The organism is Arthrobacter gyeryongensis (assembly GCF_039543785.1).
GTDB classification, from domain to species: Bacteria; Actinomycetota; Actinomycetes; order Actinomycetales; family Micrococcaceae; genus Arthrobacter; species Arthrobacter gyeryongensis.
In genome coordinates this window covers 110,912-166,582 of sequence record NZ_BAABKK010000009.1, presented here as the reverse complement: position 1 = coordinate 166,582, position 55,671 = coordinate 110,912, and the positions used below count along the sequence as shown (strand labels likewise).

Below are 55,671 nucleotides of genomic sequence, written 5' to 3'. Positions count from 1 at the left end.
GGGGAGGTATCCGACGTCGCCGACGGTTTCGACGCGCCCCAGGGTCGGCTTCAGCTTGCCGGCGATCAGACGGAGCAGGGTCGATTTTCCTGCACCATTGCGGCCGACTAGTCCAGTCCGGCCCGTGGTCATAGCGCCATTGAGCCGGTGAAGAGCGGGGCTGCCGTCAGGCCACTCGAATGACAGGTCGTGCAAGGTGATGGCTGATTGTGCTGACATGAGACACATTCCTTTGGTTCTTGCCCATCAGGGGGCGCAGTCATGGGTCAACGTGCTCTCTCCGGGGCGCGAAAACGCGCGCTACTTCGGAGGGCACTGCACCTGACGTACGGAGCTATCAGCTCGGACGCAGGGAATCGCGCCTGCGGACAACTGAAAGCGAGATTTCTCACCGGGTGCGCATGAGCGCAAACAACCGGGCGGCCACCGAACGTCAGGTGGCTAGGCTCTGTCGACCTCAATCTCCATAGCCAAAACCATAACCGCAATTTTCTTGAGCGGCCAATTGGGGATGAGTGTCGGCATTCATCACGGTGGTTCCCATGGAGGCCCTAAACGGTGAAGACCGCGGGCGGTGGTCATCGGGACACCTTTGGGGCCGAGAAGCCTTAGTGCGTCCTCGAATTTTCAGGGCTGCCGGGCGCCCTGAAGTGTAGCGTTTAGGGCGCCTTCACCGGGCACTTTTGCGGGCGGGTCATACGGGAATCAGAGAGTACCTGCTTTATGGCTTTCTTGAAGGGAAGGGATGAAGGTGTCGAGCTGGCAGGTGGGGGACCGGCTTACAGGCGGATCGAACTAGCGAATCTCGGTCCTCTATCCTTGGTCATGGACCCTCGTATGGCCGCCTAGACGGGGAAGGTCCGGCGGATGCCTCGCGCTACTGGGTCCTGTCGATCAGGAGGGAGCAGGATGAAGCTTGTCAGCGCTGACGGTTCAAGCCTTGAGCTGACCGTCGATGCCTATCAGTTTCCCGTGACCGAGAATGCGCCCTTTGGCAAGGATTGGGACAGCAACTGGCTCTATGTCCGCGGGAGTGTGTCGCTTCCGGACGGGCGAACCCACCAGTTCAGGGATCCGTGCCTTACTACCTGGGAGGCTAGGCATCTCCTCGAATGGCTCACGGCCGTCCGTCGCGGCGAAATTACAGGCTCACCAGACAATGAGCCAAGTTTGGACTTCACTGAGCCCGGTATTTCCTTCGGTCTCGAACGGATAGCCATCGATGCGGTTGTACTTCGCGTCTACCTCTCGTACGAAGCCGAACCATCATTCGTCCTAACAGGAGCTCACGGCCACCTGCAAAACTACGTGTGCCTAACGATGACCCTCGCCGAACTCGGCACTGCAACTGCCGAGTGGGAAGCAGAGATACGGGCATATCCGGTGCGCTAGCCGCAACTCTTTGTGGCCATTCGCCGGCATGACCCCAGGTTGCACCCGACAGAGGCAGTCCTCGCAGCGTCCGGTAAAGGGATCCTTTACCGGACACTTGCGTCCGGATTCAGTGTCCTTCACCGGTTGATAGATGCCGCGGGCGGCTCTTCGCGTGCGAAGAGCCGCCCGATCCTCACCACTAGCAGGGTGAATGCGAGCTCCACGGCAGCGAACTCAATGTCGAATTCGCCTCGCGGCCACGTGATCACGCTGTGAACGAAAGACTGATCCTGGATCTTCAGTTCGTCGCCGAGCACCTCGAACGCGGTGCCAGCCTCGCCGAAACCCGCCTCAACAACAGAGAGGCTGGCACCAAAGTAGCTGGCCTAAAACCACTCATAACCCACTTGGGTGTCGCCGATCAATGCCCGGAGCTCGACGACGTCACTATCGACCTGGCCGAGCAAGTCGATAACACTGTCATGGACGTTGACGTCAATGAGCTTCTCGGCTCCGGAGTGGAGCACGGGCCGGATAGACTGGCGGGCCCCAACCACTGACGCCCCTGTTCCGCCCGAGGGCCTTAGCTCTGATTCGAAGTCATCGTGCAGTCCCGGTGTCAGTGGGAGAAGTTTGCTGAGATTTCGGCGAGGGTGCGCCCCTTCGTCTCAGGCGCGAGCCATTGCGAGAGGACTGCGCCGAGTAATGCGACGGCGGCGGCTACGATCATGCTTGGGCCCAGGCCGATGTTGCTGATCGCCCATGGCAGGGCGAAGGTGCCGAGTGCGGCTCCGATGCGGCTGAAGGCCGCGGCGAAGCCCATGCCGATGCCGCGCAGGTGGCCGGGGAATACCTCGGCCGGATAGACCTGGGTCATCGTGGTGTAGCCGGCATTGAAGAAGGAAAAGGCGAGAAACAGTACGAGCACGAGGATCGCTGGTGCGTTCGCCCAGACTCCGATGATTAGCAGGATGCCTGCGCAGAGCCACTGCCCGGGCACGGTGAGGATTCGGCGGCCGAGCTTGTCAATCAGAAGTACGGTGGTGACAACACCCGCGGCCGCAAGTGCGGACAGGCCGACTCCACCGGTCCAGCCGCCGAAGCCGAATTGGTTGAGCACGTCGTCGGCGAAGGTCGCGATCGCGAAGTACGGAGTGACCGCGCAGAACCAAAAACCTGAGGTGAAGAGGGTGGTGCGCCAGTACTGCCTCGAGAACAGCATTCCGAAGGAGGCGCCCTTGATTTTGGTCCTATTCTGCGCCGCTTGGGCCTCTTGGATCATCCTCAGATCGATCTCTTCGGTGATGCTGTTGTGCATCTGGGGCGATTCGACGTATCTGCGCGCGATCGCGAGTGCTTCCTCACGCCGTCCCTTGGTAATGAGCCAGCTCGGCGATTCGGGGAGGCCCAAACGGGCGAGGAACAGGACGAATGCGAGTATCGTGCTCGTGCCGATTACGAGGCGCCATGGGGTGCCGGCGTCGTGCAGGAGCGTGCCGATGATGAATGCCATCATGAAGCCGACGTACCAGGCGATCAGAGTCAGCCCGAGCAATCGCCCGCGGAGCTTTGGAGGGGAGAACTCTGATAGCAATGGCCCACCGATTGAGTACTCGCCGCCGATCGCGACACCCATGAAGAACCGGATGATGGCCAGCTGGATCACGGCCCCTTCTCCGGAGGTTACGAAGAACTGGGCCGCTGAGGCGACCAGGAACAGGCCCATGTCCACGAGGAACATGGGCTTGCGTCCGAACTTGTCAGTAGCCCAGCCGGCCAGCGGGGAGCCGACGAAGATACCAACCAGCGGGCCTGCAGCGATCATGCCCAGGGATAGTGCGTCGAGCTGGAGGTCTGACCGCATGAGTCCGCTGACGGGGCCGATGATTCCGAGGATGTAACCATCGAGGAACATCCCGCCGATGAAGACACCGACAAGCCGCACCATGAAGCGGCGTTTGAACTTGGAGCTGGTCTCTCTTGATATGGAGGTGTCGACGGAGGCCGTCGTCCCGGTCGGATAGATCATTGAGATTTGTTCCCTTCTGACTTCAGCGCAAACCGCTGACGCAGTTTCCTAGACGCACGGACAGCCGCAGCCCTTAGCGACCGGTGGACGAAGCCGACTGGCTTGACGCCAGACGATATGGCCCGCAGGACTCGCGAGCTGATTTCGTCGTTATGTATCACTGCTGCCAAATGTGACATATGACTCATATATCAGAGAACTCTAAGGGTGCGATCCTCACCCGGTCAAGAGTTTGATGTGTTAATTGCTTGTATCCGTCGACTCACGGGGGTCTGTCTGGACCGGCGCAGGTTCCGTGCCGCAGTCATACGAGTTGCGGAGGCGCGTAGTGGACCGCCTCGAATTCGGTCGGCGTGGCCATTTGCGATGGCTGCCGCGGAGCCTGCAGATCTTTGGGCCCCAGAAGCATGACACCAAACGTCCCTGACTACGACTCGTAGTGCCCGGTGCGGGATCGGCTTACGGGCACCAAGGGTGACATGTATCCGCCGCGAATAACCCCCTTCGTCGTGGCATTGAGGTGTTCTTTGCCCCGTGCGGCAAAATGGCAGGATGCCTCTTGCCAATCTGCTCGCCAGCCTTAGAACACTTCCTGAATCGGGATCGCGAGACGCGTATCTGCGGTTCCTGGACGTAGTGGGGGACGCCGCGTTGCGTCGAAATGGTGGGCCGGAGCATGTCACGGGGTCCTGCTTCGTGTTTTCGCCCGAATTCGATCGTGTTCTCCTGTGTTTCCATCGCAAGGGGCAGTTCTGGGTGCAGTTCGGCGGTCACGTCGAGTCCAACGACGCCTCGGTGGCGGAAGCTGCACAGAGGGAGGCCCGCGAGGAGTCCGGAATTGATGACCTGCTCCTGCTTTCTCCAGCGATCGTGGATCTTGACCGACACGATCTGCATGGGGGATTCTCATGTACCGCCCACTGGGATGTGGGGTTCGCCGCGGCCGCAGACCCGGATGCGGAGATCGCCGTGAGTGATGAAAGCGAGGACGTCCGCTGGTTCCCGATCAATGAATTGCCAGTTCAAGTGCCGGCAGGCTTCTGCGCGCGCTTGGAACGCGCCCGGCGAACTGCGATGTCACTGAGTGGGACAAGGATCGGTTAGCAGTGCACGACAAGTTCGGTGTTGAGGCGGCCATTCGTGATGTGTCCGTTGCACACATGACAGAGGACGGACTCTTGACCTGGTTCCGCACCGAATGGCTCTTGGATCCGCGCCCGCTGGCGGCGGATGTGTGGGTGTTCTCGCCGGACTTCCAACGGATACTCGTCGTTCAGCATCGCTGGCGCGGCCTCGTGCCTCCTGGTGGACGAGTAGAACTGGGCGAGACGCCGCGCGAGGGGGCAGTCCGCGAACTTGCGGAAGAGACGGGGATTGAACTCCTTATTGCCGACCGCCCGGCTTTCGCGGCTGCCCGCTCACACCGGTCAGACTGGTCAGCGACACTGAACTTGTCCTACTGGGCGATCGCCGACCCCGCGACCGAGCTCCTGCCGGAGGAGGGCCAACCCGCTCAATGGGTCGATGTTCGCTCGGACTGGCGAACGTTCCACAAACCGGATGCGGCCGTGATTGCCCGGTTTGCAGAACAACAGAGCAGGTAGTGGCGGCTGCCGAGGCCACTTGTCGCGACCCCAACAATTGCGAAGGCATAACTCTGGGCGATCACGCGCTATGTCGCTCGTCGACGCTAGCGTTGGACCATGTCCCTACTGATCCGTCCTTCGATTGCTTTGCATGCGGCGTGGCTAGAGGCGCACGCGGAATGGGGTGACGGTCTCCATGAGGATGGTTTCGGTTTAGTTGAGACTGACGATGTCCGATCGGGGGAAGGATTCCGCGTGTTCGTCGATCGGCTCTTGGTCAAGGAAGCGTCGCTTGGCCACGACGGTGGCACCTTTCGGTGGATCGTCGCGGACGGCGAAGTCCTCGGGGGAATCGCTCTGCGCCACGAATCCGCACACGACGTGGACGTGCTGGGACACGTGGGCTACGGCCTCCGGCCGTCCGCCAGAGGCCGCGGCGTCGCCGTTGCCGCGCTCCGGGAAATGCTGTGTCTGGCGAAGGCTCGCGGCATGAATCGAGTGCTGTTGGCTTGCTTCGTGGACAACGTTCCCTCGGTAAAGACTATTGAACGTTGCGGAGGCGTTCTGGATCGAGTCGTCACGACAGAGCGAGGACAAGTCGGACGCTACACGATCAGGCTTTCATAGCGTCCAGCGATTGATGAGGGCGGCGCTGCGACCATGAACACGTCCACCGGATCCTCGGTCTCCAGGACAAAGCCGTGGCGTTCGTAGAGGCGTCGGGCTGGGCTGCCCTGGAGCACGTTGAGCCGGAACGGCCGGTGGTCCTTGGACTCGCCCATGACCCGCCGGAGCACGCCGGCCCCAAGCCCTTGCCCCTGGAACTCCGGACTGAGGTAAAAGTGCTCGATCCACAGCGCATCGGGTTCCGGGCGGACAGCGATGACACCGGCAGCGTGCCCTTCCACGGCAATGACATAGGTGTGTTCCGGCAGGAACGCATTCAAGAACCGCTCCCGCACCCGGACCGTATCCCAGCGGCCAAGCCGCTCCAAATCCGGACGCATGACGACGGCGCGCAATTCCGCGATCCACCGGGCATCGGCGGGCCGCGCGGGACGGAGCGAGAATTCAGCAGCCACTGGACTATTCAACCTCATCGACGCGTCAAGAGCTGAGCACCCGCACCGCGTTCCCGCGCACCCACGCGCGGACGTCCTCGAAGGCCTCGCCGTAGAAGCGGGCGTAGCTTTGCGACGTGACGTAACCCAAGTGCGGAGTCAGCACGGTGCGCGGGGCCGTGAGGAGGGGGTGGTCCGCCGGCAGGGGCTCGACGTCGTACACGTCGAGGGCCGCGCCGCCGAGCCACCCCTCGTTGAGGCCGCGGAGGAGCGCGGCTTCGTCCACGATCGGCCCGCGGGCTGTGTTCACCAGGACGCCTTCCGGGCCGAGGAGCCGCAGTTCGTCCTCCCCGACGAGCGCCCGGGACCGTTCCGATAACCGCACGTGGACACTAACGACGTCGGCCTCCCGGAAGAGGGCTTCCTTGCTCACTTTCCGTGCGCCTGCATCGGCGGCGGTCTCTTCCGTGAGATTGGGACTCCAAGCAATGACATCCATGCCGAACGCCTTGCCGTAGCGGGCGATTTTGCTCCCGATCTTGCCGAGTCCCAGCACCCCTAAGGTCTTCCCGGACAGCTCGAAACCCACGGTGGATTGCCAGTGGCCAGAGCGGAGCCGTCGATCCTCGAACGGCACATTGCGAGCGAAAGCCAGGAGCAGGGCCCAGGTCAGCTCGGGCGCCGCGGCGGGTGAGCCGCCCGTCCCACAGACCGTGATGCCCTGCTCCCCGGCCGCGCGCACATCGATGGCTGCGTTGACCATTCCAGTGGTGACCAAGAGTTTCAGCTTCGGCAGTTGCCGGAGGATCCCGGCGTCGAAAGTGGTCCGTTCCCGCATGGCCATGATCATGTCGAAGTCGCGGAGGGCATCCACGGCGTCCGCCAAAGGCTCCGTGAAAACGGTGACATCGACGCCGTCGTTCGCGAGCTCAGCCCACGGCGCGTAGTCGTAAGCCACAGCTTGGTAGTCGTCGAGGATGGCAAGGCGCTGGCCCATGGAATTCCCTTTCGCTTGTCCGGATCGCGGTTCCGGATACGTGGAAAGGTACACCCCGCAGCTGGCCCTAGCTCTTCGGCAGGCCCGGCGGGTTCAGTTCCGATTTCTGGATTGCCTCCGCCGAAAGGCCCCAGCGGTCCAGGATCTTGCCGTAGGTGCCATCCTTGATGAGCGAGTTCAGGCCTGCCTGCGCTGCCGCCGCGAACCCGTTGCCCTTCTTGGTGGTCACCGCGATACTCGCCTTGAGTGGCCACCCGCCGTCAACCAGGCCCACGTTCTTTGTCTTGCCGTCTGTCTGCGACTTGTAGGATGCGGTGGCGTTCGGCCCGAACGTGAGGTCCGCACGGCCCGACTGAAGCGCCAGCGTGGAGGCGGAGTCGTCGTCGTAATACTGGAACTCAACCGGCTTCAAACCGTTCTTCTTGTTCTCGGCGTCCCAACGCAACAGGATTGCTTCCTGGTTGGTGCCCGAGCCCACAATGATCCGCTTGCCCGCCACGTCCGGAGCCGAGTCCACCTTCGTGATGGAGCTGTCGCTCTTGGCGTAGAAGCCCAGTTTGTCCTCTCGGTAACTGGCGAAGTCGAACTTGAGCTTGCGCTCTTCCGTCACGGTGACGTTAGAGATGACGGCCTCGTACTTGCCCGATTCCACGCCCAGCGGCCAGTCGGCCCAGGCCGTCGGGACAATGTCCGCCTTGAGTCCCAGGGATTCCGCCAGCGCGACGGCGATGTCCACCTCGTTACCTACCGGCGTCTTGTTGTCCGTTGCATAGACGGCCAGCGGTGCGGCGAATGGGCTTACCGCGACGGTCAGCTTGCCGTCCGCCTTGACCGACTGGGGAACCAAGGCGGCGGCTTCTGGCGAGACCTGCACGGGAAAGCGGTTCTGCTCGGGCGCCAGATTGAAGGTTTTGCCCGCGGAAGCGGACGACGACGGCGCTGACGCGGCTGAGGCGCCCGGGTCCGAGCACGCGGCAAGGCCGAGAGTCGTGGTTACGGCGAGTGCCAGTGCGGCGCCTGTTTTGAGGCGTGAAATAGCCATGGAGTCCCCTTCGAAAGTGATGGATGGAGTGCGTTGCTGCAACTATCCGGCAGGGCCCAGCACCGGTCAAAGCGCTCTGAAACGCTGGGATACAGGGGTTAACGGAGGTTCATTCGAGGTCCCGAAGGGTCACATAAGAGCCACGGTGTAGGCTCTCCCACACAACCGCCGACACGTGAGGAGATTTTTCGTGAGCAACGAGCAAACCCCGGTCAATCAGGCGCTGGATTCCTACGCGGCTGCTGTCCACGCGAAGGACGTCGAAGCATTCGCGGCGCTCTACGACGACAACGTCCACATCTACGATTCCTGGGGGCAATGGCAATACACGGGAATCGAGGCTTGGCGGTCGATGGCGAGCGAATGGTTCTCTTCGCTCGGCGATGAGCGCGTACGGGTCGAATTCAACGACGTGCGGTCCGTCGCAGGGGAGGACGTGGCTTTCGGGCATGCGGCCGTGACCTTCGCCGGGATCTCGGCCGACGGGGAACGGCTCCGGGCGATGACCAACCGCTTCACCATTTGCCTTGAGAAGAAGGACGACGCCTGGAAGATCTCCCACGAGCACTCTTCCTTGCCCATCGATATGGAAACCGGCAAAGGCATCTTCGCGAGCTGAGACGGAACCCACGCAAGCCGGAGAAATAACCCGGGCGCCGCCGTCGTTGTCGCAAGAGTGGCCGGGAAACCAGCCCCTTGAACGAAACCACCTTCGAAAGGCCGGCATCACGTGACTGTTCCCCTCTCCATCCTCGACCTGGCAATCATCGGCAAAGGCCAGACGGCGGCGGAGAGCTTCGCCGGGAGCGTCGCCATGGCGCAACTGGCCGAACGGCTCGGCTACCGGCGGATCTGGTACGCGGAGCACCACAACATGGGCTCGATCGCTTCCTCGGCCACGAGCGTGCTGATTGCCCACATCGCGGCCAACACGAGCACCATCCGGCTCGGTGCCGGCGGCGTCATGCTTCCCAACCACTCGCCGCTCACCATCGCGGAGCAGTTCGGCACCCTTGAGACGCTGCACCCTGGCCGCATCGACCTCGGCCTTGGACGGGCGCCAGGCAGTGACCAGAACACAATGCGAGCACTCCGCCGCGATCCCATGGCCGCGGACACCTTCCCGCAGGATGTACTGGAGCTGCAGGGCTACCTCACGGGACCCACGCGCATCCAGGGCGTCGAAGCCACGCCTGGAAAGGGCACCAACGTGCCGCTCTACATCCTCGGCTCCTCCCTGTTCGGGGCGCATTTGGCGGCGCAGCTCGGCCTGCCCTACGCCTTCGCCTCGCACTTCGCGCCCAACGCGCTGCAGGACGCCGTCGCCGTCTACCGCCGCGAGTTCAAGCCGTCCGAGCAGCTGCAGGAGCCCTACGTGATAGCGGGCGTCAACGTGGTGGCCGCAGATTCGGCGGGAGAAGCCCAACGGCTCTTCCTCGAGGTCAAGCGGGACCGCGTCTCCCGATTCCTGGGCGGCGGACGCGAATTTACCGACGCCGAAGCGGACCTCATCCTCGACTCGCCGCAAGGCCAGCACATCGCGCAAATGGTCAAGTACTCCGCCGTGGGCACGCCGGAAGTGGTGCGCGATTACCTTGACGAGTTTGCCCGCCACGCTGATGCCGACGAACTGATCGTTGCCCACCAAAGCACGGGCACGGAGCAGCGCCTGCGGTCCGTGGAGCTGGTTGCGGAAGCCGTGGGGCTGACCCGGGTTTAGCGAGCACGCGGAGGATGGCTGTTGTGCCGATCCAACGTAACTAAAGCAAACTCGTTACACCCCGGCAATACGCGGGTCATGGAGGCGAAACCCGGCGGGCGGAAACTGGACGAATCCACCCCGGAAGGATCGTCCCCATGGCTACTCCGCTCAATTTGTCCGTGGCCGATTCGGCGCTGCTGACAAAATCGCTTCCGCTGGGTCTCCTGCGGACGGCAGTCCAATCCGAGGCCGCCCACGATGGAATCACTCCGGAGTTGCTCGCGGAGCTGAGGATGCTGGCCCGCACTCCGGGGCTCCTAGTGGCCTGCAACTACGGTGGAACCCTTTGCGCCGCGGAAGGCGTGTCCACTGAGACACTCCCGTTGGGGAGTGCCGCCGTCGCTCTCCGGGCACTGGCAGCGCTGCCGAACACGCACACTGCCGTCATCTCCGGCAGGTCGCTGCGGGACCTTGCCGCGGTGTCACGGCTTCCTGCGGAAGTCCACCTGGTCGGTTCGCACGGCGCTGAGTTCGACATGACCTACGCGTACAGCATCTCGATGGCCACAGAAGCCGTCCTTCAACAGGCAGCCACCGCACTCAACGAATCCATCGGTTTCGAAAAGGGCATCAGCATTGAGCGTAAGCCAGTGGCCGTAGCCATCCACACCAGGCCGGCCACTCCTGCCGTCGTGGCACGGGTGACGCGCGAGGCGCACCAGATCGCCCGCGAATTGGGCCTGTTTTTCATTGTGGACGGATCCGTGCTGGACCTGTCCATCGTGGAACCCTCCAAAGACGCCGCGCTGGAGCATCTGCGCACACAGTTGGGGGCCAGCGCGGCCCTGTTTGCCGGCGACGCGGACAGCGATGAGCTCGCGATCGCCACCTTGCGGGGCCCGGATCTTGGCCTGCACGTCGGAGACGGAGAAACCAAGGCTCGCCACCGCTTGCCGGACCCGCAATCCTTCGCCAAAGTGCTCGCCATCCTGTTCGAACTCCGCCGTGCGTGGCTGTTCGGCGAGGACGCGGTGGGGCTGGAGCGGCATTCGATGATCGGCAACGGGACCTCGACAGCGCTACTCACCCCGGAGGCCAAGATCTGCTGGATGAGCCATCCCCTCCCGGATTCCGGCTCCTTGTTTGCGCACATCCTTGGTGGCGACCCGGCCGGCCACTTCAGCGTGGAACCGGTCAAGACGTCGAAGGTGCTGGGCCAGCGCTATGTGGACAACACCATGATCGTGGAGACGCGCTGGGCGGACGTCACGGTCACCGACTATCTTGAGCCGGCACCGGACGGCATCACCAGCCTGGTCCGTGTCCTGTCCGGAACCGGCAGCGCGCGGATTGTCTTCGCACCGCGGCCGGACTACGCCAACGCCCCGTTCAACATGGAAATCCGCGGCGAAGAGTTGCACGTCGTCGGCACCTCGGATCCCATCATCCTCTTCGCCCCCGGGGTGTCCTTCACAGTCACGAGCGACGGAAAGCACGGCACCGCTACCGCGGAAGTCAGCCTCGCGTACGGTCCCGTCGTCATGAACCTGAGGTGCGGAGACACGGAGCCGACGTCGCCGGACCCCGCCGGGGAGCTCGCCCGGCGGGCCGCCGTCGCGCACCAATCCAGGCAGTGGGTCCGTGGGCTGGAACTGCCCGACATGAAACCGTCGTTGGTGCGCCGTTCGGCACTGGTCCTGAAAGCGTTGGTGCACGAGCCGACCGGGGCGGTCCTCGCGGCGCCAACAACGTCGCTGCCGGAAGGGATCGGAGGCACCCGCAACTGGGACTACCGCTACTGCTGGCTCCGCGACGGCTCCATGACGGTTAATGCGCTGGTGGACCTGGGTTCCACCGAGGAGGCAGATGGTTTCCTCCGCTGGCTCGGCCGCATCCTTGAGAACGCGCCTGGTCCGGAATGGCTTCACCCCTTGTACTCCGTGACCGGCTCCCCGTTGTCCACGGAAGCCATTATCGAGAGCCTGCCCGGTTACGCCGGCTCGCGGCCCGTGCGGATCGGGAACGCCGCCGACCACCAAGTGCAGCTGGACGTTTTCGGGCCGATCGCCGAACTCATCCAGACCCTCAGTGGACGCCGCGGCATGCTGCCGGACGAACACTGGAAACTCATGGAGCAGATGGCGTCGGCCGTGCTGGCCCGCTGGCACGAACCCGACCATGGCATCTGGGAAGCCCGGCGCGCGCCTCGGCACCATATCTACACCAAGGTGATGTGCTGGGTGACCCTGGACCGGGCCATGCAGACGGCGGTCCGGTTCCGACGCCCCATCGGGGCCGAGTGGGAGGAAACGGCAAACATCATCCGCGCTGAAGTCCTCCGCGAGGGCTGGGATGAATCCGCGAGCTCCTACACCGTGGCCTACGACAGCCCCGACCTGGACGCGGCGGTGCTCCACATCGGACTCTCGGGCCTGCTGGACGTCCGCGACCAGCGCTTCCTGGACACCGTCACCGCCGTCGAGCGGGAACTTCGGGTGGGTCCCACCGTGTTCCGGTACAGGTACGACGACGGCCTGCCGGGTTTGGAGGGCGGGTTCCACATCTGCACCACCTGGCTGATCGAGGCGTATCTGGCTGTCGGTCGGCTGGACGATGCGCTTGAGTTGTTCAATCAGCTCGTGGCCCTCTTCGGCCCGACCGGTCTGCTTCCCGAGGAATTCGACCCGGGCACCGAGACCCACCTAGGCAATCACCCGCAGGCGTATTCGCACCTGGGCTTCATCCGCTGCGCGCAGCTCCTCGACAGGTACCTCGACTCCGTGGACGAAGAGTAGGAATTATTTAGGTGAGCAGGAGGGCCACTGCGATCATTGCGGGGACGGCCACCACCGTGGTGATCAGGACCGTATCCTTGGCCACGGTGATTCCTGTGTTGTAGCGGCTCGCAGCCACGAATACGTTCTGCGCAGTGGGCAGGGCCGCTGTGACCACCACGGCGAACAAGGCATGCGCCTCCAGGCCCAGCGCGAAGCGGGCGAACAGGTACGCCATCGTGGGGTGGACAAACAGCTTGAAGCCGCTGGCCAGCAGGGCATCCGTCCGGCGGCCCGTGTCCTTTTGCAAGGGACGTGAGCCGTTAAGGCTCATCCCGAACGCCATGAGCATTGCGGGAATGGCGGCGCCGCCTATCAAATGGATCGGCTCCATGATGAGCGAAGGCACCTGCCAGCCCGTCCCAGCCACCACCAAACCGAGGGCGGATCCTACGATTATCGGGTTCCGGACGATCATCAGGACGAAGCGCAGGGGAGTGGTGCGGTGGCTGCTGGTGCTGGCATCGAGCGCCATCAGGTACATAGGCGTGAAGAACGCGAGCTGGAAGATTAGCAGCGGCGCCACATAGCTGGCGTCGCCCAGGACGAACACCGCGATAGGGATGCCGAGGTTCGCTGAGTTGGCCAAGGAAGCGCTCATGGAGGACATGAGCGATTCGGGCAGGGAGCGCTTGAGCCAGAACTTCACGATGACGAAGAACAAACTGCCTGTGGCGACCGCACCCACCGCCGTGACAAGGAGCGGGGCGGCAAAGATGTCGTGGAGACGGGCCTTGCCCAGGGTTTCAAAGAGGAGCGCAGGGCTCGCGACGAAGAAGGTCAGGCCGCTGAGGACCGAACGCGCATTGTCCCCCAGGATCCCGCGCTTGCCGACGAACATCCCCACCAGAATGATGGCCCACACCACGAAGAACCCGGAAAGGACGCCCAGCACTACGGCATCCGGAGGGGGACGGGCGCGGAGCGGCGTGGGTTCACAGTCCCAGCCTAAATCAGCTTTATTCGCCTGTAAGGTTCGACGGCGGCATGTTCCGCCATGTGGACCGCGTAAGGAGGTGCCCCGCGACTAAGGGGAGTCTAGTTCAGCTGTGCGTTGTTGAGGGCATGAGGCGGGCGCATGATGCCCGGAGTAATGCCTTCGGCTGGATCACTGCCGAGCTGGACGATTTTGTTGGCCCTGTCCACATGGACAACCTTGGGCTGGTAAGCCTTGGCCTCTTCGGTGGTCATCTCGGCATAGGTGATGAGGATGACGACGTCGCCCACGTGCACGAGGTGCGCTGCGGCACCGTTGATGCCAATGACTCCGGAGCCGCGTTCGCCGGCAATGGTGTAAGTTTCCAGGCGCGCGCCATTGGTCACGTCAACAATGGAGACGAGCTCGCCGGGGAGAATATCCGCGGCATCCAGCAGATCCAGGTCGACCGTCACTGAACCTACATAGTGCAGATCGGCATGGGTCACCGTGGCGCGGTGGATCTTGGACTTAAACATTGTGCGGTTCATAACGTGACAAGTTTAGCGCGTGGCCGCCCGATCGCCGGGTGATGCCTGACACAGCCTAGGCCTTGGCCGTGGCCTTTCTTGCCTGCCGCCTCTTCAGGGAGCCGTAGCCGGCGAGCAGTTTCGGGACAACCAGGTAGACGGCTGCAGGAACCACAACGAGGGTCAGGACGAGGGCGCGCAGCGCGGGGTGCCAGGACTCCGTGAGCGGAGCGAGGATCGTCATGCCGATCGCGACGAGGGGGAAGATGGCCAGCCACGTGATGGCGGCACGCATGTGTACTGAAGGCGTGTGCACGGAAGGCAGGTGCGCAGAGTGCGGAGCGGGCGCGGGAACCGGCGCAACCGCGGCGCTATCCGCGGGTGCGGAAACGGGGATTTGGGTGCTCATGACATTCTCCAACTAATTGGTTGCTTTCGGCGTGAGTTCAGACTAGACCTCGCCATCAAAAACTGCAACTACTTGGTTGGAATCTGTTAAGGTGGACACATGGCATGGGATACCGAGCGGACCAAGCGACTCCTCCTTGAGGCAGCGACTGCCGAGTTTTGCCAATTCGGACTCGCCGGCGCCAGGGTGGACCGCATCGCTGCTGCGGCCGGAGTCAACAAGGAACGCATCTATCAGTACTTCGGCAAGAAAGATCTTCTCTTCGACGCCGTGATCGCGTCCCAGCTCAGCAAAGTGGTGGACGAAGTCCGCATCGAGGGCGCTGGTCCCGAAGCCTTGGCCGATTACGCCGGACGCCTGTTCGATCATCACCACCAGGACGCCACCCTTCCAAGGCTGCTGTTTTGGGAGGGTTTGGAACGGGGCGAATATGTGGTGAACCGTCCGGACCGGGCCGCGAACTGCAGGAACAAGGTTGACGGTGTCATCCGAGCCATGCCGGGGACGTCCAAGGAAGATGCGGCCGATCTGATGCTCACCATCATTGCGTTGTGTGACGCCTGGCCGGTACTGCCCGAGCTGGATGGCCTCATGGCCGGCAGCAAGGGGCCAATGAGGGCGGAGCGGCGCCGGAAGGCGATCGTCCGGACCGTCCTTCTCGCCGCGCAGGCGCTAGCTACGCCTGCTTATTGAGTGTTCTACCGATGATCGCCTGCGTCAGTGCGTCCACCACCTCGGCGTTCGCCAACGGGTTGCGGATCAAGGTGAAGTCGACGTCACCCACGGGCGGGAGGTCGAAGCGTTTGGTGATCACAGTGAGGTCCTCGGGAACCAGCGACGACGGCATGACGGCGACGCCGATGCCCGCACGCACCGCTGCCAGGACGCCGGCGATCTGCTTGGTCGAGCAGGTGACCCGCCACGTCCGGCCCATGGCCTCCAGCGCGTCGATGGCCAGTTTCCGGCTGACGCTCGGGGCCGGATAGCAGATCAGCGGCACGGGGCTGGACGGGTCCAGCACCGTTTGTTCGACCCCGACCCAGGCAAATTTGTCGTGCCGGACCACCGTGCCGTCCTTCGCCTCCCCCACCCACTTCACGAAGACGAGATCCAACTGGCCCGCATTGACGCGTTTGTAGAGCTGGTCGCTCTGGCTGACCGTGAGTTCCAGGTTGATCTGGGGGTACAGCTGCCGGAACTCGCGCAGGATCCGAGGCAAGCCTGTGATGGCGAGATCGTCGGCGGTTCCGAACCGGAGGCGGCCTCGCATCGCGGAGCCGGAAAAGTACCTCGCCGCGGAATCGTGCGCGGAGAGGATATTGCGGGCAAAGCCTGCCATGGCGTCGCCATTGTCCGTGAGCCGGACATCCCGGGTGTCGCGGGCTACAAGCGCCCGTTTGGCCGCCGTCTCCAGCTTTCTCACATGCTGGCTGACCGTGGGCTGTGCCAAGCCGAGGCGCTCGGCTGCCTTCGTGAAACTCAAAGTCTCGGCCACGGCCAGGAAGGACCGCAGCTGCACGGGTTCGAACACGGGACTCCTTGAATAGCTAGGTTCACCGCCGCTCACGCCGGTGTATTGCACTTCGCAATGCTAGTTATACGGCCAATTCACTTCCATAATCACCGCGGCCAACCCTAGCGTTAAAGGCATCCCAGCGAAACGTCTATCCAAGGACTACTTTTGGCACCCCCACCGCCCTCAGCGGCAAACGTCAGCCAACCCGCCATCGATTCACTCGCCGCAAGCAGCCGAATTTCACACGCTGCCGAACCGGATACGGTCACCCAGCCCATCGCCGTCGTCAGCGAACGGTTGCCTTGGCGGCACACCTTTATTTCCCTCAAAGTACCCAACTTCCGGATTTTCGCGATGGGCCACTTCGTAGCAGTCATCGCCCTCTGGATGCAGAGGATTGCCCAGGACTGGTTGGTACTCCAGCTCTCCGGATCCGTCACCGCCGTCGGAATAACGGTGGCATTGCAGTTCACGCCGTCGCTGTTCCTGGGTCCCTGGGGCGGCATGATGGCGGACCGCTTCCCCAAGCGACGCATCCTCATCCTGTGCCAAAGCGTCGCGGCCTCCCTGGCCGCCATCCTTGCCGTGTTGGCGTTGAGCCACCACATCGAGGTGTGGCACGTCTACGTGATCGCGTTTGTCCTGGGCCTCGTGACGGTCCTCGACCAGCCGGCCCGGCAGGTCTTTGTCAACGAACTCGTGGGACCGAAGTACCTGCGCAACGCCATCAGCGTCAACTCCACCACGTTCCAGCTGGGCGGCCTGATTGGTCCCGCCCTGGCTGGCGTGTTGCTGACCGCGGTCGGCGCGGGCTGGGCTTTCGCGGCGAACGCGGTGGCCTGCTGCTCCACCGTGACCATGCTCCTGATGCTGCGCAAGAATGAACTTTATGTCAGCACGCCCGTGCCAAAACGCAAGGGAATGCTGCAGGAAGGCCTGCGATACGCCCTCAGCAAGCCCACTATCTACTGGCCGTGGCTCATGGCCGGCTTTGTAGCGGTCTTCGCGATGAGCCTGCCTGTGCTCCTCGCCGCCTTCGCGGACCACATCTACCATGCGGGTGCCGGCGGCTACGGATTACTCAACGCCATGGTTGCCCTTGGCGCGCTGGCCGGAGCAATCACTTCGGCCCGCCGCCGCCAATTGCGCCTGCGCTCGGTGGTGCTGTGCGCCGGGATGTACGGCTTGATGCTGTGCCTGGCCGCGTTGGCGCCATCCATGGTGTGGCTCTCCGCCGCCATGGTCCTCTCCGGATTCTGGTGCCTCATGTTCCTGACGGCCGCCAACCAGCTGGTCCAGGTCAGCGCCAACATGAGCATCCGCGGCCGCGTCATGAGCCTCTACATCATGGTGCTCATCGGTGGCCAAGCCATCGGTGGACCCATGATGGGCTGGCTTGCCGAGCACCTGAACCCGCACGCAGCACTCTTGGTGTCAGGCGGGGTGCCGGCGCTCGCCGCGGCGACGGTCGCCGTCGTGCTGGCCCGGAAGTCTGAGTTGCGGCTCAAAGTGAATGTCCGGGATCGACGCCGGATGGTGCGGATCGTCGCGCAGTCGGCGTAACGGAGTATCGCCCAAATGCGGCTGAGCCGGGCACCCACAAGGCGCCCGGCTCAGCCGCATTATTAGGCTACGAGGCGACTACGCCGCAAGGTGCGGATAGTCCGCTGCGCGCCCTTGGAACTGGAGCACATCCGGGTTTCGGATGATCCCGTCGCGGATTTCGATGGCTCGCGAGATCGTTTCGCTGGCGTCCCAGGCTTCGGGGCCCGAAATGACAGTCTCGAGGAAAGGCAGGAGCGCTTCGCTGATCTCCCAGCTGGAGGAATTCCACAGGTAGGACGGGCTGTGGTCCACGGCGTAGTAGTTGATGTGGTCGCCCACCGTGAACATGGGCTCGGCGAACGTTGTGGTCCGCGCCCAACTGAAGCCCATGCCTTCATCACAGGAGACGTCAACAATCAAGCTGCCCGGCTGGAACGCATCCAGGTCCTCGGTCCGCAGGTATGTCAGCGGCGAGTTCGGGTCCTGCAACGTGCAGTTGACCACTATGTCGGCGGCGGCAAGGAACGGAGCCAGCGGCTTGCGTCCGCGATCGGTAATGACCTCGCTCAGGAAAGGGGCGTTCTGGTCGTGGTCGAACTGCACTATGCGCACCGAGTGGATGGGGGAACCGACCGCCGCAACTCCGCGGTTGGTCAGCACCTGGACATCGTGGATGCCGTGCGCGTTCAGGGCTGTGACCGCGCCACGCGCTGTGGCTCCGAAACCAATCACGACGGCGCTCAGCCGCCTCCCGTAGTCACCCGTCGAGCCCGTCAGGGCAAGGGCGTGGATGACGGAGCAGTAGCCTGCAAGTTCGTTGTTCTTATGGAACACGTGAAGCCCGAAGCCGCCGTCGCTGGCCCAGTGGTTCATCGCCTCGAAGGCGATCAGGGTGAGCTTCTTGTCGATGGCGAGTTGGGTGATGGCCCTGTCCTGGACGCAGTGCGGCCAACCCCAGAGGACCTGCCCGTCGCGGAGGTCGGCCAGGTCTTCCGGCTGCGGTTTGGGCAGGAGAATGACATCCGAATCCGCGATCAGTTCTTCACGGCTTGCCATGCCAGCGACCAGCGGCTCAAGTTGGTTGTCCGAAAAGCCGAAGCGCTCGCCGTAGCCGCGCTCAAGCCGGATGTGCTGCCGGAGTTCCGGAGCAATACGCTCCAGGTGCAGGGGATGGACAGGCAGCCGGCGCTCGTCCGGCTTCCGCGAGGACGACAGGATGCCGAGGGTCATGGCGCCTATATGGCCGCTCACTTTTTGTTGCCGGTTGCCGGCTTGGCCACCGTGTTTGCGGAGGACTCTGAGGCCCGCTTATCTGCGCGCTTTTCTTTGATGGATTTGCCGGATTTTTTCGATGCAGCTTGGCGAGGTGATTTGTCAGCCATGATCGCTCCCTTAGAGCAGAGCCGAAATGGCTCCTAGCTTCTGACGATACACCCAGGCGATGGGACGTCTTGTATCCGGTCAAAACTGGAGCGGGCGACGGGAATCGAACCCGCGTATCGAGCTTGGGAAGCTAGCGCTCTACCATTGAGCTACGCCCGCAATACTCCGCAAACCAGCCGGAGCAGATCCCAGCTTAGCGCAGATGGCGCGCTGATCCAGACACAGACTCACCGGTATCACGGTCTCATCAAATTCCCTATGGAGCTCGTAAAGATTCGGTTAAGGCTCGACGTGGGTGTGTTGCGCCGCGCCGCGCCTGACTATTCTGTAGCAGTTAGCTGCTGTGTCATGGGGAACCCGGCTATGTCTATGAGCCGTACGCCGAAAGAGGATTCCGTGGCATTTGCAGAGCATGAAGTACTCATTGGTCGCGATGCCATGACTGTCTATCAATTCCTGGTGGATGGACTCAACAATCCGCTGTGGCGCAGCGGTATCCGCAGCATCTCGCTCCGTTCGGGACACGCCGGCGAAAAAGGCGCCGTTTACCAGCAGACTTTGGCGGGCCCGGGCGGGCGACCGATCGCGGCTGACTTCCAAATCACTGAAGCCAGGCCAGGCGCCGAAGTGCGTTTCGCCGTCGTCGCCGGCCCTGCGCGGCCCACGGGCGGCTACTACCTCAGCACCGAGGGGCCCAATACCCGCCTGCGCTTCGCCCTGGAGTACCACCCCAAGGGCCTGCAGAAACTCATGAACAGCATGATCCAGAAGACCATGGAAGATGAAGTGGTCCAGGTGGAGCAGCTCAAGTCGGTCATCGAAGAGCAAACCCCGGAGGCATGAGCGCTACTGCGCCAGCTTGAGTCCGCCCAAACCGGTTATCGGAGTGCTCGGCGTCGTGAGGCTTCCGCCGGTCAGGTCCCAATACTCGATCGTTCCATTGCTCAGCAGGCCCGCGATTCCGGTGGTGTTGAGGCCAGTGACACCCTTGAGCGAGCGCAATCCGGAGTAGTCGGTCCAGGCGGTTCCGACCACTAGATGTGCCTCTGCCCTCGGCGCGGTGAGCCCGGAGCCGCGGTAGAGTCGCAGGTTCCCGTTTGCTTCCACCGCCAGCAGGTCCTGGAAGCCGTCGGCGTCGTAGTCCACCATGCTCAGCCGGATCGCGCTGACGCCCGAGCCCACTTGGGTCCGTCCGACCAGGGCGGTGAGCCCCAGGTTCCGGTACAGGTAGAGCGCGCCGCTGGAATCAGTGGCGAGGATTTGAGGGAGCCGGTTGTTGCCGCACCAAATGCCCACGGCCATGGTCATCGACTGCCAGCCCGATCCGCCTAACGTCACCGGCGCTTTGAATCCTCCGCTCACTGCTCCGGGGTAGAGCAGGAGCCTGCCGTCCAGCATTTGGACCAAGACGTCGATCACACCGTCGCGGTCCCAATCGGTGGTCATCACTTCTTTCGCCCCGGCGAAACCGGATCCGACCGTCCGGGCGGGACCGAACGTGCCGTTGCCGAGTGCCGGGTAGTCCCTCAAGTTGCCGGAGGGGTCGACGGCGACGAGGTCACCGGCGCTGCGGATGGCTGCGGCGCTGAGGTCCAGCGTGGGCGGCTGGTGCTTCGCGATGGGGTCGCAGACGGTCGGGGGCGGAAGCTGGGGAGGGGCCGTGCCGGCGCCCGGACTGTTGACTGTGCCGGCGGGGAGCGTCGTATAGCCGAAGAGATTGACCACGCCCCACATCGTGTAGCTATTGGGGGTGGTCAGGTAGTTGCCGTCGGTGAACGTGATACCAACGCCGATCACGTTGAAACGGGGATCCCGCAGCAGCGCATCGTGGGCGGGTGAGCTTTTCCACCATTCGACAAGCTGGGCGGCATTCCGATCCCAGCGGACTGCGATGATCTCGCCTGCCCCGTTGTTGGGGTTCAAGGCCCTGGGGTCGGTCCAGAAGTTGCTGCGGTGTTCAATCACTTGGCGGCTGGCGATGTTGTTGGACCAGTCCTGCGAAAGAGTGGACACCGTGGGGTTGTACTTCACCGGATTCAAGCCAAGCGACGTCCTGTAGGCATTGATGGCGTTGAACACGGCCAGCACCTGGGCGGAATTATCGTCATTGACCAATGCTTGCGTCGAGACCAGCGGCACAGCTGCGGGGGAGGACTTCGTCGCAGCTGGTGCCGGTTGTGTGGCGTCCCCCGCCCCGGTTCCGGGGAGGGGGTCCGGGCCGGATGCCGGCGGGATGGAGGGCAGCGGGGGCGGGCCGGCCACTGCCTGGGGTGAGGTGCCTTTCCCGGGCTCGACGACGGGGCTCCCCTGCGCAGGGGAGGTCGCCGCTGCGACGGTTGAGGCGGTGCCCGCGCCAGCCGCGGCTGCGGCAGGAGCGGCTGCTGGTGGTGCGGGGGTGGCTGTTGGCGACGCCGGCGCCGGTGCGGCCTGCGGAAGGCTGGATCCCGACGGCGGTGCGGACGCCGTCGTCGTACTTTCAGCGCCTGCGGTGGTGTTTGAGGTGGAAGGCGCGGCAGCGGCGGCAGTTCCCGCGAGTGAAACCGGAACTGCGAGCAGGCCAGAGGCAGGGGCCATCACCGTGAGAAGGCAGACCACCAACACGGCAACGGGCACCGCAATTCGTCTCAATGTTTCCCCAGATTCGCGTCGTGCCACCGTTCCCAAACACAACAGCGGTAACGGTAGTCTATGTGGTGCACTATAGTCCCATGCGCCACTCCGGCACCACGGGGTGCGCGATGCATACGGTACTTTTGATCCTGTGCTGATCTCTGACCGCGACATACGTGCCGAAATCGACTCCCGACGTATCGTCCTGGAGCCCTACGACCCCGCGATGGTTCAGCCGTCCTCGGTGGATGTGAGGATTGACCGTTTCTTCCGGCTGTTCGACAACCACAAATACGCACACATCGACCCCTCCGAGGAACAGCCTGAGCTGACCCGGCTGGTTGAGGTCGAGGGTGATGAGCCTTTCATCCTGCACCCGGGCGAGTTTGTGCTCGGTTCAACATACGAAACCGTGAGCCTGCCGGACGACGTCGCCGCACGACTCGAAGGAAAGTCTTCGCTGGGGCGCCTCGGCTTGTTGACGCACTCCACGGCCGGCTTCATTGATCCCGGGTTCTCGGGCCATGTGACGCTGGAACTCTCCAACGTTGCGACGCTGCCCATCAAGTTGTGGCCCGGCATGAAGATCGGCCAGTTGTGCTTCTTCCGGCTCTCGTCGGCCGCTGAACATCCGTATGGTTCCGGCGGTTACGGCAACCGTTACCAAGGCCAGCGCGGCCCCACCGCCAGCCGCAGCCACCTGAATTTCCACCGGACGGCTGTTTAGCCCTTGCCGAGGAGTGAGTTTTCCAGGACGCTCGCTCAGATATGTCGGCAATAGACGAGACGCTCGCTCAGATCATGTGAGCGAGCGTCGGCGGGAAACGGCCTAAAAGTGAGCGAGCGTCGGAGAACGGCCGATGCTCACGCTTCGAAGGACGCAATAGGCTCGGATGCCTTCGGTTTGCGCGAGGACTTGCGGAAGGCCTTGACCGTCGGCTCCACGAAGCGGGCCGCGAGCGGTCCAATGATGGCCATGAGCAGCACATACGCGGTGGCGAGGGCGGCAAGCTCGCGCGGGACGACTCCCGAGGCCACGGCCAGGCCCGCAATGACAATGGAGAATTCGCCGCGGGCAATCAGGGCGGCCCCGGCGCGGAACCGGCCGGGAATGGCGATCCCTGCCCGCTTTGCCGCCCAGAATCCGGTCAGCACCTTGGTCACGGCTGTCGCGAGAGCAAGGAGCAGCGCCCAGCCCAGGACTGGCGGGATGCTGGACGGGTCCGTGTTGAGGCCGAAGGCTACGAAGAAGATCGCCGCGAAGAGGTCCCGCAGCGGTTCAAGGATCCGCGTCGCGTTGTGGGCCGTTGCCCCCGAAATGGCAATGCCCAGCATGAACGCCCCGACGGCCGCGGAGACCTGGAGGGCGGAAGCGATGCCCGCCACGAGAAGTGCGGCCCCAAGGAGATTGAGCAGGAAGACTTCGGAGTTTTCGCTGTGCACGGCCTGGGAAACCCGATGACCGTGTTTCAGGGCCACCACCAGCACGAGGGTGACGACGGCTAAGGCAATGCCCACCGTCTGGAGCCCGCCCAGGAAGCCCACGCCTGCGAGGATCGCCGTCAGGATCGGAAGGTAGATGGCCATGGTGAGGTCTTCGAACACCAGGATGGCCAACACTACCGGCGTTTCACGGTTACCGATCCGGCCGAGGTCCGTGATCACCTTCGCGGCGATGCCGGAGGAAGAAATATAGGTGACGCCGCCCATGACGATCGCGCCCACGAGTCCCCAGCCGAGCCACACCGCGATGCCCGCGCCCGGCAGGAAGTTCAACACGAGGTCCAAAACGCCGGCTTGCCAGGAGCGCCGCAGCCCGGTGACGAGTTCCGCGGCTGTATATTCCAAGCCGAGCATCAACAGGAGCAGGATGACGCCGATTTCGCCGGAAAGGTGGGCGAACTCGTGCATGCCATCGAGCTTGATCAGTCCACCCGCCCCGAACGCCAGTCCCCCCACCAAATAGAGCGGAATGGGTGACATGCCGATCCTGCCGGCCAAGCGCGCCAAGAGACCGAGACAGAAAACGACTGCGCCCAGCTCAATGAGGGTCAGGGCCAGGGGGTCCATGGACGTCAGCCGTTGCGCAGAATGGCAGCCGCAGAGTCAAGACCTTCCTGCGTACCGACAGCCACCAGCAAATCACCTGTGTGAAGGACGACGTCGGGGGCCGGTGAGGGAACCACTTCGCCTTCGCGCATGATCGCCACGATCGAGACACCACTGCGGGTGCGGATCTGGGCTTTGCCCATGGGCTGGTTGTTGAAAGGGGAGTCCGCGGTGATGGAGAACTGCCGCGTGACAATGCCGGGGATTTCCTTGTGGGCTTCGGCCAAACGCATCGCGATGTGCTGCCCGCCCAGCAGGTTGCCCAGTGCGGCGGCCTCGTCTGCGGTCAACGGGATGGATGCCTGGCAGGTATCGGGATCGTCCCATGTGGAGACGAAAAGCTCGGTCTCACCCTCCCGCATCTCGACAACACCGATCCGGCGTCCCGAGGCCGTGATGAAATCCTTGCGGACCCCGAGGCCTGGAAGTTCTGTCTCATCCACGTTCATAAGTCCACCCTAGCCCTCTTGAAGGGGCGGCGGAATGATGCCACTCGCAGCCGCCGCGCAAAGCGGTCCGCGACTTTCTAGGGGGTCAAAGCCAGGCCGCGCGCGGCGTCGTCGTAGTATTCGCGGTTCGCCAATCCGGAGGCGGCCGCTTCGTCCAGGACCACCACAGCGTCGGCATGCCATTGCAGGATCGAACCCGGGCACGACGCCGTCAACGGCCCCTCGACGGCGGCAGCGACCGCGGCGGCCTTCGCGGCGCCGGTGGCGATGAGCACCAGCCGGCGCGCATCAAGCACGGTCCCCAATCCCTGGGTGATGCAGTGGGTAGGGACATCGCCGTCGTGGTCGAAGAACCGGGCGTTGTCCCGCCTCGTGCGGGCCGTCAGCCTCTTCAGCCGCGTCCGGGAGGACAAAGAGGATCCGGGCTCATTGAATCCCACATGGCCGTTGGCGCCAATGCCCAGGATCTGCACATCGACGCCGCCCGCGGCACCGATTGCGGCGTCGTAGGCAGCAGCTCCCGCTTCGAGCTCGGCCTGGGTAGTGCCGGTTCCGTCAGGGACATTCAGCCCGGCCAAGGGAAGCCCGATGACATCGCAGACCTCGCGGATCAAGACCTGGCGGTAGGACTGGACATGTCCAGTCGGAAGGCCTACGTACTCGTCCAAGGCGAATCCTTTGGCGGCCGAGAAATCCACGCGTCCCGCAACGGCCGCAGCTGCGAGCTCCGCATACAGTCCCAGCGGAGACGAACCGGTGGCCAGGCCCAGCACGGGTCCCCTGCCCGAAGGGAGTCCTGAGAGGACGGCGTGGGCGGCGGCCGAAGCGGCCGATTCAGGAGTGGGCGTGACAATGACTTCCATGGCAACTTTCTGTCGATGGGTGGGGTGTGGCTGTCAGGCTTTGGCGCTGCCGTTCAGCAGCGCGGTCAGGGCCTGGGACACAGTGAGGGACGCGCCGTAGGTGACGATGTCCGCTCCGCCTCTGGGCCAGCCGCACTCGACAGCGATCACCGCGTGCCCCTCCGCCCTCAAGCGGGCGAAGACAGTCCACAGCGGGTGTTCGGCATCCAGGCCACGTCCGACGACGGCGACACGCGCGCCGTCGGGGACCTCGCCTTCGCGGACCACCGCTGACGTTGTGGCAGCGGGTCCCCACGGCACGCGGCCGACCGCGAAATTGGATCCGGTTTCAACCTGCACGATCGCCACGGGTTCTTTCCGGGCAAGCCACCTTTCGGCAGCGTCGGACACCTCGAAGGCCTCGGCGATGCGCTCGCCGTCGAGCGCCTTCGCATCGCCAAGCACGCCGGCAGGCTGCGGCTGGCCCGGCAGGCCGAACTGGCCCCTGATGGCGGCCTCCTGTATTTCCGCGGCGCCCGCAGCGGGGAAACGCGAGGACAGTGCTGCCGTGCGTGCAACAGCGTCCGCCAGCCGTTCCATGGGCAAGCGTCCCTCTTCAACAGCGTCTGTAATCGCGGTGAGCGTCTGTTCGAAGAGGGCCGGTCCTGTTTCGGAACCTAGGCACAGCAGGTCCGCCCCGGCTATGAGCGCACGGACCGCTGCTTCCGGAACTCCGGTCTCCGCGGACGCGCCGGCCATGTCCAGCGCATCCGTGATGATGACGCCCTCGAATCCCATGTCACGGCGCAGCAGGTCCTGAAGGATACGCGACGAGAAGGTGGCCGGGTGGTCCGGGTCCAGGGCTTCGACCAGGATGTGGCTGGTCATGACCGTGGCTCCGCGGGCAGCGACGAGGGCGCGGAACGGGACCAGTTCGCGGGCGTCCAGCGTGGCGGCGTCGGCCGTGACCCGGGGGAGCGCCAGGTGGGAGTCCGTAGTGGTGTCGCCGTGGCCCGGGAAGTGCTTGGCGCAGGACGCCACACCGGCGTCTTCGAGCCCGCGGATCCAGGCAGCGGTATGCCGGGCGACCAGGTCAGGTTCGGCTCCGAAGCTGCGCACGCCGATCACGGGATTCTCCGGAGCGGAATTGACGTCGGCATCCGGAGCCAGGTTTAAGTTGATGCCCAGCCCTGCGAGTTCGTGGCCGATGGCGCTGGCGCTGGCAGCGGTCAGTTCGACGTCGTCCAAACGCCCGAGCACCGCATTTCCGGGCTGCGTTGATCCCGTGAGGTAGTGCAGCCTCGTGACGTCGCCGCCCTCTTCATCGACGGCGATGAGCGTGTTCGGGGAATGTGCGCGGAGCCCGGCGCAGAGCTCGCGCAGTTGCACGGGGGACGCCACGTTGGTGCCGTAAAGGCACACAGCAGCCAGCCCGGCGTCGTACGCGTCCAGGATCCAGACGGGGACGGCGATGCCGGTGAATCCGGGCATGAGTGTGCCTGCCGCCAATCGGCGGAGGTGCGCGCGGGCGGGCCCGGCGGCAAAGGACTTGGTGGCGGGGGACTGAATCGTGTCCATGTCCGGCTCCTTTGGAGGGATGCGTTGGGTAGTCAGGGCTGGAAACGGCAGGCGCGGCGCTCAGGCCACACCGAGCTGGTTCCACAGGACCATCACGGCGGCTCCGCGCAGGACAATGTCCTGTGCGTCTGCCGCGAGACGGACGGACACCGGTGAAGGGTCCTGGTGCAATAGCCGCTCAAGCAGGGTCTGCTGGACGGCGTTGAGAAGGGGGCCTTCCAACAGCTCCCTGGGTCCGCTGAGGACCACTTCAGCCAAGTCGAGCGCGCCCACCACGGGCGCGAGGGCGATGGCGAGCCGCTCGCCTGCTTCCCGGAGTACGACGTCGGCCGCGGCTTCCGGTTCGGAGCTCGCCGCTGCTTCGGCCAGGGCTAGTTCGAGGCTGGGGACGGACATCCAGGTTTCGAGGCAGCCTGTTTTACCGCACTTGCACATGGTCCCGCCGTCGGTTCCTACGGTGACGTGGCCGATTTCGCCCGCCGCGGAGTGGGCGCCCCGGGCACGCCTGCCGCCCACGATGAGCCCTGAACCTACACCGCGCCCGATTTTCACGAGGACCATGTCATCGCTGCCGCCGCCGAAGGTGTGGTCCGCGTGGACTGCGGCGTCGGCGTCGTTGGAAACGAGGGTCGGCAGGCCAGTGCGCTCCTGGAGGAGATCGCGAAGGGGGATATCCTTCCATTCGAAGTTGGGGGCAGTGGTGACAACGCCGTCCGCGTTGACGATACCGGGGGTTCCGACGCCGATTCCGAGCAGTGTGGCGGTGGCCCGGCCGACGGCCTCCGAAGCGAGTTCGAGGACCTGGTTGACGACGTCCAGTCCGGTCTCCTCGGAGAGGGAGCGCTCGACCCGATCGAGGATGTTGCCGTCAAGGTCCAGGACGGCGGCACGCAGCACGGAATTTTCGGCCAAGTCCATGCCGATCACTTGAAGGCCCTGGCGATTGATGTCCACCAGGATGGCCGGCTTGCCAGGGCGGACTTCATCCGATTGGCCCAGCTCCACCACATGGCCTCGTTCCAGGAGGTCCGAGACGAGGTCTGATACCGTGACGCGGGTCAGGCCCAGGGTCCGGGAGAGTTCCGCCCGGCTCATCGCCCCTGCCGAGTGGAGCGTCTGGCGCACCAAGGAGAGGTTGTGGGCGCGCCCGTCGGAAGGCAGGGTTGCAGCGCCGGTTCGATCGGTGCGCTGACGGTCGGTGCGCTGGCGGTCACGAAGGGCTTCCATGCAAGTTAGTAAACTCTACTAACAATCAAAGATCAAGGGTTTCCGCAGATTGTGTGGAATCAGGGCGCCCGCGAGCCCCACCCTCAGCTAAGCGGAACGGTGGCGATTTCCGTCTTGTTGGGTGACTTGACGGGCAGGATCACCAGCAGGCCGGCCAGGAGCACCACCATGATGCCCAGGATTCCCCAGCGTTGGGCCGCGCCCGGGGCCACAAGAGGGGTCGCCAGGGTGATGCACAGCGTGAAGAGCGCCGGTGCCAGGAAGCTCACGGCCCGGCCGGTGGTGGCGTAGAGCCCGAACAGCTCGCCGGATTCGCCGTCCGGCGCCAGCCTCGCGAGGTAGGCGCGGGAGGAAGCCTGCGCTGGTCCCACGAAGAGGCAGAGGAATAGCCCGAACACCCAGAACGTAGTGCTGCCTGCCCAATGGGCTCCGAAGAACACGTAGTCGCCGTTGCCGAGAACCAGGATCGCGGTGCCGGCTACCAGGAGTCCTAGAAGGGAGATGACGATGACGGCTTTGGGCCCGATCCTGTCGTCCAGGAATCCGCCGATCATGGCGCCGACGGCGGCCACCACGTTGCCGAAAATCGCGAAGAAGATGACTTGTTTGAGCTCGAAGCCGAAGGTCCCGGCAGCAATGACCCCGCCGAAGGTGAAGACGGCCGCCAAGCCGTCGCGGAAGATGGCGCTCGCGAGCAGGAAGTAGATGGTGTGCGGGCTGGTTCGATAGATGGCCTTGATCCTGCGGACCAGCAAACCGTAGGAGGCCAGGAACCCGAGACGGGATTCCGGTTTCTTGACGGAGAGTTCCGGAACCGCGAAAAGGACCGGCAGCGCGAAGATAAAGAACCAGAGTGCGGAGAAGACAGCCACGAGCCTGATATTCAGGCTGTCCTGGGTGGAGGCCCCGAACCACTCGAAGGATGGTTGGACGAATAGCTGGAGCACCACGAGCAGCGCGATAATCCCGCCCAGGTATCCCATCCCCCAGCCGAAGCCGCTCACTTTGCCGATATTGGCGGGCGTGGAGATCTGGGCCAGCATGGCGTTGTAATTGACGCCCGCGAACTCGAAAAACACATTGCCGAGCGCGATCAATGAGACGCCCAGGAGCAGGAACTCCGGCTTGGGGAAAACAAAGAAGCACGAGCCAGTCAGGACTGCCACGAGCACGGTGTTGACTCCGAGCCACAGTTTCCGGCGGCCCCCCGAGTCGGAACGCTGTCCGGTGACGGGCGCGAGGATCGCAATCGCGACGCCGGCAATCGCCAGCGCGGCACCCAACGTCGCCGACGCGGAGTCTTCGCCGCCAAACGCCTTGGACGTCAGGTAGACGGTGAACACGAAGGTGGTCATGACGGCATTGAATGCCGCGGAACCCCAGTCCCAGGACGCCCACGCAAGGATCTGGCCTTTGTTCGACAGGGCAGGCCCTGAAGCAAGCTCGGATGCCGGGTGCGGGGCCTCAGGCGCAGTTGCCATGTTCATGGTTGATAAACTACCTGCACCGAACCCAACGCTTGGCCGCCTGCTCCAACTTTTGACAACTTATTCCTGACTTTGCGGAGATTCCAGTGATCACAGTCCTTGCCGTGACCTTTGCAGCGGCAACTGTGGCGCCTTGGATCTTCCGGAAACTTCAGCGGAATGCCTTCTACGTCCTTGCAGCGGTTCCTGCCCTCGCCTTTGTCTGGCTGCTCCTGCAGTACGACCGGATCTATCCCGGAAAAGGCGGGGAATCCAGCGGCGGCTTCGTCGAAGAAACCCTCCCGTGGATTCCGAACCTCAAGCTTGAATTCGCCTTCCGCATGGACGTCCTGGCGTGGGTGATGTCCCTGCTGGTCCTGGGAGTCGGCGCGCTGGTCCTGGTCTATTGCGCCCGGTACTTCAAGAACAAGGATGCCGATCTTGGCGGGTTCGGGGCGCAACTTCTTGCCTTCGCCGGGGCGATGTTCGGCCTTGTGACGGCGGACGACCTGCTGATGATGTTCATCTTCTGGGAACTCACCACCGTCCTGTCGTATCTGCTGATCGGCTATGCGCGCACCCGCCTTTCCGCACGGCGCTCGGCTTTGCAGGCCCTCATGGTCACCACCGCCGGCGGCCTGGCCATGCTGGTCGGCCTCATCATTTTGGGCCAAGTGGCCGGAACATACCGGATTTCGGCGATCATGACTCAAGCGGCCACCCTCGTCACGGGACCCGTACAAGGTGCGGTTGCTGCCGCCGTCGTACTCATTCTGGTAGGTGCGATTACCAAATCGGCGCTGGTCCCTTTCCACTTCTGGCTCCCGGGCGCCATGGCCGCCCCCACCCCGGTGAGCGCCTACCTGCATGCAGCGGCCATGGTGAAGGCCGGTATCTACATCGTCGCCCGCATGGCGCCGGGGTTCAGCGAGAGCCCCTACTGGTTGCCGCTGGTGCTCGGGCTCGGCTTGGCGACAATGCTGGCAGGCGGCTACCGGGCGCTCCGGCAGACTGACATCAAGCTCATCCTCGCCTATGGAACCGTCAGCCAGCTCGGGTTCCTCACCATGGTTGTGGGCCTCGGCCGGCCCGACGCCGCACTGGCCGGACTCGCGCTGTTGCTGGCACACGGTCTGTTCAAGGCCGCACTGTTCCTGGTGGTGGGCATTATCGACCACCAATCCGGCACGCGCGATATCCGCAAACTCTCGGGGGTGTACAAGTCCTCGAGGGCACTCGCCATAGTGGCGGGCATCGCCGCCGCGTCCATGGCCGGAATACCTCCGCTTGCAGGTTTCGTGGCCAAGGAATCCGTGTTCGAAGCGTTCGTCCACTACGGCACTGGCCCTGCTTCCCGGCCATGGGGGCCGGTCCTCCTGGTCGGCTTGGTCCTGGGGTCCATCCTGACGTTCGCCTATAGCGCCCGCTTCATGTGGGGCGCGTTCGCCACCAAGCCGGGCGTGGACCGGACGCCGTTCAAGGCCATCCAGCCATCGTTCCTGGCGGCGCCCGCGATCTTGAGTTTCCTCACCATCGCGTACGGCCTGTGGCCGGATCCCGTTGACGGATGGATCCAGCCGTATGCCGCCCTATTTGTGGAACCGGCTGCCGGAACAAGCGCGGCAGAATCAAACGCAGCCAGCGCCAGCCATCTTGCGCTGTGGCACGGCCTGACTCCGGCCTTGGGACTGACCGCACTGACATTCGCGGCCGGCGTCGCGATGTTCTATGCCCGAAATCTCGTGTCCCGGGCGCAGAGCCGTGTCCCGGACTGGGTGGACGGTGACCGCGCCTACCAGCGCACCATCGGGGCCTTGGACGACGTCGCCGTGTGGGTCACCGGGCGCACGCAGCGCGGTTCCCTCTACTTCTACCTGGCGGTCATTCTCACCGTGGCTTTCGCCGTTCCGCTCACGGCGCTTATCGTCGCTAACAAGCCGCTCCCGGGCGGTCTCTATTTGATCGATCCGAATTCTCCGCTTCAGCTCATCGCAGCGGCAGGAATTGTTGTTGGCGCGCTCGCGGCGGTCCGCGCCAACAAGCGTTTCCTCGCCGTGCTCATGGTGTCCGTCACCGGCTACGGCATCGCGCTGATGTTCGCGTTGCAGGGAGCCCCGGACCTCGCGTTGACGCAAATGCTCGTGGAGACCATCATCCTGGTGGCCTTCGTGCTGGCGATGCGCAGCCTGCCTCCGGAGCTCCGGGACCGTACCGGCGGAAAATACCGGGTGGTTCGCGTCATCATCGGTGTGGCGTTCGCGGCCACCATGATCTTCGTTGCGATTTACGCGATGGGCGCCCGCATCGCCGAGCCCGTGTCGCTCTCATTCCCCCGGCTGGCCTACGAGGGCGGCGGCGGACTCAACGTGGTCAACGTGACGTTGGTGGACATCCGGGCGTGGGACACCTTCGGTGAGATCTCGGTGCTGGCAGTCGCCGCTACCGGCGTCGCGAGCTTGATCTTTGTCCGCAGCAGGGGTGAGCGCCTCAACAAGGCCGCCACGATTCCCGAGGGCACTGTGGGAAGGCGCGCCGCGGCCGGGGGCAGTTCGCGCGACGACGCCTCGCTGGCACTCGTCCGCAAGTTCGCGGGCTCCCTGACGGACCCCTGGCTCGTGGCCGGCCGAACCCTGGCTCCGGAACGGCGTTCCATCATCTTCGAAGTGGTCACGCGGCTGATTTTCCACTCGATGATCGTTTTCTCCGTGTACCTCTTGCTGGCGGGACACAATCTTCCGGGAGGCGGCTTCGCCGGCGGACTTACTGCCGGGCTCGCCCTGACCATCCGCTACTTGGCCGGCGGACGGTTCGAGTTGCGGGAAGCCGCACCGATCAGCGCCGGCATGCTGCTGGGAACGGGGCTTGCGACGGCGGCCGCGGCGGGCTTCGTACCGTTGCTTCTCGGCGGCCAGGTGTTCCAAAGCGCCATCATCGGGTTCTGGCTGCCGCTGTTCGGGGACATCAAGTTCGTGACCTCCACAATCTTCGACATCGGCGTATACCTCGTGGTCGTAGGGCTGGCCCTGGACGTGCTGCGCAGCTTGGGAGCCGAGATCGACGAACACTTCGAAGAGACCGCCGGCGGAGACGCTCGGGGTTCCGGGGAAGCCCGGTCCGAAGCCGCCACCGCAACTGCAGCAACCACCGCAACTATTGCGCCAGGGAAGGGGACCCCATGAGCGTCAACTTGACCTTGTTGATCGTCATGGGAGTGCTCTACGCCTGCGGGATTTATTTGATCCTGGAACGCAGCCTGACGCGCGTTCTCCTGGGGCTTATGCTCCTGGCCAACGCAACCAACCTGTTGATTCTCGCCACGGGCGGATATGCCGGGCTGGCCCCGCTGTTCAACAAATCGACGGATCCCCGCGACTACAACGATCCTTTGCCACAAGCCTTGATCCTGACGTCGATCGTGATTTCCTTCGCTGTGACGGCATTCATGCTCGGCATCATCTACCGGACCTGGGCGTTGGCACGTCAAGACGACATCCAAGACGACGCCGAAGACCGGCGTGTGGCGAAGACGCCCAGCTTTGACGCCGAAGACGATTCCCTGGTTCCTGAGGAAACGTCCGAATTCCCGGTTACGGCAGTAACCGAAGCAGCCAAGGAAGGGGGCCCCCAGTGAACATCGCCAGCCTGGCACCGCTCGCCGTCGTACTTCCCATCCTCGGTGCCGCCCTGACGTTCGCCCTGAACAGGAATCCGCGGGCCCAACGCGCGGTCAGCATCGGTTTATTGTCCCTGACCTTGCTCCTGGAATGCTGGCTCCTTGCCTCGGTATGGACCACGGGCACAGCATCCGTCACCCTGGGTGGCTGGCAGCCGCCTTTTGGCGTGGTGATGGTGGTGGACCAGTTCTCCTCGCTCATGTTGGTGGTTTCCTCCGTCATCAGCCTCGCGGTGCTCATCTACGCCACCGGCCAGGGCATGGCCGACGGCGACCGCGAGGCGCCGGTGTCGATCTTCCACCCGACTTACTTGATCCTGGTAGCCGGAGTCTCGAACGCCTTCCTCACGGGTGACCTCTTCAACCTTTACGTGGGCTTCGAGATCCTGCTGACCGCGAGCTACGTGCTCATGACGCTGGGCGGCACCGGTCCGCGCATCCGCGCCGGGGTCACGTACGTGGTGGTTTCGGTTGTATCTTCGGTATTGTTCCTGATTGCCATTGCGATGATCTATGGAGCAACCGGGACCATCACCATGGCGGATCTCGCCGTCAAGCTGGCCGAATTGGATCCGGGCACCAGGAACCTGCTCCACGTCATGCTGCTCGTGGCGTTCGGCATCAAGGCTGCCGTGTTCCCGCTGTCCTTCTGGCTGCCGGACTCGTACCCGACCGCGCCGGCGCCGGTCACTGCCGTGTTCGCCGGCCTGCTCACGAAGGTGGGCGTCTACGCGATGGTCCGCACGGAGACCCTCCTTTTCCCGGGCGACACTTTGAATACCCCGTTGATGGTGGTAGCGCTCCTCACCATGCTGGTGGGCATTCTCGGCGCCATTGCCCAGAGTGACATCAAACGATTACTCTCCTTCACCTTGGTCAGCCACATCGGCTACATGGTGTTTGGGCTGGCCATGTCTTCCGTTGCGGGGCTTGCTGCCGCGGTCTTCTATGTGGCCCACCACATCACGGTCCAGACGAGCCTGTTCCTGGTGACCGGCTTGATCGAGCGCCGAGGTGGCAGCTCGTCCATGGACAGGCTGGGTGGGCTCGCCAAACTGTCTCCGCTCCTCGCGCTCTTGTTCTTCATTCCGGCCATGAACCTCGCGGGAATCCCGCCCTTCTCCGGGTTCCTGGGGAAGCTCGGACTCCTGCAGGCAGGCATCGCCCTCGGGACACCACTGGCCATTACCTTGGTGGTGGGCGGCGTGGTCACGAGCCTCTTGACCTTGCTGGCAGTTGCCCGGGTCTGGAACCGCGCATTCTGGCGGAAGCCCGAGGACGCGGAATACCCGGCCGCCGCCCTCAAGGACACGGCAGCAGTCGGCCTGCTTCCGCGGACCATGGTGGGGCCAACTGCCGCGCTGGTGGTCTTTGGCGTGGCGCTGACCGTCTTCGCCGGTCCACTGTTCCAATTGGCCGGAAACTCCGCGGAACAGATGCTGGACCGTACTGCGTACATCCATTCCGTGCTCGGCGGGAATGCGAAGGTTCCTCAGATCGCTGCGCCGCTACAGGGAGGTGGCAAATGAGCCGCAAGCGGATTTCGTTCCGCACCGAGTTGCCCCTGCTGGTCTGGCTGGTGGTCGTCTGGGGTGCGCTTTGGCGGGACTTCAGCCCGGGCAACTTGGTGTTCGGCGCGCTGATCGCAGTGGTGGTAGCAAGGGTCTTCTACTTGCCTCCCGTGGAGCTCAGCGGGCGTTTCAACGTGTTGCGCGCCATTCCTTTCGCTGGGGTGTTCCTTGCCAAAGTGGTGGCCGCGAGCTTCCAAGTCATGTACCTGGCGGTATTCCGGGGGCCTTCGGTAACCAATGCCGTGGTCGCGGTTCCCCTGCGTAGCCATTCCGACCTCATGGTGACCGCCACAGGCCACGTGATTTCGCTGATTCCGGGTTCCTTGGTGGTGGAGGTGGATCGCTCAACGTCCACGCTCTATATCCACGGGCTCAATGTCCGCAACGATGTGGACACGGCCAAGCTGCGTAAGGAAGTCCAGGACACGGAGGCCTCGCTGATCCGGATCATGGGTACCCGAGCGGAAATGGACGCACTCCAGGCCGAAGGCTGGCCTGCAACGAGGGGAGTTGGCTCATGAAAGACATTGTGCTGATCGTCACGGCGGTGATTCTCAGCCTCGCGGCGGCAGGCGCCATCTACCGGATCGCCGTCGGGCCGTCCCTGCTGGACCGGGTGCTCGCCTCGGACGTGTTGCTCGCCATACTGGGCGCCGCGCTGGCCATCGACATGGCCGTCAACAGACACCTCAACAACCTCGTGCTGCTGGTCGCACTGACGCTGATCGGGTTCGTTGGCTCGGTGACGGTGGCCCGTTTCGTGGCCGACCGAAGGGGACAGGTCAATGACTCCTAATGCCACTGGAGTTGACGCAGTGATCGATGCGGTCACCGCAGTGCTGCTGATTGTTGGTGTGCTGATGTCATTGGGCGCGGCAATCGGCCTGTTGCGGTTCCCGGACCTCATGAGCCGCATGCACGCGGCCACCAAGCCGCAAGTGTTGGGGCTGTTCCTTGTCTTGGCGGCCATCGGGTTGCAGATGCGCGAATGGTGGGTGTGGCCGATCCTGGCGGTGGCCTGGATCTTCCAGCTGCTGACCGTGCCCGTATCCGCACACATGGTGGGCCGCGCGGGCTACCGGACCAAGCACCTCCACCGCGAGTTGCTGAGCATAGACGAACTTGAGGCCGTGGTGCTGCGGGCTGCCGGTCAACGGGCAGCGGAGAAAGCCCAGGAAACGGGCCCGGCAATGCCCCACGCCGGGAACGGCGGGAGCTCAGCCGCGAACGGCCGGGACGGCGGGCCGTCAGCCTAGACGATGTCCTGCGTCTTCGAGAAACGCGAGATGGCGCGCTGGGTACTGCGGCTTGCGAAAACCTGGATGACTGCGCTGACGGTCGCCGAAATCAGCGCGAAGGTCAGTGCCGAGCGCAGGCTTGCCTCCATGTCATCGTGACCCTTGGGAGGCTTCTTGCCGGTGGACTTTTCCCACAACGCATTGACGATCTTGGTGCCGACAAAGCCTGCGCCGATGCTGACGCCAGTGCCGAGCAGCTTGATGAGGAGGTTCATTCCGGGACTCCTTGCGGGAGGAAACAGGACCGTCCCCAGCCTAACCCCACTTCAGGGCAGTTCCGGAGCAACGGTTGGGGACTGGCGCCTCAGCCGGAAGAACTCCTCCAAAGCTCCAGGCTTTGGACGGACGGGCACGATGTCGCGGTCCTCGGCCAGTATCGCTTCCACTGTGCCGAGGGCGACGAGCTCATCGAGCAGCGCCAACGTGGGCGGCATGAGCTTGAGGGTTCCGGCGGCTTCGGCATCCAGGATCCCGCGGACCGGCATCCACAAGGACGATGACGCTTCCGTTGTTTGGTGCCTTGGCTCGGCACCGGAAAGCGGGCAGGCAAGGTAGAAGTATGTGTCGAAGCGCTTGGGCTGGTCTGCCGGGGTGACCCAGTTGGCCCACGGGCGGAGGGTGGCGGCGTCGAGCTTCAGCCCGGCTTCTTCGAACACCTCGCGCTGCGCGGCCGCCAGCACCCGGCCGGCGTTGAACCGGGCCGAAGCGGGCTCGACGGCGATGCTGCTCCGGTGCCATGCGGCGGCGTGCTGCTCGACGACGTCGTCCTCGAAGTCCCAGCCGGAGCTGTCCGCCTGGTCCACTCGCCCTCCGGGGAAGACGACCATGCCCGCGGCGAAATCCATCGTGGTCACCCGGTGCTGGACGAACACCTCCAGGCCGCGCCCGGTATCCGCCGGAACCTCCGGGTCTGACTCAACCGTGTGAACGGGGGCCTCGCGGACCAGGATCACGCTCGCGGCGAGCCTAGGTTCGGCCACCGTGGTGCTGTTCGCTTCGCTAATGCCTGCCAAGACCGCTCCTTTGCCCGCTCTGCTGCGTCACATTCTGCTGGATCATTCTCCCAGTTTCTGCGCCCGCCCGCGCCAATCCGGGCCGGCTAGGGCTCGCCCGGCGAATGATCCAGCAGAATCCGTCGGTACGCGTGTTTGTGACCGTTCCGCATAGGCCGGCACAGCGCCCGCAACCCCGCCAAGGTGTAAACTGAACCACGCCCAAAAGGGTGGATTGATAACGACAGGGGAGCGCCGCCGTCGGGCTCGCAGCAATGCGGCACGAGGACGGGCGCTGAGAGTGCGGACAGCCGCAGACCCTCGAACCTGATCCGGCTAGTACCGGCGCAAGGGAGTCGAGTTCTCATAGTGTCCGGACCGGCGCGGCGGAAGCCGCTCGCAGGCAACCGGGAACACTTTCCCCTCCTGTTCCTCAGGAGGACAAAATGACTGGTATTTCTGCAAGGCCGGGCCTCACCAAGCCTGGTTACAACTGGCGCGTCGTGGACATCGTCGTGGCAGCGCTGATCTCGATCGCCGGCGGCGTGATCTTCTGGGCGTGGGACCAGATGGCTCTGGTTGCTACGCCTATGTCCGCCGGCTACCCGCCGCTGAGCGGCCTGATCGCCGGTGGTTGGATGATTCCGGCAGTGCTGGGCATGCTCATCGTCCGCAAGCCCGGTGCGGCAATTTTCTGCGAGACAGTGGCCGCCACCAGTGAGCTCATCATGGGTTCGCAGTACGGCACCACGGTCCTGATCTCGGGCCTGCTTCAGGGTCTCGGCGCGGAACTCATCTTCCTGGCCTTCATGTACAAGAAGTTCAACCTGCCGGTGTCCCTGCTGGCCGGTGCCGGCGCTGGCCTGTTCTGCGGTTTGAACGACTCCTTCCTGCCGTGGGGCTGGAACATCGCCTACGAACCGGTCGACAAGCTCGCGTACATCGTGTTCTGCACGATCTCCGGTGCCGTCATTGCCGGTGCCTTGTCCTGGATCGCGACCCGCGGCCTGGCCAAGACCGGTGTCCTGAGCGCGTTCGCGTCCCGCAAGGCCGCCTCGGAGCCCGTCTTTTCCTGATGCCCAGTCCTGATTCCGGCACACCTGCTGTGGTGCGACCCGCCGCCATTTCCGCGCAAGGCTGGGGCTGGCGGCACGCTGGCCGCACCACGCAGGCCATTCACGCCCTCGACCTGGACATCCGTCCAGGGGAGCGTGTGCTCCTGCTCGGCCCCTCGGGCGCGGGCAAGTCGACGCTCCTGCATGCCTTGGCAGGCGTGTTGGGCGAGGAAGGTGACGACGCCGACGAGACGGGCTCGCTGCTGGTGGACGGCGTTTCGCCGAAGGCCCAGCGGGGCCGTGCCGGACTCATGCAACAGGACCCCGAAACCCAGGTGGTGCTTTCCCGGCTGGGCGACGACGTCGCGTTCGGCGCCGAGAACCTTTGCGTGCCGCGGGAAGAGATCTGGAAGCGGGTCCATGAAGCGCTCGACGACGTCGGGCTGCTGCGTAGTGCCGGTGGCAGTGCGAGCGGCAACTTCGCGCTCGACCACCCGACGTCGGCCCTCTCGGGTGGGCAGAAGCAACGCCTTGCACTGGCCGGCATCCTGGCGATGCGGCCCGGCTTGATCCTCCTGGACGAGCCGACCGCCAACCTTGACCCGGCCGGCGTGTTGGAAGTGCGCGATGCCGTGGGCCGCTGCCTGGACAAGACCGGCGCTACCTTGGTGGTGGTGGAACACCGGGTATCGGTCTGGAAAGACCTCGTGGACCGGATCGTGGTGCTGCAGCCGGGCAGCTCCTCCTCCAAGGGAGGGTCGACGCCAGCGGTGCTCCTGGACGGCGATCCGGACACCGTTCTGGCGCAAGCGAGGGACATGCTCACTGCTGCGGGCGTCTGGGTGCCCGGTTACGTGCCGTCCACCCGGCCACGTTCGGGAACAGGCTCTGGCTCGGGGGCCGGCCCCGAGAGCGCTGGAGAGCTGCTGCTCGGCACGCAGGAGCTCGCGGTGTCCCGCGAACGGCCACGGCGCCGCGGGTTCAAGACCATCCCGCCCCTTCCTGTGCAGTCCGGACTCGACGCCGAAGTGCTCGCCGGGCAGGCCCTGACCATCACCGGTCCCAACGGCGCCGGAAAATCGACCTTCGCGTTGACCCTCGCGGGCTTGTTGGCGCCGGTGTCCGGCACGGTGACTGCAGCCGTCGGGCTTAGCGACGGCGCCGGTAATGACCCGTTCAAGTGGAAGGCCCAGCAGCTGATCTCCCGGATAGGGACCGTGTTCCAGGAGCCCGAGCACCAGTTCGTCACCGGCCGCGTGCTCGACGAGCTCATGTTCGGCCCTAAGCACCTTGGCCATGGCGAGGACCGGGTGGACGAGTTGCTGGAGCGGCTGCGCTTGGGGCATCTCGTCGACGCCAACCCGTACACGCTCTCCGGGGGCGAAAAGCGCCGGCTGTCCGTGGCGACGGTGCTCGCCGCGCACCCCCGGGTCCTGGTGCTGGACGAACCCACCTTCGGCCAGGATGCGAACACTTGGGCCGAGCTTGCGTCCTTCCTGTCCGAACTGCTCGACGCCGGCACCTCCGTGGTTTCCGTGACCCATGACCAGGAGTTCAGCTCCGTCCTGGGCGGCACCGAGATGCGGCTCGAGCCTGCGTTCCAAGGCGGGGCCCGGCAGGAAGCGGGTGCGGCATGAGGGAAACCCTGACACTCCGAGGCAACAATGCACTCCTGACACGCGCGAATCCGCTGGCCAAGTTCGTGTCGGTCTTCCTGATCACCCTGGTGTTGGCGCTGTCCATCGACCTGGTGTCAGCTTCGACGGCGCTCATCGGCGAACTGGCGTTGTTCCCGCTCGCGGGGCTCACCGTGCGCTTGCTTTGGCAGCGCGGCTGGCCCTTGATTATCGCGGCCGCGCTTGGTGGCTGGAGCACCGCGATCCTGTCGGCGGACAGCGGAAGGATACTGCTCGACGTCGGGATCTGGTCTATCAGCGAAGGCTCGCTCCAGCTGGGACTCGGGTTTATGCTGCGCGGCCTTGCCATAGCGTTGCCGGCCATTCTCCTGATGAGTTGCACCGATCCGACGGACCTTGCCGATGCCCTGGCGCAGAAGGCGAAACTGCCGCACCGTTTTGTCTTGGGTACTTTGGCCGCGCTGCGGCTCGTGGGACTCATGGCGGAGGAGTGGCAGACCATCGGCATGGCACGTCGCGCGCGGGGTGTCGGCTCGCACGGGAGCCCGCCGCAACGGTTCAAGGCCATGCTCGGCCAAAGCTTTGGTCTGCTCGTCCAGGCGATCCGTCGGGCGTCCCGCTTGGCTGTGACTATGGAGGCCCGAGGCTTCGGCGGCGGACGGCGGACTTGGGCACGCGAATCCACCTACGGCCGCTTGGACGTCTGGGTGCTCGCTGGAGGGATGCTCATCGCAGCCGCGGCGGTGCTCGCTGCCCAGTGGGCAGGGACGTGGCACTTCGTCTGGCTGAAGCAGCCCAACTAGCTCGCAGTTGTTGTCGTTTTGGCGTCTCATAACGACAACAACTGCGAGTTACTTGGGTAGGCCAGCGGCTGGCTCCGGACAGTGGCGAGCAAACGTAAGGGGAGCCCCTGAAACGTTAATATCGCACGAGGCGACTATTCTGCGACAAAATCGGCGAGTTGCGTCACGAAACCTCCGGTTGATAGACCATCTGTGATATTTATTGGTTATGACGCAACCGACTGCCGAACATGTAGGTCTCCTTCTTCGCGACGCCCGCGGCGAAAAGGGCTGGACACAAGGACAGCTCGCTTCGGAACTGGGCACCAGCCAAAGCGCCATTGCCCGCATGGAACAGGGCAAGCAGAACCTCAGCCTCCGCATGATCGAGCGCCTTGAGTCGATCTTCGGACGAACCATCGTCAAAGTCGGCAAGCGGCAGATGACCCACCTGCGTGTGGAGGGCGGACGCACGCTCTCCGGCTCGGTGGACGTCAACAGCAGCAAGAATGCCGGCGTCGCACTGCTTTGCGCGAGCCTCATCAATCGCGGCACCACCATCTTGCGTCGGCTTGCCCGGATCGAAGAAGTCAACCGGATCGTCGAGGTTTTGACCTCAATTGGTGTCGAGTGCACCTGGCTGAACGGCAACGATCTTCGCATCCGCCGCCCGGAGACCCTGGACCTTGCCTCCATGGACGTGGAGGCGGCGCGCCGCACCCGCAGCGTCATCATGCTGCTGGGCCCCCTCTTGGATGAGGCGGCCTCGTATCAACTGCCCTACGCCGGCGGTTGCGATCTCGGGACTCGAACCGTGGAACCGCACATGCAGGCGTTGCGGCAGTTCGGGCTCTCGGTGGAGGCCAAGTCCGGCTTCTATTCCGTGCAGGCTCCACCGGCCGACGGCGAGCACCGCACCTTTGTCCTCACGGAGCGCGGCGACACCGTGACGGAGAACGCCATCATGGCCGCCGCGCACCGCAGCGGTACTACCGTGATCCGCAATGCCAGCCCGAATTACATGGTGCAGGACCTCTGTTTCTACCTGCAGGGGCTCGGCGTGGTGATCGACGGCATCGGAACAACCACCCTGAAGATCACGGGCCGCCCGGCGATCGACGTCGACATTGAGTACTTCCCGTCGGAAGATCCGATCGAGGCCATGAGCCTCATTACCGCGGGCATCGTGACCAACTCGGAAGTCACCATCTGCAGGGTCCCCATCGAGTTCATGGAAATCGAACTGGCCACGCTTGAGCAGATGGGCCAGCAGCTCGACATCTCCGGGGAGTACTTTGCCCGCAACGGACGGACTCGCCTGGTGGATGTCACTACCAAGCCATCGCGGTTGCGCGCCCCGGAAGACAAGATCCATCCGATGCCGTTCCCGGGGCTAAACATCGACAACTTGCCGTTCTTCGCGGTCATTGCCGGCAACGCCGAGGGCCAGACCATGATCCACGACTGGGTATACGAGAACCGGGCGATCTACTTGACTGAGCTCAACAAGCTCGGCGCCCAGGTCCAACTCCTCGATCCCCACCGCATCTATGTCAATGGCCCCACCAAGTGGCGTGGCGCGGAAGTCGGATGCCCTCCGGCACTTCGACCCGCAGCTTGCCTGCTGTTGGCGATGCTGGCGGCCCGCGGAACGTCCGAGTTGCGCAATATCTACGTGATTGAGCGCGGATACGAGGACCTGGCCGAGCGGCTCAACACCATCGGCGCCAAGATCGAGTACTTCCAGGACTGATGGGGGTCGGATGGTCGTTCTGAGTTCGGCCATGGTCCGGCGGAACATTCTGCTGGATCATCGGGAGTCGGGCCTTGCTCACGCCCCTAAAACAAAGGGTCTGCCTTCCGCGCCGTGGCGATGATCCAGCAGAATCCGTCGTTGCGATCACTTCCGTTGGCTGTCCAAGGCCAGAACGGCGCGGATTTCCTCCATCACCTGCTCCGGGTTGTTCCAGATCTTCTCGGGGGCGAAGCTCAGGACGTCAAAGCCACGCGCTTGTGCAGCGTTCAGGCGCGCCATGTCTTTTCTCCACGCCTCCCGGGAGCTGTGGAAGGCGTAGCCGTTGACTTCAACGATCAATCGCCTGCCAATCAGAAAGTCCACACGCCCCACGCCGCGGATTCGGACTTGGCGGCGGAATGTCAGGCCTTCTGATTCGAATAGCAGGCGGGCGCTGATCTCGGGTACCGATTCGGACAGCCCGTCTGCCTTTGCCAACAGCCTTCTGGCGTTTCCGTAGTAGTTGGCGGAGATTTCGCTTTCGATCATGGCCTGCGGGACGCCGAACTGCTTTATGGCCGATTGCGCGATCGAAATGGCATCCACCTCGGGTAAGCAGATCAATGCGTGAATTACTGCATCCTCGACCGATGCCAAGGGGACGGCGGCCTCCGGAGACAGTCGAAGGCCGCCATGCCGTACGAATCCCCTGCCCCGGCAGTGACGGGTAGCCAGATGCAAGCGCATGGGCTTGTCTTTGATCCACAGGCCGTAGCGTAAAGCTGCACTCGCGCACGTGACATGCCCGTTGTTGAGGATCGCCGTGAGGTATTCCGGATCCGCCGACTGGAGGGCCCACACTCCCTTTCGTGGTTGGTGTGCCCCGGCGGAAGCCAACTTGTGGATCGCTGAGGGGGTATAGCCGTTGGCGCGAAGCAGACCCACGCGGGCGACGCCGCCCACTGAGGAGAGGAAATCCAGGGCGTCCATGGATCCAGCTAGCCATGGAATTGCAGATGAAGTCCCAAGGAATGTGCCATATGTGGACGAGTTGGCCGACATTCTGCTGGATCATCCAGGGGCCGGCTATCGACTATGCCCGGAAAATAGGGGCTTTCCTCCCACGCTGCCCCCAATGATCCAGCAGAATCCCTCGATGCCAACGAAATCCTGACTCCACCAGCCGCCCCCGCCCAAGCCCGGACCAGCCTCTGTCTCCGCAAGGCTGCCATGGCGCACAATTGATCCGTGCGCACTTTTGGTGTGGAAGAGGAGTTGCTGATCGTCGATCCCGTGACCGGCGAGCCGCTCGCGCTTGCCGACGCGCTCCTCTCGGCCCCCGCCCACGACGACGCTGCCCACGACGGCCCTGCCCACGACGGCCCTGCCCACGACGGCCAGGACGGCCCCGAAGCCGGTCCGCCCCTTGAGGAGATCGACGGCCCCGATACCGGCCTAAGCCACGAGCTCAAGCTCGAGCAGATCGAAACCCAGACCCGGCCATGCCGCAGCTACGCAGAGCTCCTGCACCAGATCCGCAGGGGGCGGGGCCTCGCGAGCCATGCCGCTCGCCGCCACGGCGCAAGGATCGCCGCGTTGGCCACGTCGCCCGTGGACGCCGCGTTGCACACCACCCCGGATCCCCGCTACGCCATTATGCTCGAACGTTTCGGCATCACGGCGCACGAACAGCTCACCTGCGGATTCCACGTCCACACCTCGATCGAGTCCCCGGAGGAAGGCGTGATGGTCCTTGACAGGATCAGGGACAAGCTCGCCGTTTTCACCGCGATGAGCGCCAATTCTCCTTACTGGCGGGGGCTGGCTACCGGTTTTGAGAGTTACCGGACGCAGGCGTGGAACCGTTGGCCGTCCTCCGGCCCGTCAGCCATCTTCGGTTCCTTGGCCGCTTACCGACGCGTTGTCAGGAGGCTCATCGAAACGGGAGTGTTGCTGGACGAGGGGATGGTCTACTTCGACGCCAGGCTGTCCCGGCACGTTCCCACGGTGGAGGTCCGGGTTGCCGATGTCTGCCTACGGGCCGAGGATGCGGCGCTCATCGCGGTGCTCGTCAGGGCCTTGGTCGAGACTTCTGTTCGTGAATACCATGCCGGAATAGAGCCGGCGGCCGTGCCCACGGCGCTTTTGCGGATGGCGTCCTGGCAGGCAAGCAACTTCGGACTTCGCTCCGAACTGCTGGACTTCGGAACGTTCCGCCCGGAGCCCGCCGCGGACGTCGTCTGGTCGTTGGTGGAGTACTTGGAACCTGTGCTCGCCGAGCAGGGCGAATTCGACTTGGTCCAAGCCGGCGTGGCGGCCATCCTGAGCCGCGGCAACGGCGCCATCGAACAGCGTGGTGTTGCCGGCCGCTGGAGCGAGACCAACGGGGGCACGCCCGACGCCGCCGGGCTGGCCGCCGTCGTCGAGCACGCCGTTCAGATCACGATGCGCTCGGAGAGGGACGAGAGCGACACCAAGCCGCAGCCCGTCCTCACCTGGGTGCGCCAGGACTGGCGCGAAGCGCCGGGTTAACCCGCCGGGCTAGACCTGTTTGAGGGCCCTTTCCAGGTCCCCGATGAGGTCGTCCACGTCCTCCAGCCCCACCGAAAGCCGCACGACGCCGTCGCTCAGGCCAATGGCCGCGCGGCCTTCCGGACCCATGGCGCGGTGCGTGGTGGTGGCGGGGTGGGTGATGAGGGACTTGGAGTCGCCGAGGTTGTTGGAGATGTCGATCACGGCGAGCCCGTCCAGCAGCGCGAAGGCGGCCTCTTTCGCCGATCGCCCCGCAGAGGGCAGCAGTTCAAAGGTGAGCACGGTTCCGCCGGCCTTCATTTGCTTCGCCGCGAGCTCGTATTGCGGGTGCGACTTCAGCAGGGGGTACTTGACCCAGCTGATGGCCGGCTGATCCTCAAGCCATTCGGCGATCCGCAACGCAGACGCCGAGGAGTGGTTGACGCGCAGCGCCATCGTTTCCAGGCCCTTGGTCAGGACCCAGGCGTTGAACGCGGAAAGCGACGGCCCGGTGTGCCGCATGAGCTGCTTGACGGGACCGTCGATGAATTCCTTGGCGCCCAGGATTGCTCCGCCCAGGACCCGGCCTTGGCCATCGATGTGCTTGGTGCCCGAGTAGACAATCACGTCCGCGCCGAGATCGCCGCAGCGCTGCAGCAGGGGAGTGGCGAAGACGTTGTCGACGACGACGGTAGCGCCCGCCGCGTGGGCTAGTTCGCTAACTGCTGCAATGTCCACGATTTCCTGCATGGGGTTCGACGGCGACTCGAAGAACACTGCCGTTGTCGGCTCGGACAATGCGGCACGCCACTGGTCCAGGTCCGGGCCGTCCACGAAGACGGTCTCGACGCCCCAGCGGGGCAGGATCTCGTTGAGGATCACGAAGCAGGAACCGAAGAGCGAGCGGGCGGCAACCACGCGGTCGCCGGCGGCCAGCAACGCACCGAGGGCTGTGAAGACAGCGGACATGCCCGACGCCGTCGCGAAGCACGCTTCGGTGCCTTCGAGCAGGCGGAGTCGCTCCTGGAAAGTGGCCACGGAGGGGTTGCCGTAACGGGAGTAGACGAAGCGCTCGTCCTCGCCCGTGAATGCGCGCTCTGCGGCTGCGGCCGACTCATAGACGAAGCCGGAGTTCAGGAAGACGGCCTCGGACGTTTCTTGGAAGTTGGTGCGGTCAAGACCGCCGCGGACTGCCTGGGTGTCAGGGCTCCAGCCGGCGGCGTCAGGATTGAAAGTCACTTAGATGTTCCCCAGATTCGTCGGAAGTCCACGGTTTTTCCAACCGTTCACGGTTCGCTCGCCGTAGCGGTCCGGTTCGCCCTCGAAGCCCTCCAGGACGTTGTAGGCGGTGTAGCCGGCCTGTGTTGCGGCGATCGCGGCGGCGATGGAACGCTGTCCGGAGCGGCAGAGGAAGACCAGTTCGGTGCCGTCCGCCTCCGGAGCCTGCTGCGTCAGCTCTTCGATGAAACGGGTGTTGGGAATGCCGCCGGCCAAGTTCCACTGGATGAACAAGGGATCGTTTTCCGTCGCCTTTGTGTCAGGGATCCCGATGTGTGCCCACTCTCCTTCGGTGCGGACGTCCACCAGGATGGCGCCTTGTTCCAGCTTGGCCCAGGCATCGTGCGGGCTGAGGTCGCCTGCGTAGCTCATGCGTGCCCCTCGCCGTCGAACTCTTCATCGAGCTGGTCTACCGCGTTGGCAACTGCTGCATCTGCGCTCGCGATCGCGGCGGGCAGGACGATGGCCTGGGCCACAATCACGTCCGTGCCATTGAAGGTCGCGGCCGGGCTGCCGTGCAACACGTATCCCTCCGCGAGGGCGGTGGAGATCCGCTCGCAGAAATCCTTCGTGTCAGGGCCCGTGATGAGACGGTACGAGAGTTTTTCTTCGGTGGGTTCAGGCATTGGTGCTCCTCAGTCACGCTTGCAGTTCGAAAGTGTCGATACGCCGAGTAGTCACCTGAGGCACCCCGCCGGAGAGAGGGTTGCCGACCAGCAAGTCAGGGCTTCGCGCTGGTGCTCATTACTCAAGAAGAAAATAACATCCACGACGGCGGCCTGCATCACCGGCCGTCGTCATGTTCCGTAACCGGGGGTCCTAGGCGTCGGTTTCATTCGGCAGCGGTTCAAGGCTTGCCTGGATCCGGGGTGGAATGGCGTCAAACCGCGACGCCACTCCCGTAGGGAAGTGATGGAAAGTGGAACCTTGGTGCTTCCGGATTTCCAGCAACTCGTGCACGGATATCCCGGTGGCCGTGGCGAGCGCGTGCAGCGAGAGGCTGTTGTGATGAGCCAAGGCAAAAACCACACCCGACAGGGCTTCGAAACCTTCTGTCTCGTAGATTTCCTTCACCAAGTTGGACATGCCGTTTGCATCATCGATTGATCCCGCTGACGCACCAGTCGCCATGGCCGTCAGCGACCATGCAGCAGAGTCGGGGCTGATGTAGATGCTCATGTCGATACCCTACGGACTCAGGCCCGCTTGGGGAATGGGCGATACGTTTATCTTTATGGCAGCACTCACCGACCTTGACCGTCAGCTCCTCTCCGCCCTCCGGGAGGACGGCAGGGCGTCCGTGGCGAGCCTCGCGCGTAAGCTGGGCGTCGCCAGGGCCACTGTGAATAGCCGGCTCGAGCGGCTAGTTTCCTCGGGAACCATCGTTGGTTTCACCGCGAGGGTGCGCGACGAGGTCGATCCACTTGCCATTCGCGCCATTGCGCTCATTGCCGTGGAAGGAAGATCGGCTGACAAAGTCATTCGCCAACTCAGGGGACTTCCGGAGATTTGGGCACTGCACACCACAAATGGCGGTTGGGATCTTGTGGCCGAGCTGCGCACAGAAAGCCTTAGTGACTTTGACCAGGTGTTGGGCCGGATCCGCGGCATCGAAGGGATCGTCAATAGCGAGACAAGTTTGTTGCTCAGTTCCGTCCTGCGGTAGTCGACCGCTTGAAGCACGCCAGTATCCAATGAGCATTGTGTAGAGATGTGTTCGTCATTTTGCGCAGCTTTTCAATGAAAAGTACGTACTTTGGCAATTGTGGATGCATATCGCCGCTCCGTAGCCTCGTAGCAACAGTGCTTATGAGGGAAAGGAGCGCACATGACGCGCTTTGTCGATGTCCGCAATATGGTTCGTTGGACGGCCGGGCGAGGCCCGGAGACCATCATCTCGGAGATGATTCAATACTTGGAAGACGACTTCCGGCGGTGGGAATCCTTTGACAAGACTCCGAGGGTGGCAAGTCACACGCCGTTTGGGGTCATCGAGCTGATGCCCACCAGCGACCAGGAAACATACGGCTTCAAGTATGTAAATGGACACCCTTCGAATCCAGCGCGTGGCTTCCAGACCGTGACAGCTTTCGGTGTCCTGTCCGACGTCCATAACGGTTATCCGACGTTCCTTGCGGAAATGACAGTGCTGACGGCGCTGCGAACGGCGGCTACGTCGGGGATGGTCGCGAAGAAACTCGCGCGCCCCGATTCCCGCATCATGGCGATGATCGGGACCGGAACCCAATCGGAGTTTCAGGCCCTGGCCTTCCGGGCGGCCCTGGGTATTAACAGTGTCAGGATCTGGGACACGGATCCGGCTGCGATGGAGAAATTCGTCCGGAACATGGCTCCCCTCGGCTTCGACATCACCATCGCAGACTCGGCCGCCCACGCAGTGGAGGGCGCCGACGTCGTCACCACGTGCACGGCGGACAAGGCCAATGCCACCATCCTGACGGTTGCCCAGGTCTCGCCCGGTGTTCACATCAACGCGATCGGTGGCGATTGCCCAGGGAAGACCGAACTCGACGCTGCCATCCTTGGCGTCGGCGATGTCTTCGTGGAATACGATCCCCAGACGCGGATTGAAGGCGAGATCCAACAAATGTCCGCCGAATTTCCCGTCACGGAATTCTGGCAGGTCCTGTGCGGGCACGCGCCGGGCCGCACCTCCACGGACCAGATCACGATTTTCGATTCCGTGGGCTTCGCGATCGAGGACTTCTCCGCCTTGCGGTATCTGCGCGATGCCGTTGAGGGTTCGGAATTTTTCGAGGAGATCGACCTCGTCGCGAACCCCGATGACCCCAAGGACCTCTTCGGTCTGGTGCGGGCACTTTCTCCCATCGGATCCTGAGAAGGGGAAGTCTGGTGCGTCGGCCCCAGAACCGGCGCACCAGACGTTTATCCAGCTTGCCCGGCGCAACTAGTTAACTACTGAGGCCATGGCGGCACAATAGGGTCGCCAAGCTAAATTACGCGGCCCGCTACACTCGGATTCATGGTGGGTCATGGGGGAACCAGAACCGTAGCGCTATTGCTGGCAGGGCTGCTGCTCGCGGCCGGTTTGTCCGGCTGTCAATATACCGACGCCGGCGATCCTCGGCCGGCTGCCGGCACCACTCGGAGTTCCCCTCCGCGGGCACCGTTGCCCACCAAGGACCAGGCAACGGTGGCGCTCGAAGCCAGCAATCTCGTTACAGCCAGGAAGCTTCTCGGGGCCGCCTCCGGCGCGGTGATCCTGGAGGATTCCGGCACGGTGGGCGGCGCCGGTAGCGGGGTTGGTAAGAGTGCAAGGATCGAGGACGCGGGCTCGTATACTCTGACCGCAGCCTGTGTTGGCGCCTCGGATGTCCACCTTGTCATCGCCCAGGATCCACGGATCGGCCTTGCCCCGCAGGATCAGACGATCGATTGCGCTACTTCCTACTCGCGAGTTGTTCAGCTGCAGCCCGGGTCGGTCAATGTCCAGATTCTAGAAATGCGGGATTATTCAGGTGCTTCCGCCACCTCAACAGGCGGGGGCGTCGCTGCGGTGAGGATCACGGCGGGCGGCTGAATCCTCAGGTACGCGGGCGCCCGTTATTGAATGTCTTCCGGTTCCGCCGAGGGCCCAGGTGGCCGGTGCAGAGGGGGCGGGCCGGGATGCGGGGGCAGGGGCACATGTTTGTGCAGGTGCGGTGGATGCGGGCCGCCGTGCGGCGGACGCGGCGGATGCCGGGGCGGGGGTGGCGGGCCCGGTTCCGGCTCGGTCTCCCCAGCCGCGGCCTCAGGCACCGTCCGTTCATCGTCGGCACTGGTTTCCTCCGAGGTACCTTCGTCGGGGGCCTCGGTCACGAGCCCGTAATAGTTGTATAGTTCCTGCTCCTGCATCTCCGTGATCGCGCCGCGGTCGCTCTCGATGCGCGGGCCGTTCTTCACTTTGTCCTTGGCGAAAGCCACCTTGATCACTGAATTCTCAAGGCTGGCTCCGGAAAGCGGGGCGAAAGACTCGGACATGCCGAATAATCCGGTCCGTACCGTGACAAAGACAGGATCCCCGGAATCACCGCTCGTGAAGATTTGTTCCACTGAGCCGATCTTCTCCCCGGCGACGTCCACGACAATCCCTCCGTTGAGGACGATATTGTCGATGTCCTGCAAGCTGAGCATGATGCAGTTCCTTCTCGAATGGGGTTCCGGCGGTACTGGCCAAGCTGTTCTATATTCTGTCCTGATTCTTCGCGCCCGGCGACAGGGGCCGGCACGCGCCGAACGCGCTCACCGTCCGGTGACTGCCAGCACCGCTACTGCCGCAAACACGGTCAGAGGAGCAACCATCAGTCCGAAGATCGCGTAGCCCTTCCAAGTAATCAGGACGTTCATCCGCATCAGCCGGTCGTGCCACAGCAAGGTTGCCAGGGACGCCCACGGGGTGATGATCGGGCCCGCATTGACTCCAATCAGCAACGCGGCCATCCGCACGGGCGTCCCCGCCAGCGGCTCTGCGAGCAGGTATGCAGGCAAATTGTTGAGGACATTGGAGCCGACGGTACCCGTCGCGGCGAGCCGAACCAGATCCAGGAAGCCGTGGCCTTGTCCGGCCAGCTGACTCAGCAACACAGAGGCTCCCAGATGCCTGACGGCCTCCATCACTAGGAAGAGGCCGGAAGCGAACAGCAACAAGGACCAAGGAATCAGGGTCACCTTGAGAACCTGCGGGCGCCGGAACGCGAACACCACGCCCAGCACTACAGCCCCGGCCAGGGCAGGGATCCATACCGGGACTCCGGACACCAATGCGGGCAGCAGCAGCGCCAGAACCACAGCGCTGCACCCGAGCAGGACCCAGTCCGCCCCAGGCCTCGATTCAGCGCCGGCTGGCTGTTCAGGCCTGATCCGCCCGACCGGGATCCGTGAATAGCGGTTGCGCAGATCCCGCCGGAAGACGATGGCGATGAACAGCAGCGGTACGACGACGGCCGCAAGGGAGGGCGCCCACATCAGGCCAGCAAACGCACCTGGAGTAATACCGCCAAGGCTGTGCTGTGCCAGAAGGTTGGTCAGGTTGGAAATGGGAAGCAGCAAGCTTGCCGTGTTTGCCAGCCACACGGTCGTCAGTGCGAAAGGCAGGGCCGGCAGCCCGGCTTGCCGCGTCACGCTGACCACCACCGGGGTCAGCAGCACAGCCGTTGTGTCCAGGGAAAGGAAGACAGTGCTGAGCGTTGCAAAGACCGCGAGTAAGAGCCACAAGAGAATGCTGTATCCACGGCCCCAATAACGGAGCCGGCGGGCAGTCCAAAGGAACACCCCGGCCTCACTGCACAGCTCAGTCACAACCGTCATCGCGACGACGAATAGCAGAATCGGAGCCACCCGGTCCACGAGGGCCATCAGATCGCTGAAAGGCAGTGCGCCCGTGGCAATCGCCGCGGCACCGGCCACAAGCAGAACCGCCCCAATGATCGCCAAACGCATGAACGGAGTCTATTCCCCCGGCATGCGACCCTCGGACCAAGGACGGCAATCATCGCCAAGCTAAGCTCGGATCACGTCGATACTGACTGAATCCCTGCTTGACGGAAAACATAGGTGAAACCGTGACGCTTGCCGAGGACAACTTCAACCAGCCAATTCGGATCCAATTCGAGGCATTCATCGACGAGCACCGTCGCGCGATCCATGACTGCTTGAACGGGTTGACGGAAGAACAGGCCAGGCGGTCATTGGTGCCGTCCCGGACCACGTTGCTGGGCCTCGTGAAACACGCGACCTTCGTCGAAAAGGTATGGTTCGACGAAGCGATCACGTGCCGTTCGCGCGCCGAGATCGGGATCCCTGCGACGCCGGACGAATCGTTTCTCCTCGACGGCGACGACACCATCGCTTCAATCCAGCAAGCACACCGCGAGGCATGCGAAGCATCGCGCCAGGCGACATCGTCCTTGGGGCTCGACGACATGCTCAACGGGAACCGACGCGGTCCGCTACCGCTGCGTTGGGTCTACCTCCACATGCTCCGCGAGCTTGCGCAACACTGCGGGCACGCAGACATCCTGCGCGAGCAGATCCTCAGCCAGGCATAACGGCGAGGTGCTCGTCACCGCTTTCAGGCGCTCGCGAGCCCAGGGCGAGAGCGACTACTTTCCGGTAGGTAGTAGGGGAGTGTCGATTCTCGATTTCCTTAAGCAGTCCAGTAGCCATCACTCGCGACCCCTTGAGCCTTGGTCCATATGATCCGAATTGGGGCACTGGTTGTCCAAAACACGATTGTTCGGGGTCCCGGGGGGATTGCGAAGCGTCAACGCGTTTCACGCGGAGACGCATCAGATTATTTACTGCGGCTGAGACTTCGCTGGACCAGGGATTCGGGGTAATCCGGCGCACGCCAAAGTCGCGCAACCAAGTTATGGGATGCAGACATGAAATTGACGAGTCGCGAGCCCCTCATGAGGGGCTCAACAGATCCAGCACCGCGGCTTCCCGCGAAAGTCAGGCCTATGAGCAGGTGGTTCGCCGCGGGCAGCGTTGCGGCTGTCATGGCCAGCTTCCTGGTGGGCGTTGTGGTCGCGGCGCCTGCACAGGCGGCGGCGAACACGGTCGTGTCACTGACATTCGATGACGGCAACGCGGACCAGATGACGGCCGAGTCCACCATGAAGAGCTTGGGCCTGAACGGCACGTTTTTCATCACGAGCGGGTGGATTGACCAACCCACTTACCTGACCACTGCCAACCTGCAACAGATCGCCGCCGACGGCAATGAGATCGGCGGCCACACCGTGACCCACCCGGATCTTGTGTCCCTGACCGCCGGCGAGTCGACGCGGCAGATCTGTAACGGCCGGGTGGCGCTGATGAACATGGGCTTCAAAGTCACGAGCTTCGCCTACCCCTTCGCTTCCGAAGACCCGGCCACCGAGGCCTTGGTGAAGCAGTGCGGTTACAACAGTGCCCGCGGCCTGGGTGACACGGCCAGCAAGGACCCTGCCTCGGCGACGCTTCCCGCGGCAGACACCATCCCGCCGGCCAATCCTTACGTCACTGCAGCACCGAGCGAGGTAGACAGCACCTGGACCCTGGCGGATCTGCAGAACCAGGTGACCCACGCCCAAACTGCGGGCGGTGGGTGGGTCCAGCTGACCTTCCACCACATCGCGGTCGGCACGGACCCGACGCTGACCATCAGCCCGACCCTGTTCAGTGATTTCGCCACCTGGCTGGCACAGCAGAAGGCGGCTGGTACCGTCGCTGTGCAGACAGTGGACCAGGTCGTCGGCGGCACCCAGCAGCCCCCAGTCCAGGGCCCTGCGGTACCTCCACCGCCACCGCCGGGGACGAACATGATCCAAAACCCCAGCCTGGAAACCTTGGTCAACACGATCCCACAGTGCTGGGCCGCCGGCGGCTTCGGCACCAACACCCCGGCCTTCTCCATCGTCACCCCCGGCCACACCGGTACGAACGCCGAGCAGCTGACCGTGACCGGGTTCGTGTCCGGGGACGCGAAGCTCCTGCCGGCCCTGGACCTGGGCGGTTGCTCACCGACAGGAACGCCCGGACATATCTATCAGCTGAAGGCCTGGTATAAATCCACCGCGCCGACCCAATTCGAAGCATATACGCGTATCGGTAACGGGTATTGGCCCTACTGGACCGCAAGCCCCCAGGTCCCCGCCGCGGCGAACTGGACCCAAATTACCTGGACCACCCCGCCACTGCCGGCCGGCGCGTCAGGTATCAGCTGGGGACTGAACATCCAAGCCAACGGCACCATCACCACTGACGACTATGAGATGTACGACGTCGGTAACCAACCGGCTGGAGCTGCGACCGCAATTGCGGCTGCGGCTGCTGGGCCTCCGAGTATCGGCACCGCCACCGGAGCGATGGTTTGTGGCCTGACCGCAGGCGGCTGCTACCAGTACTTCCAGAGCGGCGTGGTGCACTGGTCAACCGCGACCGGGGCACACGTCACGAAGGGCGCCATTGATGCGGCTTGGGCCGCAACGAATTGGGAGAACGGTATTCTGGGCTATCCGACCAGCAATGAGATCGGCGGGCTGAAGGACGGGGGCGTCTACCAGACGTTCCAGGGTGGCGTGATCCACTGGTCCCCGGCGACGGGTGCCCATTTCACCAGGGGCGCCATTGATGCAGCCTGGGCGGCCCAGAATTGGGAGAACGGGTTCCTCGGCTATCCGACCAGCAATGAGATCGGCGGGCTTAAGAACGGCGGCGCCTACCAGACGTTCCAGGGCGGCGTGATCCACTGGTCTGCTGCAACGGGAGCCCATATCACCAGGGGCGCCATTGATGCAGCCTGGGCGGCCCAGAATTGGGAGAACGGGTTCCTCGGCTATCCGACCAGCAATGAGATCGGCGGGCTTAAGAACGGCGGCGTCTACCAGAACTTCCAAGGTGGAGTCATCTACTGGTCCCCAGCCACCGGTGCCTTCCCCAACGGCGGAGCCATTCGCGTAGCCTACGCATCCCAGGGTTGGGAGAACGGTCGCCTTGGTTACCCGACCACCACCGAGTACGCGGTTTCGGGCGGAAGAGCGCAGAACTTCCAAGGAGGACGCATCACCTGGTCGGCAACTACAAACGCAACCACCATTACCTACAACTGAGATTGAACGCATGCGGACGCCGGCCCTGCCGGCGTCCGCACCCTTGAACCGGCAGGGGGCGTAGCGGCAGACTGCATCTCTGACGCACGCCCCCTGCCGCTGCCTGCGGCGGAGGGTTAGCCTCCGCTCATCGTTTCTCAGGGGGAGAAAGCCCTACTCGATCCCCGCGAAAAGCTCGTTGAGCTCGGCCGTCAGCTGTTTGCGCATTGCCGGGGTACCAATCTCCCTGCCGTCCACATGGTTGACCGGCGCAATGAGCCGGATGCTCGAGATCAGCCACACCGCATCGGCGTCGAACAGGTCTTCCGGGACCAGGGGCCCGTAGCCGAGCTCCCAGCCCGCGGCCTTCGCCTTGGTGAACAGCGCGTCCTGGGACGTGCCCGGGAGGATCCCGCTGTCCAGTTGCGGAGTGATGAGGCGCTTGACCGTGCGTACCGAGCCGGCGCCGTCGTCGACGGTTTCAACGTGGGCCAGCAACACCGTGGACGTCGGGCCCTCCAGAACACGGCCGTCTGTTGAGGTGAAGATGGCGTCGTCCGCGCCTTGCTTGTGCGCGTAGCGCAGCGCGGCCATGTTCACGGCGTAAGAGAGCGTCTTGGCGCCGAGCAGCAGCCAGGGGGCGCGGTCGCCCGCTTCCGTGTCGAAGCCGCGGTCAAGAAGTACGACGTCGATGCCCGTCTCGCGCTGCCGGCGGCTGCCCGCGGGGGACGGCGAAGCCTGGATCCAGCACGTGGGAGTCGAGGCGCCTTCCACTCCGCGCGTCACCAGAAGCTTGACGACGACTTCGTCCTCGGCTGGGCTTGGCGCGGGGAAGGCGTCCCGGAATTCGGTGATCGCGGTGTCGATCGCGCGGCGCCAGACGTCCTGTTCGGGAATATTGAGGTCCAGTGCGCGGGCTGAGCTCTCAAGCCTGTTCAGGTGCGCTTGCACCTTGCGCGCACGGCCCTCGACGGCGAGCAGCGACTCGAAGACGCCGTCACCCCGGGTGGCTCCCAGGTCGGTTGCCATGAGCTGCGGCTGGCTGGAATCGGCGACGCGGCCGTTTTCGAACGCTGGATCCAGGAAAACGAGGACCGTCGAGGCAGGTAAAGTCATGCTTCCAGCTTAGTGCTGGCCCACAGGACGAGCAGTCGGGAGCGGTGCGCCAGATAGGCTGGGCTGACTGCTGGTTCTTTGATAGCTATTCGATCGTGGGGGTGTGGGGTGCTGTTTCCTTTTCAGTTCGGGACAGAGTGGACTTGGCTCCTCGGCGCGTGGGCCATCGTTGAGATCGTCTTGCGCGTCGTGCTGCTGGGCGTCATCCCCGGAAACCGCCGCCC

At 63.9% G+C, this 55,671-nt stretch carries 57 protein-coding genes, 1 tRNA gene and 2 riboswitches (2 of these 60 only partly in view); of the genes, 29 read left to right on the top strand and 29 right to left on the bottom strand.

Annotated elements, in window-relative coordinates; genetic code table 11:
- A protein-coding gene (locus tag ABEA18_RS06700) for an ABC-F family ATP-binding cassette domain-containing protein (protein WP_345448511.1) crosses the window boundary here: on the bottom strand, positions 1-219 show its 5' end (the start). It extends 1,392 nt beyond the left edge of the window; the window shows 219 of its 1,611 coding nt (coding positions 1-219); it begins with the start codon at positions 217-219; the stop codon falls past the left edge of the window.
- A gap of 690 nt (positions 220-909) precedes the next feature.
- On the opposite strand from ABEA18_RS06700, the gene ABEA18_RS06695 reads away from it, so the two are divergent.
- Together ABEA18_RS06695 and ABEA18_RS06690 are read left to right on the top strand one after the other, a co-directional pair.
- Positions 910-1,392 (top strand): WapI family immunity protein, encoded by a 483-nt coding sequence (locus ABEA18_RS06695; protein ID WP_345448510.1) that lies wholly within the window; start codon positions 910-912, stop codon positions 1,390-1,392.
- A gap of 254 nt (positions 1,393-1,646) precedes the next feature.
- Positions 1,647-1,934, top strand: a complete 288-nt coding sequence (locus ABEA18_RS06690) for a hypothetical protein (protein WP_345448509.1) — start codon at positions 1,647-1,649, stop codon at positions 1,932-1,934.
- A 59-nt stretch (positions 1,935-1,993) separates the two neighbouring features.
- Here ABEA18_RS06690 and ABEA18_RS06685 read toward each other — a convergent pair whose 3' ends face one another.
- Positions 1,994-3,403, bottom strand: a complete 1,410-nt coding sequence (locus ABEA18_RS06685; RefSeq protein WP_345448508.1) for an MFS transporter — start codon at positions 3,401-3,403, stop codon at positions 1,994-1,996.
- A 552-nt stretch (positions 3,404-3,955) separates the two neighbouring features.
- Between ABEA18_RS06685 and ABEA18_RS06680 the strand changes: the two genes are divergently transcribed.
- The 3 genes from ABEA18_RS06680 (at position 3,956) to ABEA18_RS24605 (ending at position 5,616) form a co-directional block, all read left to right on the top strand.
- Positions 3,956-4,507, top strand: a complete 552-nt coding sequence (locus ABEA18_RS06680; protein WP_345448507.1) for an NUDIX hydrolase — start codon at positions 3,956-3,958, stop codon at positions 4,505-4,507.
- 2 nt (positions 4,508-4,509) lie between these two features.
- Positions 4,510-5,007, top strand: a complete 498-nt coding sequence (locus ABEA18_RS06675) for an NUDIX domain-containing protein (RefSeq protein ID WP_345448506.1) — start codon at positions 4,510-4,512, stop codon at positions 5,005-5,007.
- Between the two features lie 99 nt (positions 5,008-5,106).
- Entirely contained in the window at positions 5,107-5,616 is a 510-nt protein-coding gene (locus ABEA18_RS24605; RefSeq protein WP_425550488.1) for a GNAT family N-acetyltransferase, read from the top strand.
- On the opposite strand, the gene ABEA18_RS06665 is transcribed toward ABEA18_RS24605, so the two are convergent.
- The 3 genes from ABEA18_RS06665 to ABEA18_RS06655 all read right to left on the bottom strand — a co-directional run bounded on the left by ABEA18_RS06665 (position 5,595) and on the right by ABEA18_RS06655 (position 8,089).
- The gene (locus tag ABEA18_RS06665) at positions 5,595-6,071 is read right to left on the bottom strand and encodes a GNAT family N-acetyltransferase (RefSeq protein ID WP_345448504.1); all 477 of its coding nucleotides are present in this window, start codon (positions 6,069-6,071) and stop codon (positions 5,595-5,597) included. The genes ABEA18_RS24605 and ABEA18_RS06665 overlap by 22 nt on opposite strands.
- Before the next feature lie 25 nt (positions 6,072-6,096).
- Positions 6,097-7,047, bottom strand: a complete 951-nt coding sequence (locus ABEA18_RS06660; protein ID WP_345448503.1) for a D-2-hydroxyacid dehydrogenase family protein — start codon at positions 7,045-7,047, stop codon at positions 6,097-6,099.
- 67 nt (positions 7,048-7,114) lie between these two features.
- Positions 7,115-8,089: an ABC transporter substrate-binding protein gene (locus tag ABEA18_RS06655; RefSeq protein ID WP_345448502.1), complete on the bottom strand. Its 975-nt coding sequence runs from the start codon at positions 8,087-8,089 to the stop codon at positions 7,115-7,117.
- A 190-nt stretch (positions 8,090-8,279) separates the two neighbouring features.
- On the opposite strand from ABEA18_RS06655, the gene ABEA18_RS06650 reads away from it, so the two are divergent.
- From ABEA18_RS06650 to ABEA18_RS06640, 3 genes are all read left to right on the top strand, one after another.
- Positions 8,280-8,708 (top strand): YybH family protein, encoded by a 429-nt coding sequence (locus ABEA18_RS06650; RefSeq protein ID WP_345448501.1) that lies wholly within the window; start codon positions 8,280-8,282, stop codon positions 8,706-8,708.
- Between the two features lie 111 nt (positions 8,709-8,819).
- Complete coding sequence (locus tag ABEA18_RS06645) at positions 8,820-9,809, top strand: LLM class flavin-dependent oxidoreductase (protein WP_345448500.1); 990 nt, start codon at positions 8,820-8,822, stop codon at positions 9,807-9,809.
- Between the two features lie 137 nt (positions 9,810-9,946).
- On the top strand, positions 9,947-12,586 hold the full coding sequence (locus ABEA18_RS06640; protein WP_345448499.1) for a trehalase-like domain-containing protein: 2,640 nt from the start codon (positions 9,947-9,949) through the stop codon (positions 12,584-12,586).
- A gap of 7 nt (positions 12,587-12,593) precedes the next feature.
- On the opposite strand, the gene ABEA18_RS06635 is transcribed toward ABEA18_RS06640, so the two are convergent.
- The 3 genes from ABEA18_RS06635 to ABEA18_RS06625 form a co-directional block, all read right to left on the bottom strand.
- Positions 12,594-13,520: an AEC family transporter gene (locus ABEA18_RS06635; RefSeq protein ID WP_345448498.1), complete on the bottom strand. Its 927-nt coding sequence runs from the start codon at positions 13,518-13,520 to the stop codon at positions 12,594-12,596.
- 143 nt (positions 13,521-13,663) lie between these two features.
- The gene (gene panD, locus ABEA18_RS06630) at positions 13,664-14,092 is read right to left on the bottom strand and encodes an aspartate 1-decarboxylase (protein WP_172465683.1); all 429 of its coding nucleotides are present in this window, start codon (positions 14,090-14,092) and stop codon (positions 13,664-13,666) included.
- A 55-nt stretch (positions 14,093-14,147) separates the two neighbouring features.
- Positions 14,148-14,480, bottom strand: a complete 333-nt coding sequence (locus tag ABEA18_RS06625) for a putative antibiotic biosynthesis monooxygenase (RefSeq protein ID WP_345448497.1) — start codon at positions 14,478-14,480, stop codon at positions 14,148-14,150.
- Positions 14,481-14,579: 99 nt separating this feature from the next.
- Between ABEA18_RS06625 and ABEA18_RS06620 the strand changes: the two genes are divergently transcribed.
- Positions 14,580-15,173 carry a TetR/AcrR family transcriptional regulator gene (locus ABEA18_RS06620; protein ID WP_345448496.1) on the top strand — a complete coding sequence of 198 codons (594 nt, stop codon included), beginning with the start codon at positions 14,580-14,582 and terminating at the stop codon, positions 15,171-15,173.
- Here the strand turns inward: ABEA18_RS06620 and ABEA18_RS06615 are convergent.
- Positions 15,157-16,011: a LysR substrate-binding domain-containing protein gene (locus tag ABEA18_RS06615; RefSeq protein ID WP_345448495.1), complete on the bottom strand. Its 855-nt coding sequence runs from the start codon at positions 16,009-16,011 to the stop codon at positions 15,157-15,159. The genes ABEA18_RS06620 and ABEA18_RS06615 overlap by 17 nt on opposite strands.
- Positions 16,012-16,161: 150 nt before the next feature.
- Here ABEA18_RS06615 and ABEA18_RS06610 point away from each other — a divergent pair, with 150 nt between their 5' ends.
- A complete protein-coding gene (locus ABEA18_RS06610; RefSeq protein WP_345448494.1) occupies positions 16,162-17,559 on the top strand; it encodes an MFS transporter in 1,398 nt (465 codons plus the stop codon).
- A 78-nt stretch (positions 17,560-17,637) separates the two neighbouring features.
- Here ABEA18_RS06610 and ABEA18_RS06605 read toward each other — a convergent pair whose 3' ends face one another.
- From ABEA18_RS06605 to ABEA18_RS06595, 3 genes are all read right to left on the bottom strand, one after another.
- Positions 17,638-18,771: a N(5)-(carboxyethyl)ornithine synthase gene (locus ABEA18_RS06605; RefSeq protein WP_425550489.1), complete on the bottom strand. Its 1,134-nt coding sequence runs from the start codon at positions 18,769-18,771 to the stop codon at positions 17,638-17,640.
- A 17-nt stretch (positions 18,772-18,788) separates the two neighbouring features.
- The gene (locus ABEA18_RS06600) at positions 18,789-18,923 is read right to left on the bottom strand and encodes a hypothetical protein (RefSeq protein ID WP_345448492.1); all 135 of its coding nucleotides are present in this window, start codon (positions 18,921-18,923) and stop codon (positions 18,789-18,791) included.
- 86 nt (positions 18,924-19,009) lie between these two features.
- Positions 19,010-19,083: transfer RNA gene (locus ABEA18_RS06595), tRNA-Gly, on the bottom strand.
- 237 nt (positions 19,084-19,320) lie between these two features.
- On the opposite strand from ABEA18_RS06595, the gene ABEA18_RS06590 reads away from it, so the two are divergent.
- Entirely contained in the window at positions 19,321-19,767 is a 447-nt protein-coding gene (locus ABEA18_RS06590) for an SRPBCC family protein (RefSeq protein ID WP_345448491.1), read from the top strand.
- Positions 19,768-19,770: 3 nt separating this feature from the next.
- On the opposite strand, the gene ABEA18_RS06585 is transcribed toward ABEA18_RS06590, so the two are convergent.
- Complete coding sequence (locus ABEA18_RS06585; protein WP_345448490.1) at positions 19,771-21,552, bottom strand: CAP domain-containing protein; 1,782 nt, start codon at positions 21,550-21,552, stop codon at positions 19,771-19,773.
- 133 nt (positions 21,553-21,685) lie between these two features.
- Between ABEA18_RS06585 and dcd the strand changes: the two genes are divergently transcribed.
- Entirely contained in the window at positions 21,686-22,261 is a 576-nt protein-coding gene (gene dcd / locus ABEA18_RS06580; protein WP_236813334.1) for a dCTP deaminase, read from the top strand.
- Between the two features lie 137 nt (positions 22,262-22,398).
- Here dcd and ABEA18_RS06575 read toward each other — a convergent pair whose 3' ends face one another.
- The 6 genes from ABEA18_RS06575 to ABEA18_RS06550 form a co-directional block, all read right to left on the bottom strand.
- Positions 22,399-23,604: a cation:proton antiporter gene (locus ABEA18_RS06575; protein WP_345448489.1), complete on the bottom strand. Its 1,206-nt coding sequence runs from the start codon at positions 23,602-23,604 to the stop codon at positions 22,399-22,401.
- Positions 23,605-23,609: 5 nt separating this feature from the next.
- A complete protein-coding gene (locus ABEA18_RS06570; protein WP_059389838.1) occupies positions 23,610-24,092 on the bottom strand; it encodes a cation:proton antiporter regulatory subunit in 483 nt (160 codons plus the stop codon).
- A gap of 77 nt (positions 24,093-24,169) precedes the next feature.
- Positions 24,170-24,955, bottom strand: coding sequence for a glucosamine-6-phosphate deaminase (locus ABEA18_RS06565; RefSeq protein ID WP_345448488.1), 786 nt, complete (start codon positions 24,953-24,955; stop codon positions 24,170-24,172).
- A gap of 33 nt (positions 24,956-24,988) precedes the next feature.
- Positions 24,989-26,512, bottom strand: coding sequence for a glycoside hydrolase family 3 protein (locus ABEA18_RS06560; protein WP_345448487.1), 1,524 nt, complete (start codon positions 26,510-26,512; stop codon positions 24,989-24,991).
- A gap of 60 nt (positions 26,513-26,572) precedes the next feature.
- The gene (locus ABEA18_RS06555) at positions 26,573-27,739 is read right to left on the bottom strand and encodes an ROK family transcriptional regulator (protein ID WP_345448486.1); all 1,167 of its coding nucleotides are present in this window, start codon (positions 27,737-27,739) and stop codon (positions 26,573-26,575) included.
- Between the two features lie 83 nt (positions 27,740-27,822).
- The gene (locus ABEA18_RS06550) at positions 27,823-29,226 is read right to left on the bottom strand and encodes an MFS transporter (protein ID WP_345448485.1); all 1,404 of its coding nucleotides are present in this window, start codon (positions 29,224-29,226) and stop codon (positions 27,823-27,825) included.
- An 86-nt stretch (positions 29,227-29,312) separates the two neighbouring features.
- On the opposite strand from ABEA18_RS06550, the gene ABEA18_RS06545 reads away from it, so the two are divergent.
- Genes ABEA18_RS06545 through mnhG form a run of 6 tightly spaced genes read left to right on the top strand, consistent with a single transcriptional unit; the run spans position 29,313 to position 35,705 of the window.
- On the top strand, positions 29,313-32,384 hold the full coding sequence (locus tag ABEA18_RS06545; protein WP_345448484.1) for a Na+/H+ antiporter subunit A: 3,072 nt from the start codon (positions 29,313-29,315) through the stop codon (positions 32,382-32,384).
- Entirely contained in the window at positions 32,381-32,836 is a 456-nt protein-coding gene (locus tag ABEA18_RS06540) for a Na(+)/H(+) antiporter subunit C (RefSeq protein WP_345448483.1), read from the top strand. Before ABEA18_RS06545 ends, ABEA18_RS06540 begins: the two co-directional genes overlap by 4 nt.
- Positions 32,833-34,407 carry a Na+/H+ antiporter subunit D gene (locus ABEA18_RS06535; RefSeq protein WP_345448482.1) on the top strand — a complete coding sequence of 525 codons (1,575 nt, stop codon included), beginning with the start codon at positions 32,833-32,835 and terminating at the stop codon, positions 34,405-34,407. The genes ABEA18_RS06540 and ABEA18_RS06535 overlap by 4 nt, the downstream gene beginning before the upstream one ends.
- Positions 34,404-34,970 (top strand): Na+/H+ antiporter subunit E, encoded by a 567-nt coding sequence (locus ABEA18_RS06530; RefSeq protein WP_345448481.1) that lies wholly within the window; start codon positions 34,404-34,406, stop codon positions 34,968-34,970. Before ABEA18_RS06535 ends, ABEA18_RS06530 begins: the two co-directional genes overlap by 4 nt.
- A complete protein-coding gene (locus ABEA18_RS06525; RefSeq protein WP_078107371.1) occupies positions 34,967-35,245 on the top strand; it encodes an MrpF/PhaF family protein in 279 nt (92 codons plus the stop codon). Before ABEA18_RS06530 ends, ABEA18_RS06525 begins: the two co-directional genes overlap by 4 nt.
- On the top strand, positions 35,235-35,705 hold the full coding sequence (gene mnhG, locus ABEA18_RS06520; RefSeq protein WP_345448480.1) for a monovalent cation/H(+) antiporter subunit G: 471 nt from the start codon (positions 35,235-35,237) through the stop codon (positions 35,703-35,705). The genes ABEA18_RS06525 and mnhG overlap by 11 nt, the downstream gene beginning before the upstream one ends.
- Here mnhG and ABEA18_RS06515 read toward each other — a convergent pair.
- Together ABEA18_RS06515 and ABEA18_RS06510 are read right to left on the bottom strand one after the other, a co-directional pair.
- Positions 35,702-35,962 carry a DUF4235 domain-containing protein gene (locus ABEA18_RS06515; protein ID WP_306963155.1) on the bottom strand — a complete coding sequence of 87 codons (261 nt, stop codon included), beginning with the start codon at positions 35,960-35,962 and terminating at the stop codon, positions 35,702-35,704. The two genes, mnhG and ABEA18_RS06515, sit on opposite strands and share 4 nt — an antisense overlap.
- 51 nt (positions 35,963-36,013) lie before the next feature.
- Complete coding sequence (locus ABEA18_RS06510) at positions 36,014-36,760, bottom strand: NUDIX hydrolase (protein WP_345448479.1); 747 nt, start codon at positions 36,758-36,760, stop codon at positions 36,014-36,016.
- Between the two features lie 215 nt (positions 36,761-36,975).
- A riboswitch (TPP riboswitch) is annotated at positions 36,976-37,111 on the top strand.
- 74 nt (positions 37,112-37,185) lie between these two features.
- Between ABEA18_RS06510 and ABEA18_RS06505 the strand changes: the two genes are divergently transcribed.
- The 4 genes from ABEA18_RS06505 (at position 37,186) to ABEA18_RS06490 (ending at position 41,966) form a co-directional block, all read left to right on the top strand.
- On the top strand, positions 37,186-37,815 hold the full coding sequence (locus tag ABEA18_RS06505; RefSeq protein ID WP_345448478.1) for an ECF transporter S component: 630 nt from the start codon (positions 37,186-37,188) through the stop codon (positions 37,813-37,815).
- Positions 37,815-39,431 (top strand): ABC transporter ATP-binding protein, encoded by a 1,617-nt coding sequence (locus tag ABEA18_RS06500; RefSeq protein WP_345448477.1) that lies wholly within the window; start codon positions 37,815-37,817, stop codon positions 39,429-39,431. The genes ABEA18_RS06505 and ABEA18_RS06500 overlap by 1 nt, the downstream gene beginning before the upstream one ends.
- Positions 39,428-40,234, top strand: coding sequence for an energy-coupling factor transporter transmembrane component T family protein (locus ABEA18_RS06495; RefSeq protein WP_345448476.1), 807 nt, complete (start codon positions 39,428-39,430; stop codon positions 40,232-40,234). The genes ABEA18_RS06500 and ABEA18_RS06495 overlap by 4 nt, the downstream gene beginning before the upstream one ends.
- Positions 40,235-40,442: 208 nt before the next feature.
- A complete protein-coding gene (locus tag ABEA18_RS06490) occupies positions 40,443-41,966 on the top strand; it encodes a UDP-N-acetylglucosamine 1-carboxyvinyltransferase (RefSeq protein WP_345448475.1) in 1,524 nt (507 codons plus the stop codon).
- 147 nt (positions 41,967-42,113) lie between these two features.
- Here ABEA18_RS06490 and ABEA18_RS06485 read toward each other — a convergent pair whose 3' ends face one another.
- Positions 42,114-42,938, bottom strand: a complete 825-nt coding sequence (locus ABEA18_RS06485; protein WP_345448474.1) for an endonuclease domain-containing protein — start codon at positions 42,936-42,938, stop codon at positions 42,114-42,116.
- A gap of 258 nt (positions 42,939-43,196) precedes the next feature.
- On the opposite strand from ABEA18_RS06485, the gene ABEA18_RS06480 reads away from it, so the two are divergent.
- Positions 43,197-44,480, top strand: coding sequence for a glutamate--cysteine ligase 2 (locus tag ABEA18_RS06480; protein ID WP_345448473.1), 1,284 nt, complete (start codon positions 43,197-43,199; stop codon positions 44,478-44,480).
- A 9-nt stretch (positions 44,481-44,489) separates the two neighbouring features.
- Here the strand turns inward: ABEA18_RS06480 and ABEA18_RS06475 are convergent, their stop codons facing one another.
- The 4 genes from ABEA18_RS06475 to ABEA18_RS06460 all read right to left on the bottom strand — a co-directional run bounded on the left by ABEA18_RS06475 (position 44,490) and on the right by ABEA18_RS06460 (position 46,916).
- Complete coding sequence (locus ABEA18_RS06475; RefSeq protein WP_345448471.1) at positions 44,490-45,698, bottom strand: O-succinylhomoserine sulfhydrylase; 1,209 nt, start codon at positions 45,696-45,698, stop codon at positions 44,490-44,492.
- Entirely contained in the window at positions 45,699-46,109 is a 411-nt protein-coding gene (locus tag ABEA18_RS06470; protein WP_234750991.1) for a rhodanese-like domain-containing protein, read from the bottom strand. It abuts the gene before it with no gap.
- The gene (locus ABEA18_RS06465; protein ID WP_236813293.1) at positions 46,106-46,363 is read right to left on the bottom strand and encodes a DUF1737 domain-containing protein; all 258 of its coding nucleotides are present in this window, start codon (positions 46,361-46,363) and stop codon (positions 46,106-46,108) included. Before ABEA18_RS06465 ends, ABEA18_RS06470 begins: the two co-directional genes overlap by 4 nt.
- A gap of 10 nt (positions 46,364-46,373) precedes the next feature.
- A riboswitch (SAM riboswitch) is annotated at positions 46,374-46,486 on the bottom strand.
- Between the two features lie 70 nt (positions 46,487-46,556).
- Positions 46,557-46,916: a hypothetical protein gene (locus ABEA18_RS06460; protein WP_345448470.1), complete on the bottom strand. Its 360-nt coding sequence runs from the start codon at positions 46,914-46,916 to the stop codon at positions 46,557-46,559.
- Between the two features lie 55 nt (positions 46,917-46,971).
- Here ABEA18_RS06460 and ABEA18_RS06455 point away from each other — a divergent pair, with 55 nt between their 5' ends.
- The 3 genes from ABEA18_RS06455 to ABEA18_RS06445 all read left to right on the top strand — a co-directional run bounded on the left by ABEA18_RS06455 (position 46,972) and on the right by ABEA18_RS06445 (position 49,299).
- Positions 46,972-47,403 carry an Lrp/AsnC family transcriptional regulator gene (locus ABEA18_RS06455; protein WP_059389854.1) on the top strand — a complete coding sequence of 144 codons (432 nt, stop codon included), beginning with the start codon at positions 46,972-46,974 and terminating at the stop codon, positions 47,401-47,403.
- A 162-nt stretch (positions 47,404-47,565) separates the two neighbouring features.
- Positions 47,566-48,597 (top strand): ornithine cyclodeaminase, encoded by a 1,032-nt coding sequence (locus ABEA18_RS06450; protein WP_345448469.1) that lies wholly within the window; start codon positions 47,566-47,568, stop codon positions 48,595-48,597.
- Positions 48,598-48,741: 144 nt separating this feature from the next.
- The gene (locus tag ABEA18_RS06445; RefSeq protein ID WP_345448468.1) at positions 48,742-49,299 is read left to right on the top strand and encodes a hypothetical protein; all 558 of its coding nucleotides are present in this window, start codon (positions 48,742-48,744) and stop codon (positions 49,297-49,299) included.
- A gap of 23 nt (positions 49,300-49,322) precedes the next feature.
- On the opposite strand, the gene ABEA18_RS06440 is transcribed toward ABEA18_RS06445, so the two are convergent.
- On the bottom strand, positions 49,323-49,892 hold the full coding sequence (locus ABEA18_RS06440) for a hypothetical protein (protein ID WP_345448467.1): 570 nt from the start codon (positions 49,890-49,892) through the stop codon (positions 49,323-49,325).
- Positions 49,893-50,000: 108 nt separating this feature from the next.
- Positions 50,001-51,197, bottom strand: coding sequence for an SLC13 family permease (locus ABEA18_RS06435; protein ID WP_345448466.1), 1,197 nt, complete (start codon positions 51,195-51,197; stop codon positions 50,001-50,003).
- A gap of 98 nt (positions 51,198-51,295) precedes the next feature.
- On the opposite strand from ABEA18_RS06435, the gene ABEA18_RS06430 reads away from it, so the two are divergent.
- Both ABEA18_RS06430 and ABEA18_RS06425 read left to right on the top strand, forming a co-directional pair.
- A complete protein-coding gene (locus tag ABEA18_RS06430; protein WP_425550487.1) occupies positions 51,296-51,805 on the top strand; it encodes a DinB family protein in 510 nt (169 codons plus the stop codon).
- Positions 51,806-52,219: 414 nt separating this feature from the next.
- Positions 52,220-54,352 carry a polysaccharide deacetylase family protein gene (locus ABEA18_RS06425; protein WP_345448465.1) on the top strand — a complete coding sequence of 711 codons (2,133 nt, stop codon included), beginning with the start codon at positions 52,220-52,222 and terminating at the stop codon, positions 54,350-54,352.
- Positions 54,353-54,505: 153 nt separating this feature from the next.
- Here ABEA18_RS06425 and ABEA18_RS06420 read toward each other — a convergent pair whose 3' ends face one another.
- Positions 54,506-55,447, bottom strand: a complete 942-nt coding sequence (locus tag ABEA18_RS06420; protein WP_345448464.1) for an aminodeoxychorismate lyase — start codon at positions 55,445-55,447, stop codon at positions 54,506-54,508.
- Between the two features lie 108 nt (positions 55,448-55,555).
- Here ABEA18_RS06420 and cls point away from each other — a divergent pair, with 108 nt between their 5' ends.
- On the top strand, positions 55,556-55,671 hold the start of the coding sequence (gene cls, locus ABEA18_RS06415) for a cardiolipin synthase (protein WP_345448463.1). The gene runs 1,357 nt beyond the window's last position; only the first 116 of its 1,473 coding nucleotides appear in the window; it begins with the start codon at positions 55,556-55,558; the stop codon falls past the right edge of the window.

Coding starts and splice junctions, on each gene's coding strand:
- ABEA18_RS06695 (WP_345448510.1), top strand. CDS start 910: ATGAAGCTTGTCAGCGCTGACGGTTCAAGCCTTGAGCTGACCGTCGAT.
- ABEA18_RS06685 (WP_345448508.1), bottom strand. CDS start 3,403: ATGATCTATCCGACCGGGACGACGGCCTCCGTCGACACCTCCATATCA.
- ABEA18_RS06680 (WP_345448507.1), top strand. CDS start 3,956: ATGCCTCTTGCCAATCTGCTCGCCAGCCTTAGAACACTTCCTGAATCG.
- ABEA18_RS24605 (WP_425550488.1), top strand. CDS start 5,107: ATGTCCCTACTGATCCGTCCTTCGATTGCTTTGCATGCGGCGTGGCTA.
- ABEA18_RS06660 (WP_345448503.1), bottom strand. CDS start 7,047: ATGGGCCAGCGCCTTGCCATCCTCGACGACTACCAAGCTGTGGCTTAC.
- ABEA18_RS06655 (WP_345448502.1), bottom strand. CDS start 8,089: ATGGCTATTTCACGCCTCAAAACAGGCGCCGCACTGGCACTCGCCGTA.
- ABEA18_RS06640 (WP_345448499.1), top strand. CDS start 9,947: ATGGCTACTCCGCTCAATTTGTCCGTGGCCGATTCGGCGCTGCTGACA.
- panD (WP_172465683.1), bottom strand. CDS start 14,092: ATGAACCGCACAATGTTTAAGTCCAAGATCCACCGCGCCACGGTGACC.
- ABEA18_RS06625 (WP_345448497.1), bottom strand. CDS start 14,480: ATGAGCACCCAAATCCCCGTTTCCGCACCCGCGGATAGCGCCGCGGTT.
- ABEA18_RS06620 (WP_345448496.1), top strand. CDS start 14,580: ATGGCATGGGATACCGAGCGGACCAAGCGACTCCTCCTTGAGGCAGCG.
- ABEA18_RS06605 (WP_425550489.1), bottom strand. CDS start 18,771: ATGACCCTCGGCATCCTGTCGTCCTCGCGGAAGCCGGACGAGCGCCGG.
- ABEA18_RS06600 (WP_345448492.1), bottom strand. CDS start 18,923: ATGGCTGACAAATCACCTCGCCAAGCTGCATCGAAAAAATCCGGCAAA.
- ABEA18_RS06575 (WP_345448489.1), bottom strand. CDS start 23,604: ATGGACCCCCTGGCCCTGACCCTCATTGAGCTGGGCGCAGTCGTTTTC.
- ABEA18_RS06570 (WP_059389838.1), bottom strand. CDS start 24,092: ATGAACGTGGATGAGACAGAACTTCCAGGCCTCGGGGTCCGCAAGGAT.
- ABEA18_RS06565 (WP_345448488.1), bottom strand. CDS start 24,955: ATGGAAGTCATTGTCACGCCCACTCCTGAATCGGCCGCTTCGGCCGCC.
- ABEA18_RS06560 (WP_345448487.1), bottom strand. CDS start 26,512: ATGGACACGATTCAGTCCCCCGCCACCAAGTCCTTTGCCGCCGGGCCC.
- ABEA18_RS06555 (WP_345448486.1), bottom strand. CDS start 27,739: ATGGAAGCCCTTCGTGACCGCCAGCGCACCGACCGTCAGCGCACCGAT.
- ABEA18_RS06550 (WP_345448485.1), bottom strand. CDS start 29,226: ATGAACATGGCAACTGCGCCTGAGGCCCCGCACCCGGCATCCGAGCTT.
- ABEA18_RS06540 (WP_345448483.1), top strand. CDS start 32,381: ATGAGCGTCAACTTGACCTTGTTGATCGTCATGGGAGTGCTCTACGCC.
- ABEA18_RS06530 (WP_345448481.1), top strand. CDS start 34,404: ATGAGCCGCAAGCGGATTTCGTTCCGCACCGAGTTGCCCCTGCTGGTC.
- ABEA18_RS06525 (WP_078107371.1), top strand. CDS start 34,967: ATGAAAGACATTGTGCTGATCGTCACGGCGGTGATTCTCAGCCTCGCG.
- mnhG (WP_345448480.1), top strand. CDS start 35,235: ATGACTCCTAATGCCACTGGAGTTGACGCAGTGATCGATGCGGTCACC.
- ABEA18_RS06515 (WP_306963155.1), bottom strand. CDS start 35,962: ATGAACCTCCTCATCAAGCTGCTCGGCACTGGCGTCAGCATCGGCGCA.
- ABEA18_RS06505 (WP_345448478.1), top strand. CDS start 37,186: ATGACTGGTATTTCTGCAAGGCCGGGCCTCACCAAGCCTGGTTACAAC.
- ABEA18_RS06500 (WP_345448477.1), top strand. CDS start 37,815: ATGCCCAGTCCTGATTCCGGCACACCTGCTGTGGTGCGACCCGCCGCC.
- ABEA18_RS06495 (WP_345448476.1), top strand. CDS start 39,428: ATGAGGGAAACCCTGACACTCCGAGGCAACAATGCACTCCTGACACGC.
- ABEA18_RS06490 (WP_345448475.1), top strand. CDS start 40,443: ATGACGCAACCGACTGCCGAACATGTAGGTCTCCTTCTTCGCGACGCC.
- ABEA18_RS06485 (WP_345448474.1), bottom strand. CDS start 42,938: ATGGACGCCCTGGATTTCCTCTCCTCAGTGGGCGGCGTCGCCCGCGTG.
- ABEA18_RS06470 (WP_234750991.1), bottom strand. CDS start 46,109: ATGAGCTACGCAGGCGACCTCAGCCCGCACGATGCCTGGGCCAAGCTG.
- ABEA18_RS06465 (WP_236813293.1), bottom strand. CDS start 46,363: ATGCCTGAACCCACCGAAGAAAAACTCTCGTACCGTCTCATCACGGGC.
- ABEA18_RS06460 (WP_345448470.1), bottom strand. CDS start 46,916: ATGAGCATCTACATCAGCCCCGACTCTGCTGCATGGTCGCTGACGGCC.
- ABEA18_RS06455 (WP_059389854.1), top strand. CDS start 46,972: ATGGCAGCACTCACCGACCTTGACCGTCAGCTCCTCTCCGCCCTCCGG.
- ABEA18_RS06450 (WP_345448469.1), top strand. CDS start 47,566: ATGACGCGCTTTGTCGATGTCCGCAATATGGTTCGTTGGACGGCCGGG.
- ABEA18_RS06445 (WP_345448468.1), top strand. CDS start 48,742: ATGGTGGGTCATGGGGGAACCAGAACCGTAGCGCTATTGCTGGCAGGG.
- ABEA18_RS06440 (WP_345448467.1), bottom strand. CDS start 49,892: ATGCTCAGCTTGCAGGACATCGACAATATCGTCCTCAACGGAGGGATT.
- ABEA18_RS06435 (WP_345448466.1), bottom strand. CDS start 51,197: ATGCGTTTGGCGATCATTGGGGCGGTTCTGCTTGTGGCCGGTGCCGCG.
- ABEA18_RS06425 (WP_345448465.1), top strand. CDS start 52,220: ATGAGCAGGTGGTTCGCCGCGGGCAGCGTTGCGGCTGTCATGGCCAGC.
- ABEA18_RS06420 (WP_345448464.1), bottom strand. CDS start 55,447: ATGACTTTACCTGCCTCGACGGTCCTCGTTTTCCTGGATCCAGCGTTC.